50 protein-coding genes and 1 pseudogene are annotated in these 56,788 nt (G+C 68.4%); 24 read left to right on the forward strand and 27 right to left on the reverse strand.

Going from position 1 to position 56,788, the window contains the following annotated elements; all coding sequences use genetic code 11:
* From BEMPMBAN_RS32630 to BEMPMBAN_RS14310, 4 genes and pseudogenes are all read right to left on the reverse strand, one after another.
* Positions 1-232, reverse strand: a pseudogene (locus BEMPMBAN_RS32630) (IS5 family transposase); the annotation flags it as partial.
* 23 nt (positions 233-255) lie between these two features.
* Positions 256-1,305 carry an LLM class flavin-dependent oxidoreductase gene (locus BEMPMBAN_RS14300; RefSeq protein ID WP_159231048.1) on the reverse strand — a complete coding sequence of 350 codons (1,050 nt, stop codon included), beginning with the start codon at positions 1,303-1,305 and terminating at the stop codon, positions 256-258.
* A 59-nt stretch (positions 1,306-1,364) separates the two neighbouring features.
* The gene (locus tag BEMPMBAN_RS14305) at positions 1,365-2,114 is read right to left on the reverse strand and encodes an alpha/beta fold hydrolase (RefSeq protein ID WP_159231049.1); all 750 of its coding nucleotides are present in this window, start codon (positions 2,112-2,114) and stop codon (positions 1,365-1,367) included.
* 41 nt (positions 2,115-2,155) lie between these two features.
* Positions 2,156-2,986 (reverse strand): uracil-DNA glycosylase, encoded by an 831-nt coding sequence (locus tag BEMPMBAN_RS14310; protein WP_159231050.1) that lies wholly within the window; start codon positions 2,984-2,986, stop codon positions 2,156-2,158.
* A gap of 84 nt (positions 2,987-3,070) precedes the next feature.
* On the opposite strand from BEMPMBAN_RS14310, the gene tap reads away from it, so the two are divergent.
* The 4 genes from tap (at position 3,071) to BEMPMBAN_RS14330 (ending at position 7,664) form a co-directional block, all read left to right on the forward strand.
* Positions 3,071-4,318 (forward strand): multidrug efflux MFS transporter Tap, encoded by a 1,248-nt coding sequence (gene tap / locus BEMPMBAN_RS14315; protein WP_159231051.1) that lies wholly within the window; start codon positions 3,071-3,073, stop codon positions 4,316-4,318.
* Positions 4,319-4,327: 9 nt separating this feature from the next.
* Entirely contained in the window at positions 4,328-5,701 is a 1,374-nt protein-coding gene (locus BEMPMBAN_RS14320; protein WP_234897454.1) for an FAD-binding oxidoreductase, read from the forward strand.
* Between the two features lie 140 nt (positions 5,702-5,841).
* Positions 5,842-7,083, forward strand: a complete 1,242-nt coding sequence (locus BEMPMBAN_RS14325; RefSeq protein ID WP_159231052.1) for a cytochrome P450 — start codon at positions 5,842-5,844, stop codon at positions 7,081-7,083.
* On the forward strand, positions 7,083-7,664 hold the full coding sequence (locus BEMPMBAN_RS14330) for a TetR/AcrR family transcriptional regulator (protein ID WP_159231053.1): 582 nt from the start codon (positions 7,083-7,085) through the stop codon (positions 7,662-7,664). The genes BEMPMBAN_RS14325 and BEMPMBAN_RS14330 overlap by 1 nt, the downstream gene beginning before the upstream one ends.
* On the opposite strand, the gene BEMPMBAN_RS14335 is transcribed toward BEMPMBAN_RS14330, so the two are convergent.
* The 3 genes from BEMPMBAN_RS14335 to BEMPMBAN_RS14345 all read right to left on the reverse strand — a co-directional run bounded on the left by BEMPMBAN_RS14335 (position 7,649) and on the right by BEMPMBAN_RS14345 (position 11,295).
* A complete protein-coding gene (locus BEMPMBAN_RS14335) occupies positions 7,649-8,362 on the reverse strand; it encodes a siderophore-interacting protein (protein ID WP_159231054.1) in 714 nt (237 codons plus the stop codon). The two genes, BEMPMBAN_RS14330 and BEMPMBAN_RS14335, sit on opposite strands and share 16 nt — an antisense overlap.
* 64 nt (positions 8,363-8,426) lie before the next feature.
* Entirely contained in the window at positions 8,427-9,590 is a 1,164-nt protein-coding gene (locus BEMPMBAN_RS14340; protein ID WP_159231055.1) for an acyltransferase family protein, read from the reverse strand.
* Positions 9,591-9,603: 13 nt separating this feature from the next.
* Entirely contained in the window at positions 9,604-11,295 is a 1,692-nt protein-coding gene (locus BEMPMBAN_RS14345; RefSeq protein ID WP_159231056.1) for a DEAD/DEAH box helicase, read from the reverse strand.
* Between the two features lie 15 nt (positions 11,296-11,310).
* On the opposite strand from BEMPMBAN_RS14345, the gene BEMPMBAN_RS14350 reads away from it, so the two are divergent.
* From BEMPMBAN_RS14350 to BEMPMBAN_RS14365, 4 genes are all read left to right on the forward strand, one after another.
* Complete coding sequence (locus BEMPMBAN_RS14350) at positions 11,311-11,940, forward strand: LppP/LprE family lipoprotein (RefSeq protein WP_159231057.1); 630 nt, start codon at positions 11,311-11,313, stop codon at positions 11,938-11,940.
* Between the two features lie 109 nt (positions 11,941-12,049).
* Positions 12,050-15,487, forward strand: a complete 3,438-nt coding sequence (locus BEMPMBAN_RS14355; RefSeq protein WP_159231058.1) for a TM0106 family RecB-like putative nuclease — start codon at positions 12,050-12,052, stop codon at positions 15,485-15,487.
* Positions 15,484-16,842, forward strand: a complete 1,359-nt coding sequence (locus BEMPMBAN_RS14360; protein WP_159231059.1) for an FAD-binding oxidoreductase — start codon at positions 15,484-15,486, stop codon at positions 16,840-16,842. Before BEMPMBAN_RS14355 ends, BEMPMBAN_RS14360 begins: the two co-directional genes overlap by 4 nt.
* Positions 16,843-16,943: 101 nt before the next feature.
* Positions 16,944-18,311 (forward strand): lysine N(6)-hydroxylase/L-ornithine N(5)-oxygenase family protein, encoded by a 1,368-nt coding sequence (locus tag BEMPMBAN_RS14365; RefSeq protein ID WP_234897458.1) that lies wholly within the window; start codon positions 16,944-16,946, stop codon positions 18,309-18,311.
* Here the strand turns inward: BEMPMBAN_RS14365 and BEMPMBAN_RS14370 are convergent.
* Both BEMPMBAN_RS14370 and BEMPMBAN_RS14375 read right to left on the reverse strand, forming a co-directional pair.
* Positions 18,308-20,077, reverse strand: a complete 1,770-nt coding sequence (locus tag BEMPMBAN_RS14370; RefSeq protein WP_159231061.1) for an MFS transporter — start codon at positions 20,075-20,077, stop codon at positions 18,308-18,310. The genes BEMPMBAN_RS14365 and BEMPMBAN_RS14370 overlap by 4 nt on opposite strands.
* Before the next feature lie 100 nt (positions 20,078-20,177).
* Positions 20,178-21,413 carry a multidrug effflux MFS transporter gene (locus BEMPMBAN_RS14375; protein ID WP_159231062.1) on the reverse strand — a complete coding sequence of 412 codons (1,236 nt, stop codon included), beginning with the start codon at positions 21,411-21,413 and terminating at the stop codon, positions 20,178-20,180.
* Positions 21,414-21,591: 178 nt separating this feature from the next.
* On the opposite strand from BEMPMBAN_RS14375, the gene BEMPMBAN_RS14380 reads away from it, so the two are divergent.
* Positions 21,592-22,335, forward strand: coding sequence for a hypothetical protein (locus BEMPMBAN_RS14380; protein WP_159231063.1), 744 nt, complete (start codon positions 21,592-21,594; stop codon positions 22,333-22,335).
* Between the two features lie 265 nt (positions 22,336-22,600).
* On the forward strand, positions 22,601-26,371 hold the full coding sequence (locus BEMPMBAN_RS14385; RefSeq protein WP_234897459.1) for a multifunctional oxoglutarate decarboxylase/oxoglutarate dehydrogenase thiamine pyrophosphate-binding subunit/dihydrolipoyllysine-residue succinyltransferase subunit: 3,771 nt from the start codon (positions 22,601-22,603) through the stop codon (positions 26,369-26,371).
* Positions 26,372-26,474: 103 nt separating this feature from the next.
* On the opposite strand, the gene BEMPMBAN_RS14390 is transcribed toward BEMPMBAN_RS14385, so the two are convergent.
* Positions 26,475-26,825: a DUF732 domain-containing protein gene (locus tag BEMPMBAN_RS14390; RefSeq protein ID WP_159231065.1), complete on the reverse strand. Its 351-nt coding sequence runs from the start codon at positions 26,823-26,825 to the stop codon at positions 26,475-26,477.
* A 136-nt stretch (positions 26,826-26,961) separates the two neighbouring features.
* Between BEMPMBAN_RS14390 and BEMPMBAN_RS14395 the strand changes: the two genes are divergently transcribed.
* Positions 26,962-27,792 carry an SDR family NAD(P)-dependent oxidoreductase gene (locus BEMPMBAN_RS14395; RefSeq protein ID WP_159231066.1) on the forward strand — a complete coding sequence of 277 codons (831 nt, stop codon included), beginning with the start codon at positions 26,962-26,964 and terminating at the stop codon, positions 27,790-27,792.
* An 18-nt stretch (positions 27,793-27,810) separates the two neighbouring features.
* Here BEMPMBAN_RS14395 and BEMPMBAN_RS14400 read toward each other — a convergent pair whose 3' ends face one another.
* From BEMPMBAN_RS14400 to BEMPMBAN_RS14415, 4 genes are all read right to left on the reverse strand, one after another.
* Entirely contained in the window at positions 27,811-28,641 is an 831-nt protein-coding gene (locus BEMPMBAN_RS14400) for a glycine betaine ABC transporter substrate-binding protein (protein WP_425294978.1), read from the reverse strand.
* A gap of 23 nt (positions 28,642-28,664) precedes the next feature.
* Positions 28,665-29,870 (reverse strand): NAD(P)-dependent malic enzyme, encoded by a 1,206-nt coding sequence (locus BEMPMBAN_RS14405; protein ID WP_159231068.1) that lies wholly within the window; start codon positions 29,868-29,870, stop codon positions 28,665-28,667.
* 370 nt (positions 29,871-30,240) lie between these two features.
* Entirely contained in the window at positions 30,241-30,843 is a 603-nt protein-coding gene (locus BEMPMBAN_RS14410) for a suppressor of fused domain protein (protein WP_159231069.1), read from the reverse strand.
* Between the two features lie 29 nt (positions 30,844-30,872).
* Positions 30,873-31,400: a YflT domain-containing protein gene (locus tag BEMPMBAN_RS14415; RefSeq protein WP_159231070.1), complete on the reverse strand. Its 528-nt coding sequence runs from the start codon at positions 31,398-31,400 to the stop codon at positions 30,873-30,875.
* 125 nt (positions 31,401-31,525) lie between these two features.
* On the opposite strand from BEMPMBAN_RS14415, the gene BEMPMBAN_RS14420 reads away from it, so the two are divergent.
* A complete protein-coding gene (locus BEMPMBAN_RS14420; protein WP_159231071.1) occupies positions 31,526-32,254 on the forward strand; it encodes a DUF4190 domain-containing protein in 729 nt (242 codons plus the stop codon).
* Positions 32,255-32,268: 14 nt separating this feature from the next.
* Complete coding sequence (locus BEMPMBAN_RS14425; RefSeq protein WP_159231072.1) at positions 32,269-32,670, forward strand: DUF4190 domain-containing protein; 402 nt, start codon at positions 32,269-32,271, stop codon at positions 32,668-32,670.
* A 15-nt stretch (positions 32,671-32,685) separates the two neighbouring features.
* Here BEMPMBAN_RS14425 and BEMPMBAN_RS14430 read toward each other — a convergent pair whose 3' ends face one another.
* Complete coding sequence (locus BEMPMBAN_RS14430) at positions 32,686-33,639, reverse strand: HpcH/HpaI aldolase/citrate lyase family protein (RefSeq protein ID WP_159231073.1); 954 nt, start codon at positions 33,637-33,639, stop codon at positions 32,686-32,688.
* Positions 33,640-33,665: 26 nt separating this feature from the next.
* On the opposite strand from BEMPMBAN_RS14430, the gene BEMPMBAN_RS14435 reads away from it, so the two are divergent.
* The 4 genes from BEMPMBAN_RS14435 to BEMPMBAN_RS14450 all read left to right on the forward strand — a co-directional run bounded on the left by BEMPMBAN_RS14435 (position 33,666) and on the right by BEMPMBAN_RS14450 (position 38,144).
* Positions 33,666-34,961: a magnesium transporter MgtE N-terminal domain-containing protein gene (locus BEMPMBAN_RS14435; RefSeq protein WP_159231074.1), complete on the forward strand. Its 1,296-nt coding sequence runs from the start codon at positions 33,666-33,668 to the stop codon at positions 34,959-34,961.
* Complete coding sequence (locus BEMPMBAN_RS14440; protein ID WP_159231075.1) at positions 34,958-35,500, forward strand: DUF1003 domain-containing protein; 543 nt, start codon at positions 34,958-34,960, stop codon at positions 35,498-35,500. Before BEMPMBAN_RS14435 ends, BEMPMBAN_RS14440 begins: the two co-directional genes overlap by 4 nt.
* 151 nt (positions 35,501-35,651) lie before the next feature.
* Positions 35,652-36,953 carry a lytic transglycosylase domain-containing protein gene (locus BEMPMBAN_RS14445; RefSeq protein ID WP_159231076.1) on the forward strand — a complete coding sequence of 434 codons (1,302 nt, stop codon included), beginning with the start codon at positions 35,652-35,654 and terminating at the stop codon, positions 36,951-36,953.
* 48 nt (positions 36,954-37,001) lie between these two features.
* Complete coding sequence (locus tag BEMPMBAN_RS14450; protein ID WP_159231077.1) at positions 37,002-38,144, forward strand: Mrp/NBP35 family ATP-binding protein; 1,143 nt, start codon at positions 37,002-37,004, stop codon at positions 38,142-38,144.
* A gap of 129 nt (positions 38,145-38,273) precedes the next feature.
* Here BEMPMBAN_RS14450 and tatB read toward each other — a convergent pair whose 3' ends face one another.
* From tatB to sigE, 4 genes are all read right to left on the reverse strand, one after another.
* Positions 38,274-38,687, reverse strand: coding sequence for a Sec-independent protein translocase protein TatB (gene tatB, locus BEMPMBAN_RS14455; RefSeq protein ID WP_159231078.1), 414 nt, complete (start codon positions 38,685-38,687; stop codon positions 38,274-38,276).
* 3 nt (positions 38,688-38,690) lie between these two features.
* The gene (htrA, locus tag BEMPMBAN_RS14460; protein ID WP_159231079.1) at positions 38,691-40,178 is read right to left on the reverse strand and encodes a serine protease HtrA; all 1,488 of its coding nucleotides are present in this window, start codon (positions 40,176-40,178) and stop codon (positions 38,691-38,693) included.
* Between the two features lie 89 nt (positions 40,179-40,267).
* The gene (gene rseA, locus BEMPMBAN_RS14465) at positions 40,268-40,663 is read right to left on the reverse strand and encodes an anti-sigma E factor RseA (RefSeq protein WP_159231080.1); all 396 of its coding nucleotides are present in this window, start codon (positions 40,661-40,663) and stop codon (positions 40,268-40,270) included.
* Between the two features lie 80 nt (positions 40,664-40,743).
* Complete coding sequence (sigE, locus tag BEMPMBAN_RS14470) at positions 40,744-41,577, reverse strand: RNA polymerase sigma factor SigE (protein WP_159231081.1); 834 nt, start codon at positions 41,575-41,577, stop codon at positions 40,744-40,746.
* 178 nt (positions 41,578-41,755) lie between these two features.
* Between sigE and BEMPMBAN_RS14475 the strand changes: the two genes are divergently transcribed.
* The 5 genes from BEMPMBAN_RS14475 to BEMPMBAN_RS14495 all read left to right on the forward strand — a co-directional run bounded on the left by BEMPMBAN_RS14475 (position 41,756) and on the right by BEMPMBAN_RS14495 (position 46,422).
* Positions 41,756-42,436 carry an O-methyltransferase gene (locus BEMPMBAN_RS14475; RefSeq protein WP_159231082.1) on the forward strand — a complete coding sequence of 227 codons (681 nt, stop codon included), beginning with the start codon at positions 41,756-41,758 and terminating at the stop codon, positions 42,434-42,436.
* 122 nt (positions 42,437-42,558) lie between these two features.
* Entirely contained in the window at positions 42,559-43,224 is a 666-nt protein-coding gene (locus BEMPMBAN_RS14480) for a TetR/AcrR family transcriptional regulator (RefSeq protein WP_159231083.1), read from the forward strand.
* Complete coding sequence (locus BEMPMBAN_RS14485) at positions 43,217-44,131, forward strand: ABC transporter ATP-binding protein (protein ID WP_159231084.1); 915 nt, start codon at positions 43,217-43,219, stop codon at positions 44,129-44,131. The genes BEMPMBAN_RS14480 and BEMPMBAN_RS14485 overlap by 8 nt, the downstream gene beginning before the upstream one ends.
* Complete coding sequence (locus BEMPMBAN_RS14490) at positions 44,128-45,762, forward strand: ABC transporter permease (RefSeq protein WP_200845980.1); 1,635 nt, start codon at positions 44,128-44,130, stop codon at positions 45,760-45,762. The genes BEMPMBAN_RS14485 and BEMPMBAN_RS14490 overlap by 4 nt, the downstream gene beginning before the upstream one ends.
* A 42-nt stretch (positions 45,763-45,804) precedes the next feature.
* Positions 45,805-46,422, forward strand: a complete 618-nt coding sequence (locus BEMPMBAN_RS14495) for a methyltransferase domain-containing protein (protein ID WP_234897455.1) — start codon at positions 45,805-45,807, stop codon at positions 46,420-46,422.
* Here the strand turns inward: BEMPMBAN_RS14495 and glgC are convergent.
* Positions 46,376-47,590: a glucose-1-phosphate adenylyltransferase gene (glgC, locus tag BEMPMBAN_RS14500; RefSeq protein WP_159231085.1), complete on the reverse strand. Its 1,215-nt coding sequence runs from the start codon at positions 47,588-47,590 to the stop codon at positions 46,376-46,378. The genes BEMPMBAN_RS14495 and glgC overlap by 47 nt on opposite strands.
* A 129-nt stretch (positions 47,591-47,719) precedes the next feature.
* On the opposite strand from glgC, the gene glgA reads away from it, so the two are divergent.
* The gene (gene glgA, locus BEMPMBAN_RS14505) at positions 47,720-48,880 is read left to right on the forward strand and encodes a glycogen synthase (RefSeq protein WP_159231086.1); all 1,161 of its coding nucleotides are present in this window, start codon (positions 47,720-47,722) and stop codon (positions 48,878-48,880) included.
* Positions 48,881-48,931: 51 nt separating this feature from the next.
* Here glgA and BEMPMBAN_RS14510 read toward each other — a convergent pair whose 3' ends face one another.
* The 7 genes from BEMPMBAN_RS14510 to BEMPMBAN_RS14540 all read right to left on the reverse strand — a co-directional run bounded on the left by BEMPMBAN_RS14510 (position 48,932) and on the right by BEMPMBAN_RS14540 (position 54,717).
* The gene (locus BEMPMBAN_RS14510; protein ID WP_005059648.1) at positions 48,932-49,099 is read right to left on the reverse strand and encodes a DUF3117 domain-containing protein; all 168 of its coding nucleotides are present in this window, start codon (positions 49,097-49,099) and stop codon (positions 48,932-48,934) included.
* Positions 49,100-49,314: 215 nt separating this feature from the next.
* On the reverse strand, positions 49,315-49,923 hold the full coding sequence (locus BEMPMBAN_RS14515; RefSeq protein ID WP_159231087.1) for a DNA-3-methyladenine glycosylase I: 609 nt from the start codon (positions 49,921-49,923) through the stop codon (positions 49,315-49,317).
* Positions 49,920-50,285, reverse strand: a complete 366-nt coding sequence (locus tag BEMPMBAN_RS14520; protein ID WP_159231088.1) for a DivIVA domain-containing protein — start codon at positions 50,283-50,285, stop codon at positions 49,920-49,922. Before BEMPMBAN_RS14520 ends, BEMPMBAN_RS14515 begins: the two co-directional genes overlap by 4 nt.
* 95 nt (positions 50,286-50,380) lie before the next feature.
* Complete coding sequence (locus BEMPMBAN_RS14525; RefSeq protein WP_159231089.1) at positions 50,381-51,340, reverse strand: glucosyl-3-phosphoglycerate synthase; 960 nt, start codon at positions 51,338-51,340, stop codon at positions 50,381-50,383.
* Entirely contained in the window at positions 51,337-52,212 is an 876-nt protein-coding gene (gene folP / locus BEMPMBAN_RS14530) for a dihydropteroate synthase (RefSeq protein ID WP_159231090.1), read from the reverse strand. The genes BEMPMBAN_RS14525 and folP overlap by 4 nt, the downstream gene beginning before the upstream one ends.
* Positions 52,213-52,294: 82 nt before the next feature.
* Complete coding sequence (gene fadD6 / locus BEMPMBAN_RS14535) at positions 52,295-54,097, reverse strand: long-chain-acyl-CoA synthetase FadD6 (protein WP_159231091.1); 1,803 nt, start codon at positions 54,095-54,097, stop codon at positions 52,295-52,297.
* A gap of 59 nt (positions 54,098-54,156) precedes the next feature.
* A complete protein-coding gene (locus BEMPMBAN_RS14540) occupies positions 54,157-54,717 on the reverse strand; it encodes a cytokinin riboside 5'-monophosphate phosphoribohydrolase (protein WP_159231092.1) in 561 nt (186 codons plus the stop codon).
* A gap of 43 nt (positions 54,718-54,760) precedes the next feature.
* On the opposite strand from BEMPMBAN_RS14540, the gene BEMPMBAN_RS14545 reads away from it, so the two are divergent.
* Positions 54,761-56,749 carry an AAA family ATPase gene (locus BEMPMBAN_RS14545; protein WP_234897460.1) on the forward strand — a complete coding sequence of 663 codons (1,989 nt, stop codon included), beginning with the start codon at positions 54,761-54,763 and terminating at the stop codon, positions 56,747-56,749.
* Positions 56,750-56,788: the final 39 nt, after the last annotated feature.

Below are 56,788 nucleotides of genomic sequence, written 5' to 3' on the forward strand. Positions count from 1 at the left end.
CCAGAACGCCGCCGGAATCGACGAGCACATGACGTTTGACGCCATCGCCCTTCTTTGCCCCGTCGAGCCCGCGCGGCCCGGCCACCGGGGACGCCTTGACGCTGGAGGAATCAACCACGGCCGCGGTGGGCCGTCTGCGGCGGCCGGAGCGGGTACGGACCTCGCCGCGGACCGTGGTCAGGATTCGCTCCCATGTACCGTTGCGGCACCCGAGAAGGGCGGTGCCGAACATTCAATAGAGTTGTTCGACACGCTTTAGAAGAGTTCCTTGGCGAGCAACTCCAGCGTGGTCTCGCGGGCGGGTGCGGTCGCCGGGTCCGTGCCGCGGAACGCCGAGGCGACCGGGTGGACCATCACCTCGTCGACGTCGAACCGCTCCGCCAGGGCGCGCAGCTGGTCGGCCGCCTCCGCCGGCGATCCCACCACCGCTTGCCGCAACCCCGCCTCGATGATGGGCTGGGCGCGGGCACTGACCTGTTGCGCTTCGGCGTCCTCGACGAGGTCGAGGGGCACCATCGGTTGGCCCGTTCGCAGCCGGCCCATCATCTGCAAGTTCGGCAGGATCAATCGCATTGCCTCGTCCCGGGTTTCAGCCACGGCGGCGTTGACCGTCAGGAAGGTGACCGGCTCTGACGTCAGATCGCTGGGGCGGAAGTCGGCGCGGTAGGTCTGCAACGCCTCCTCGGTGCCCTGACCGGAGAAGTGGTGGGCGAACACATAGGGCAGTCCCTTCGCGGCGGCCAGACGCGCCGAGTACATCGACGAACCGAGAAGCCACAGCCTGGGTTCGGTGACAGCGGCCGGCGTGGCCTTGAGGATGTAGGTGTCGCGCATCAGGTCGCGGGGCAGCGACACCTGGACCCCGTGCGCGCTCATCAGGGCCATCACGTCGTCGAGATACTCGGGGAACGCCTCGATGTCACGATCGTCGCGCCCCGCCGGACCACGTAGAGCCATCGACGTCACCGGGTCCGAGCCCGGCGCACGGCCGATGCCCAGGTCGATGCGCCCCGGGTGCGCTGCTTCCAGCAGCGCGAACTGTTCGGCGACGGCCAGCGGCGCATGATTGGGCAGCATCACACCGCCCGACCCGAGCCGCAGCGCCTTGGTGTGCGCGGCCAGGTGCGCGATCAGCACCGGAGGGCTGGTCGCAGCGACCGACGGCATGTTGTGGTGCTCGGCGACCCAGTAGCGGGTGTAGCCGAGCCGGTCGGCGGCCTGGGCGAGTCGGGTGGTCGCGGCCAGCGCATCCGACGTGCTCTGGTCCGAACGCACCGGGACGAGGTCGAGTACGGAAAGACGCATTGTCGGTGCAACGCCCGCGAGCCGCGTTCCGTTCCCCGCAGCGGGCTGTGGGGGCGCGGCTAATGGTCGAGACTGGCCCAGAATTCGGTGAGCACCGCCGCGCCGCGGTCCGGATCCTCGACCATCCACCAGTGGCCCAGACCCTCGAGCACCTCGGTGCGGGCGCCCGCGCGGTCCGCCGCCCGGCGACGGGTGTCGTTCGCGCCGACGAAGGGGTCAGCCGTGGCCAGTAGCGACAGCCCGGGCCGCGCTGCAGCCGCCTCCAGATCGCGGCCCGCCTCGGCCATCGCGGGCTGGGCCGCCGAGCGGTAGAGCGCCAGGATCGCTGTGCGCATGTCGGTGTTCTGGAACTCGGCCATGGCCCCGGCGATGTCTGCGGGGATACCGAACGAAACCATCAGCTCGGTCCGCTGCGACAGCCCGCCGCCCATCATCGACTCGAGGTGTTCCTCGCCGGCGCCGGGCGTCTGCCAGACCTGCGCCATGTCGTGCCAGACATAGTCGGGGTCGAACAACCCGAGGACGTCGCTGGCCCAGCTTCGGACCAGCGCGGGCCGGTGCATGACGACGTTGACGACGTGGCCGCCGCCCCAGTCGTGGCCGACCAGGTCGATCGGACCGTCCATCGCTTCCAGCTCGGCCTCGAGCCAGTCGCGGTACTCGAGATGAGTGGCGCCGAACCCGTCAGGCAGCGGCACCCCGAAACCCGGTGGCGACAGCCGTAGCACGTCGCGCCGCCCGAGCGCGGAGACCAGGGGCCCCCAGATCGCATCGGTCTCGGGGTTGCCGTGGACGAGGACCACTGTCATGCCTCACATCGTGGCACGCCATGCGTTTTCGGCGGGCCCGCTCACGACGAAATCGCCAGGGCGGTGGCGAAGACGTCGTCCATCATCGCCGGGGTGAGCCTGCCGGTGAAGGTGTTCTGCTGGCTGGGGTGGTAGCACCCGAGCAACTGCACCGGGCCCTGCGCGGTGCTCAGCGACGCGATCGTGCCGTGCCCGAACTTCGGTGCGGGGGTGCCCACCGACCCGCCGGCGCGGCGCACCAGCGCCAGCGCCGACTGCCAGGCGAATCCACCCAGCGCGACGACGACCCGCACGTCGCCGCCGATCAGCCGCCACTCGGCATCCAGCCACGGCGCACAGTTGCTGCGCTCGGCCGGCGTCGGCGCGTTACCCGGAGGTGCACACCGTACCGCGGCGACCACCCGAACGTCGTTGAGCACCAAGCCGTCCGCGCTGTCGGTACACGACGCCTGATTCGCCAGACCGCTGCGGTACAGCGATCCGAACAGAAAGTCCCCCGACCGGTCGCCGGTGAACACCCGTCCGGTGCGGTTGGCGCCGTGGGCGGCCGGCGCGAGCCCCAGAACCAGCACCCGGGGGTGCAGCGACCCGAACCCGGGCGCAGGCCTGCCCCAATACGGCTGATCGGCGTAGGACCGGCGCTTGGCCACCGCCACCTCCTCGCGCCACTGCACCAGCCGTGGGCAGGCACGGCACACCGACACCCCGGCATCGACCTGCTGGACAGCGCCGGCTGCCACTGCCAACGCCGCCACCTCAGCGGGTGTCTGCGCGGCGGCGGTGCGCTTTGTCGCCGGATCACCGGGCCATCCCGAGCCCGGCCGCACCGGGGAATCGAACCGGCCGCCGATACGCGGGTGGGGCAGTTTCACCACTCCACTGTGAGCCACCGGCGGCCACGGGGAAAACCGGTCGCCGCACCGCCCGACGCCTTGCTACATTCCCGGCGATAACCCATGACGCAGAAGAGTGCGCTGAGCAGGCGTGGCCCGCTGTCGCTGATCCTGTTCGCCGCGCTGATGGCCGGGGCCGGCAACGGGATCTCGATCGTCGCGTTTCCATGGCTGGTGCTGCAGCGCACCGGGTCCGCGCTCGACGCCTCGATCGTGGCGATGGCCGGAACCCTCCCGCTGCTGGCCGCGACGTTGCTCGCCGGGGCAGCGGTCGACTTCATCGGCCGACGGCCGGTGTCGATGATCTCCGACGCGCTGTCGGGGCTGTCGGTGGCGGCGGTGCCGGTATTGGCGCTGATCTTCGGTGCCGACGTCATCAACGTCGCGGTGCTGGCCGGGCTGGCGGCACTCGGCGCGTTGTTCGATCCGGCCGGCATGACCGCCCGCGAGACGATGCTGCCCGAGGCGGCCACTCGTGCGGGATGGAGCCTGGACCAGGCCAACAGCGCCTACGAGGCGATCTTCAACCTCGCCTACATCGTCGGGCCGGGAATCGGCGGTCTGCTGATCGCGACGCTCGGCGGCATCAACACCATGTGGGTGACGGCCGGGACTTTCGTGTTGTCGATCCTGGCGATCTCAGCGCTCCGACTGGAAGGCGCGGGCAAGCCGGACCCCTCGGTGCTGACCGGTGGAGTGTGGGCCGGGATCGCCGAGGGCCTGCGATTCGTGTGGAACAACCGGGTGCTGCGCACCTTGGCGATCGTGGACTTGACGGCCACCGGCCTCTACATGCCGATGGAGAGCGTGCTGTTCCCCAAGTACTTCACCGACCGCAACGAGCCGGCGCAGCTGGGCTGGGTGCTGATGGCATTGAGCGTCGGCGGGCTGATCGGTGCCGTGGGCTACGCCGTGCTCTCGAAGTTCATGCGCAAGCGGACGGTCATGCTGATCGCGGTGCTGACCCTCGGCGTGGCCATGACCGCCATCGCGTTCCTGCCGCCGCTGCCGGTGATCCTGGTGCTGTGCGTCGTCGTCGGCTTCGTCTACGGGCCGATCGCGCCGATCTACAACTACGTGATGCAGACTCGCGCTCCCCAGCACCTTCGCGGGCGGGTGGTGGGAGTGATGGGATCACTGGCCTACGCCGCCGGCCCGCTGGGGCTGATCGTGGCGGGCCCGCTGGCCGACCAGACCGGTCTGCACACCACGTTCCTGGCGCTGTCGATCCCCATGCTGCTGCTCGGTGTCGTCGCGGTGTTCCTGCCCGCGCTACGTGATCTGGACGAACCCGCCGCGCCACCGGCCTAGGATTGCGGCGTGGACTCTCCCACGGACACGCTGCACAGCCTGATCTCCGCGCTGCCCGACGGCACGGTCGTCACCGATCCCGACATCCTCGAGTCCTACCGCCAGGATCGGGCCGCCGACCCGGCCGCCGGTACGCCGATGGCGGTGGTCCGGCCGCGACGCACCGAAGAGGTGCAGACCGTGCTCAGATGGGCCGCCTCCCACCGGATCGCGGTGGTCCCTCGTGGCATGGGCACCGGCTTGTCCGGCGGCGCGACGGCGCTGGACGGCGGCATCGTGCTGAGCACCGAGAAGATGCGCGACATCTCCGTCGACCCCGTCACCCGCACCGCCATCGCACAGCCTGGCCTGCTCAACGCCGAGGTGAAGAAGGCCGTCGCCGAGTACGGGATGTGGTACCCGCCGGACCCGTCGTCGTTCGAGATCTGCAGCATCGGCGGCAACATCGCCACCAACGCCGGCGGCCTGTGTTGCGTGAAATACGGTGTCACGTCCGACTACGTGCTCGGGCTGCAGGTGGTGCTGGCCGACGGCACCGCGGTCCGTCTCGGCGGCCCGCGCCTCAAGGATGTCGCCGGGCTGTCGCTGACCAAGTTGTTCGTCGGCAGCGAGGGCACGCTCGGCGTGGTGACGGAGGTGACGCTCAAGCTGCTGCCCGCGCAGCACCGCGGGTGCACCGTGGTGGCGACGTTCGATTCGGTGTCGGCCGCCTGTGATGCCGTGGCCGTCATCACCGGCAGGATCCGCCCGTCGATGCTGGAGTTCATGGACGCGGTGGCGATCAACGCCGTCGAGGACAAGCTCAAGATGGGGCTGGACCGCAACGCCGCCGCCATGATGGTCGCCGCCACCGACGACCGTGGGCCGGCCGGCGCCGAGGATGCCGAATACATGGCCGGAGTGTTCACCGAACACGGTGCGACAGAGGTGTTCTCGACCGACGACCCGGACGAGGGTGAGGCGTTCGTCGCCGCCCGCCGCTTCGCGATCCCCGCCGTGGAGGCGAAGGGTTCGCTGCTGCTCGAGGACGTCGGTGTCCCGCTGCCCGCGCTGGCCGAACTGGTGTCCGGGGTGGCGAAGATCGCCGAGCAGCACGACCTGATGATCTCGGTGATCGCGCACGCCGGCGACGGCAACACCCACCCGCTGATCGTCTACGACCCCGCCGACGCGGCGATGACCGAACGGGCCCACACCGCGTTCGGCGAGATCATGGATCTTGCAGTGCGACTCGGTGGCACGATCACCGGCGAACACGGCGTCGGCCGGCTCAAACGGCCGTGGTTGGCGGGCTACCTGGGCCCGGAGGCGATGGAACTCAACCGGCGCATCAAGGCGGCCCTGGACCCGGACAACATCCTCAACCCGGGCGCGGCAATCTGACTCGGCTGCGTCGACCACTTCTGCAGGAGGGTCGTGGCGGCCAGGTCTTCGCGACCCTGGTGCAGAAATCGACGAGCCCCGTCCGAGGCAATCACCGCGAACTATTGACACAGATAGGCAAGCTGTCGTACTCATAAGACATGACTGCGATTCTGTCTCAGGGGTCTCCCGTTCGATTCGAGCTCGCCGACGCCACGACCTGGCGGGACCCCTGGCCGATGTACCGAGCGCTGCGCGACCACGATCCGGTGCATCATGTCATCCCCGACGACCGGCCGGACCATGACTACTACGTGCTGTCCCGGCACGCCGACATCTGGGCCGCCGCCCGCGACCATCAGACCTTCTCCTCGGCACAGGGCCTGACCGTCAACTACGGCGAGCTGGACCTCATCGGCTTGGCGGACAATCCGCCGATGGTGATGCAGGATCCGCCCGTGCACACCGAGTTCCGGAAACTGGTGTCTCGCGGCTTCACGCCCCGCCAGGTGGAAACGGTGGAACCCAAGGTCCGCGAGTACGTCATCGAGCGTATCGAGAGGTTGCGCGCCGATGGTGGCGGCGACATCGTCGCCGAACTGTTCAAGCCCCTACCGTCAATGGTGGTCGCGCACTACCTCGGTGTGCCCGAGGAGGACCGCGGACAGTTCGACGGCTGGACCGACGCGATCGTGGCCGCCAGCACCGCCGAGGGCGGGATCGGCGGAGCACTGGAGTCAGTGGGCGACGCGCTCGGCGGGATGATGGCCTACTTCACGTCACTGATCGAGCGTCGGCGCTCCGAACCCGAAGACGATACGGTCTCGCATCTGGTAGCCGCCGGCGTCGGCGCTGATGGTGACATCGCCGGGGTGCTGTCGATCCTGGCGTTCACCTTCACGATGGTCACCGGCGGCAACGACACCACCACCGGCATGCTGGGCGGCTCGGTGCAACTGCTGCACCAACGTCCCGACCAGCGACGCCTGCTGGCCCAGGATCCCGAGTTGATTCCCGACGCGGTCGAGGAGCTACTGCGGCTGACCTCCCCGGTCCAGATGCTGGGACGCACTGTGACCCGCGACGTCACGATCGGGGATGTCACCGTCCCCGAGGGACGACGGATGATGTTGCTCTACGGGTCGGGCAACCGCGACGAACGCCAGTACGGCCCCGATGCCGCAGAACTCGACGTCACCCGCAAGCCGCGAAACATCCTGACGTTCAGCCACGGCGCGCACCACTGCCTGGGCGCCGCGGCCGCCCGGATGCAGTCCCGGGTGACGCTGACCGAGTTGCTGGCACGGATACCGGACTTCGAGGTCGACGAATCCGGAATCGAGTGGGCCGGTGGCAGTTACGTGCGTCGACCGGTGTCGGTGCCTTTCACGGTGACGAGCTGATGGCCGGCGACTGGCTGGCGGCGCGCCGCACCGAGGTGGCCGCGGACCGCATCCTGGACGCTGCGGGCGAGCTGTTCGCCACAAAGGAGGCAGCGGCGGTCGGTATGCACGAGATCGCCTCGGCAGCCGGGTGTTCACGCGCCACGCTGTATCGCTACTTCGAGAACCGCGACGCCCTCTACACCGCCTATGTGCACCGCGAGAGTTACCGCCTCTACCGCGAGATGACCGATCAGATCATGTCGGTGCTGGATCCGCGGGAGCGGTTGATCGAAGGCATGCTCTCGTCGCTGCGCAACGTGCGCGAGAGCCCGGCCCTGGCGTCGTGGTTCGCGACCACCCAGCGACCGATCGGGGCGGCGATGGCCGAACAATCGCAGGTGATCAAGGCGCTCACCGAAGCGTTCGTGATCTCCCTCGGGTCCGATGCGCCCGATGTGGTGGAACATCGGGCGCGCTGGTTGGTCCGGGTGATGATGTCCCTGCTGGTGTTCCCCGGTCACGACGACGCCGACGAACGCAGAATGCTCGAGGAATTCGTCGTCCCGATTGTGCTGCCAAGCCGTCAGGCCACCCAGTAGGCCTGTGCTTTGATCGCCTTGCGGGAAATCTTGTAGTCCTCGCGGAGCAGTTTGGCCACTGCGCGCGTGGTGCGGTTGTCGCACGCGACCCAGCCGAAATGGTCGGAGGCGTCGAACGCGGCCGATTCCACCGCCTGCACCAGGGCCTCGCCGGCATTCTTGCGGTCCACCCAGGTCACGTCGGTGCGTGCCACGGGCAGTTGCTTGTCGTCGTCGTGCGCCGCTTCCAGGAAGATCTGTGCAGGGGCGTCGCCGATCGCGTCGAGCAGGGAGTTGATCGCCGGCAGTGATGCCGTGTCGCCGACGATGACGTATCCGGCCGGGCGCGGTTCGGGCAGCGCGAAGTTGCTGCCCAGCACCGTGACCTCGATGGTGTCGCCCGGCACGGCGTGCTCCGCCCAGCGCGACGCGACTCCGTCGTGCAGCGCGAACTCGATGTCCACGGTGTCGTTCGCCGGATCCGGGTTGACCAGCGTGTAGCCGCGCTGATGCAGTTTGTCGCCGTCGGAGAACCACATCCGGATCCACATGGTCGGATGCAGCGCCCGGTCGGCCAGCAACCCGCCGGCCTGGAAACTCAGCCGCAGATAGTGCGGGGTGACCTCGGTTCTCGCGGTGACGGTCAACTCGTAGTCGCCTGCGCGCAGCAGCTTGAGTACCGCGCCGGCGAACCCGCGCGACTGCTTCGTGTCCGACATGGCTCCTCTATCCCTGATCGATTACTTAGGCGAGCTTAACCTAAGTCAGGGTGGGCGTTGGGGCTCAGCTCCGGACCCGGGTGAAACGGTGCAGCAGCCAGGCCAGCGGGATCGTCACCACCAACGTGCCGACGAAGAGCACCCACACCGAGCCGGTGTAAATGGGATAGCGGACGATCTCCACCATCACCAGTTCCATCGTGATCAGGTGGATCAGGAAGATCTCGTAGGAGATCTCGCCAAGGAAGACCATGGGACGGCTGGCCAGGACCCGCTCGTAGAGCCCGAGGGGCGTCGCGCCGGCCGCGCTGCCGCGCAAGGCCAGCGGTGCGACCACCAGGGTGGCGATCGCGGCGTAGAACGCGGTCTTGACCAGCGCTTCGCGCAATTCGGCCGGCGAGGTCGTCGGCTCCCCCGCGAGCGGCGTGGACACGATGAGATAACTCACCACCGCCAGCGGGACGCACGCCAGCGCGTAGGCCCGCACCCCCAACGGCTGCAGCGCCGCCAGCACCATCCCGCCGATGAACCACACCAGATACCCCGGCAGCCACAGCGGCGCGCCGTCGGGCAGCCAGTCGGTGGTGTGCACCAGGGTCAGCCACCCGGGCGACACCAGTGCCAGCACGGCCAGCCCGGCCAGAAGCAGCCCGGGCCGCCAGCGCCGTCGGCACAGCACCACGAGCAGCAGATACGCCAGCAGCGGCAGCACCACGTAGAAGGCGACCTCAACCGCCAGACTCCACATCTGCGTGAGGCCCTGGTGCAGAAACGAATAGAGGTAGTCGTCGGTGTAGATCTGGGTGAGGGTGAGGTTCCGGAACAAGCCCTCCCAGGTGTGCCCGGGATTGGGCCCGGCCGTGCGGAAGTGGTACACGAGGTATGCCGCGACGACGGTGACCACGTAGGCCGGCATGATGCGCCGCACCCGGTGCCAGGCGTAGCGGCGCACCGACGGCGCCCGATCATCGTTTCCGGCGGCAGCCTTCACCCACGGCGAGAACAGCAGAAAACCCGACAGCACAAAAAAGATCGGCACGCCGATCTCCATCCGCGAGTACACCAGGCCGAGGTAGCCCTGCGGGTACTTGCCGGTGGTGTACGCGGCGTGGGTCAGCACCACCAGCAATGCTGCGACAGCGCGGATGCCGGTGAGCGAGTCGACACGGCCGGTCGCCGTGACCGATTCCAAACCGCCCTGCGCATCGAGTTCCCTGGGCACGGTCATGTCGCCGGTTGTCTCAGTACGACTTACGGCGCGCCTTCGGCCCGCGATCGGGTTCGAGGTGGATCAGCTGACCCTGGATCCTGGTGTGCTCGAGCTTCTTCAGCGTCTCCTTGGACAGCTTCGCCGGCAACTCGACCAGTGAATGGTCTGGCTTGATCGAGATGTGCCCGAAGTCGCTGCGGTGCAGCCCACCTTCGTTGGCGATGGCGCCCACGATGGCGCCGGGCATCACCTTGTGCCGCTTGCCGACGGCGATGCGGTAGGTCGCGAGGTCACTGCGCACCTCGCGGCGCTTGCGTGGCGCTCCGTCGTCACGCCCCTGACGCTCGGGCCGCTCACGACGCTTCTCCGGCGGCGGTTCGGTCATCAGGAATTCGCCGCCATCGCGGCTCTGCAGCGCCAGCGCCGCGGCGATGTCGGCCATCGGCACGTCGTGGTCCCGCTCGTAGCCCTCGATCAGCTTGCGGAACAGGTCGAATCCCGGCGCGGCCAGCGCGGCGGTGATCGAATCGCGGAACTTCTCCACGCGCTGGGCGTTCACGTCGTCGACCGTCGGCAACTGAGATTCGACGAGCTTCTGCCGGGTGACCCGCTCGATCGAATTGAGCAGATGCCGCTCCCGCGGCGTGATGAAGAGCAGCGCCGTTCCCGAGCGCCCCGCGCGGCCGGTGCGTCCGATGCGGTGCACGTAGGACTCGGGGTCGTGCGGAATGTCGTAGTTCAGCACATGGGAAATGCGTTCGACATCGAGCCCGCGCGCAGCGACGTCCGTGGCGATCAGAATGTCGAGCTTGCCGTCCTTGAGCGAGGAGATGGTGCGCTCACGTTGGGCCTGGGCGATGTCGCCGTTGATCGCCGCCGCGGAGAACCCGCGGGCGCGCAGCTTCTCGGCGACCTCTTCGGTGGCCTGCTTGGTGCGGACGAACACGATCATCGCCTCGAACGGCTCGACCTCGAGAAGCCGGGTGAGCGCGTCCATCTTCCGATGTCCCGAGACCTGGATGTAGCGCTGCAGGATGTTGTCGGCGGTGGCGGTCTTGGATTCGACCTTCACCTGAACCGGGTCGTGCAGGTACTTGTTGGTGATCTTGCGGATGGCCGGCGGCATCGTCGCCGAGAACAACGCGACCTGCTTGTATTCGGGGGTGCCCTCGAGGATGCGTTCGACATCCTCGGCGAAGCCCATCTGCAACATCTCGTCGGCCTCGTCGAGCACCAGGTAATCGAGATGCGAAAGGTCCAGGCTGCCCTTCTCGAGGTGGTCGATGACCCGGCCGGGGGTACCGACGACCACCTGGGCGCCCCGCTTGAGACCGGCCATCTGGGGTCCGTACGGGGAGCCGCCGTAGATCGGCAACACGTTCACCGGCAGGTGCGCGCCGTAGCGGCTGAACGCCTCCGCGACCTGAAGGGCCAACTCCCGGGTCGGGGCCAGCACCAGCGCCTGAGTGATCCGGCTGGACGTGTCGATCTTCGACAGGATCGGGATCGCGAAGGCCGCGGTCTTGCCGGTTCCGGTCTGGGCGAGCCCGACGACGTCGGAGCCGGCCATCATCGCCGGGATCGTCGCCGCCTGGATGGGCGAAGGTGTCTCGTACCCGACGTCGACGACAGCCTGCAGCACCGAAGGGTGAATCTGCAGGTCAGCAAAGCTCGGGTCGCCGGCCGGGACAGCGCTGCCCGGCTCCGCGTTCGAAGACGTCATCGAGGGGGCAGTCTAATGCCAGTCGCCGCCTTTTCCCGCCGCGCGCCTCTCATCACGTCAATCGCGCTGACGGTACGGTGCGCAGTTGTGAAATGGGCGGCGGTGATCGGGTCTCTGGCAGGTGTCGTGACGCTGACCGTCGCCGGCTGCGGTTCGGGCGACTCGACCGCGTCCAAGACCCCGGGACCGACGGCGGTGTCGCCGCCGCCGCAGCCACCTGCCGCGGCGGCCCCGCCACCCCCTGCGCCCGGGCCGCCAGCGGCCAACGATCCGTGCGCCACCAACCTGGCCGCACCCGAGATCGTCCGGGCGGTGTCGGAACTGCCTCCCGATCCGCGCAGCGAGCAGGCGTGGAACCCCGAGCCGCTGGCCGGTAACTACAACGAATGCGCGCTGCTGTCGGCGGTGGTCATCAAAGCCAACACCAATTCGGCGAACCCGAACACCCGCGCGCTGCTGTTCCACCGGGGCAAGTTCATCCCGACCGGGGTGCCCGACACGTTCGGTTTCAACGGCCTGGACAGCTCGGAGACCACCGGCGACACCGTCGCGCTGGAGTACTCCAGCGGGGTGCCCGGCCTCGACAGCGTGGTGAAGTTCCGCTGGAACGGCAGCGGCGTGGAGTTGATCGGCAACACGGGCTGAGCCGTTTCCGCGAAATATCATTCCCGGCTGTGATTTCGGCCCCACTCGCGACCCGGAATGATATTTCGCGCCGGCCCTGGGTGTCGGCGGGCTGGCCTACAGTGGCTGCGTGTTCGTCGGCGACAACCGGGTCATCTACAGCGCCTCCGACCTCGCCGCCGCCGCGCGCTGCGAGTATGCACTGCTGCGCTCGTTCGACGCCCGGCTCGGCTGGGGCCCGGCGGTCTCGACCGACGACGAACTGCTCGCCCGCACCGCCGAACTCGGCGACGAACACGAACGGCGCCACCTCGACGAGCTGCGGCAGCGGCCGGAGTCCGGCGACATCACCGTCATCGGCCGCCCCGAATACACCGTGGCGGGCCTGGCGGCAGCGGCTGCGCAGACCCTGGCCGCGATCGAGCGCCGCGCTCCCGTCATCTACCAAGCCGCCATGTTCGACGGCCGGTTCGTCGGCTTCGCGGATTTCCTGGTTCTCGAGGACTCACCCGGGGGCCCCCGCTACCGGCTGCGTGACACGAAGCTGGCCCGCTCGGTCAAGGTGGAGGCTCTGCTGCAGCTGGCGGCCTACGCGCAGACGCTGACCGACGCGGGGGTGCCGGTGGCCCCGGAGGTGGACCTGGTCCTTGGTGACGGATCAGCTGTCAGCTATCCCGTCGACGAACTGCTTCCGGTCTACGCGCCGCGCCGGGCCGCGCTGCAACGGCTGCTGGACACCCATCTGGCCGGTGGCAAGCCGGTGAGTTGGCAGGACGACGTCCGCGCCTGCTTCCGGTGCGCGGAATGCGAGCAGCAGGTCCGCGCGTCCGATGACCTGCTGCTGGTCGCCGGCATGCGGGTCAGCCAGCGTGCCCGGTTGCTCGACGCGGGCATCACCACCGTGCATGCGCTGGTCGAGCACCACGGGCCGGTTCCGGAGTTGTCGACCCGCGTGGTGACGACGCTGGCCGCCCAGGCCCGGCTGCAGGTCGCCGACCGGGTGCAGGGCCAGCCGCCCTACGAGGTCGTGGACGCGCAGCCGTTGATGGTGTTGCCCGACGCCGACAAGGGAGATCTGTTCTTCGACTTCGAGGGTGATCCGCTGTGGACCGTCGACGGCCGCGAGTGGGGGCTGGAATACCTGTGGGGGGTGCTGACCGCCGCTGACGACTTCACCCCGTTGTGGGCCCACGACCGGACCAGCGAACGCCGGGCACTGGTCGACTTCCTGACGCTGGTGCGCAAGCGGCGGCGGCGCTATCCCGGCATGCACATCTACCACTACGCGGCCTACGAGAAGAGCACGCTGTTGCGACTGGCCGGGCGCTACGGCGTCGGCGAGGACGAGGTCGACGCGCTGTTGCGCGAGGGGGTGCTCGTCGACCTGTACCCGTTGGTGCGCAAGAGCATTCGGGTAGGCACCGAGAACTACAGCATCAAGTCCCTCGAGCCGCTCTACATGGGTGCCGAGTTGCGCAGCGGCGAGGTCACCACGGCTACCGCGTCGATCACCGAGTACGCCCGCTACTGCGCGCTGGCTGCGGGCGGCCGCACCGACGAGGCCGCGACGGTGCTCAAGGAGATCGAGGAGTACAACCGCTACGACTGCCGGTCCACCCACCGGCTGCGCGACTGGCTGATGGCCCGCGCCATCGAATCAGAGGTGCCGCCGCGCGGCCCCGTGCAGATCACCGGCGCGACCGCGCCGGGGACCGCCCGGGACGCCGACACACCCGATGAGGTCGAGCGCACGTTGTTGAAGTTCGCCGGCGACGGTGTCGAAACCCGCAGTCCGGCCCAGACCGCTGTCGCGATGTTCGCCGCCGCCAAGGGGTTTCACAAACGCGAAGACAAGCCGTTCTGGTGGGGACACTTCGACCGGGTGAACAATCCCGTCGACGAATGGGCGGACAGCTCAGGCGTTTTCATCGCCGAAGAGCATGAGATCGTCGCGGACTGGCATCAACCGCCACGAGCCCGCAAGCCGCAGCGCCATGTCAGGCTGTTCGGCGCGATCGCCGCAGGCGAGCTGACCCGGGACATGTACGCGCTGTACGACCCGCCCTCGCCCAGGGGCCTTTCCGACGACCCGGACCGCCGGGGGTTCGGCCGGGTCGCGGTGCTCGACTGTGACAACACCGAGGCACCCACCGAGGTCGTCATCTGCGAGCGCCAACCCAAGAACGGCGAGGTGTTCGACCAGGTGCCGTTCGCGCTGACGCCGGACGCCCCGTTCAACACCAAGCCGCTCCAGGACGCCGTCGCCGACAGCGCCGCGTCGGTGGCCGCCGGTCTGCCGGCACTGCCGGCAGACGCCGTGACGGACATCCTGCTGCGCCAGGTCCCGCGCACCCGCAGCGGACATCCGTTGCCTCGCACCGGAAACGACGTCGCCGACATCACCGCCGCGCTACTGGACCTGGACTCGTCCTACCTGGCGGTACACGGACCGCCGGGCACAGGCAAGACCTACACCTCCGCCAAGGTGATCGCCGATCTGGTCGGCGAGCACCGATGGCGCATCGGCGTGGTGGCCCAGTCGCACGCCGTGGTGGAGAACCTGTTCGGTGACGTGCTCGAGACCGGGGTGGACGGTGCCCGGGTCGGCAAGAAACCGAACACGGCCAGCGGCGGATGGACCGAGTTGGGCCCCGACGACTTCGCCGGTTTCCTCGGTCAGGACGGCTGCGTGGTGGGCGGGACAGCCTGGGACTTCGCCAACGACAACAGGATTCCCGCGGCGAGCCTCGATCTGCTGGTCATCGAGGAGGCCGGGCAGTTCAGCCTGGCCAACACGATCGCGGTGTCGCGTGCCGCACGCAACCTACTGCTGCTCGGTGATCCGCAGCAGCTTCCACAGGTCAGTCAGGGCACCCACCCGGAGCCGGTCGACGGCTCCGCCCTGGCCTGGCTCGTCGACGGACACCACACCCTGCCGCCCGAACGCGGCTACTTCCTCGACCGCTCCTACCGGATGCACCCCGATGTCTGCCGCGCGGTGTCGCGATTGTCCTACGACGGCCGGCTGCACTCCCACGCCGCGGTGACCGGTGCGCGTCGGCTGGACGGTGTCGCCCCCGGCGTACGGTCGCTGCTGGTCGACCATGACGGCAACGCCACCGAGAGCCCCGAGGAGGCGGCCGCCATCGTCGCGGCGATCGAGTCCCTGCTGGGCACGACATGGACCGACGAACACGGCAGCCGGGAGCTGACCCAGAACGACATCCTGGTCGTCACCCCGTACAACGCCCAGGTGGTGCTGACCCGGCACCACCTCGATGCGGCCGGGCTCAGCGACGTGCGTGCCGGAACCGTCGACAAATTCCAGGGACAGCAGGCACCGGTGGTGTTCGTCTCGATGACGGCGTCGTCGGCCGACGACGTGCCCCGCGGAATCGCGTTCCTGCTCGACAGGAACCGGCTCAACGTCGCCGTGAGCCGGGCGAAGTACCTCGCCGTGATCGTACGGTCGGCCCAGCTGAGCGAGTATCTGCCGGGCACCCCGGATCGCCTGGTGGAGTTGGGGGCGTTCCTGGCGCTGAGCGCATGTGATACACCCACGGAGTGACCGAAGTGCTCACCGGACAGCTCGCGGCGATCGTCGGGTCCGGCCATGTCAGCACCGACGCCGACGTGCTGGCCGGCCGCAGCGTCGATCACACCGGGCGCTACCGGGGCCATGCCAGCATGCTGGTGCGGCCGGGCTGTACCGAGGAGGTCGCCGCGACACTGCGGGTGTGCCGTGACGCCGGTGTCCGCGTCACCGTGCAGGGCGGGCGAACCTCCCTGGTGGCCGGAACGGTGCCCGAACACGACGACGTGTTGCTCTCGACCGAGCGACTGCGGGAGCTGGGTGCGGTCGACGTGCCGGAGCGCCGCGTCCACGTCGGCGCCGGGGTGCCGCTGGCCGAGGTGCAGCGCGCAGCCGGCGCGGCCGGGCTGGTATTCGGTGTCGACCTGGCCGCTCGGGATTCGGCGACCGTGGGAGGCATGGCGTCGACGAACGCCGGTGGGCTGCGCACGGTGTGCTACGGCAACATGGGCGAACAGGTGATCGGTCTGGACGTGGTGCTGCCCGACGGCTCGGTGGTGCGCCGGCACAGCCGGGTCCGCAGTGACAACACCGGCTATGACCTGGCCTCGCTGTTCGTCGGCGCCGAGGGCACACTCGGCGTGATCACCGGCCTGGATCTGCGACTGCACCCCGCACCCCGCCAGCGGGTCACCGCCATCTGTGGATTCGACGACCTGGACGCGCTCGTCGACACCGGCAGGGTGTTCCGCGACCTGGAGGGCATTGCCGCACTGGAACTCATCGACGCCCGCGCGAGCGCGCTCACCGCCGAACACGTCGGCGTCCGCGCTCCGGTCGACGGGGCCTGGCAATTGCTGATCGAGCTGTGCGGGGATACGGATCTGACCGAACGACTGGCCGGGGCGCTGGAGTCCGCAGCGCTGTCCGGCGAGCCGGCCGTCGGGGTGGACACGAGCGCGCAGCAGCGGCTCTGGCAGGTCCGCGAGGCGGTCGCCGAGGTCCTCGGCGTCTACGGCCCACCGCTGAAGTTCGATGTTTCACTGCCCCTTTCGGCAATCCGACGGTTCGCCGACGAATCCGGCGCCCTCGTCGCCACCCATGCGCCCGAGGCCATCCCGGTGCTGTTCGGGCACATTGGCGAAGGCAACCTGCACCTCAACATCGTGCGCTGCGCACTGTCCGGGGACCGCGAACGCGACCTGTACTCGGCGATGATGTCGTTGATCGCCCGCTGCGGCGGCAACGTCAGCTCCGAACACGGTGTCGGGTCACGCAAGCGGGACTACGTGCCGATGTCGCGCTCCGACGCCGACATCACCGCGATGCGGACGGTGAAGGCCGCGTTCGATCCGGACGGCTATCTGAACCCCGCGGTGCTGTTCGGCTGACTTGACGTCACCGCACCGTCACGCCGACCGCGACGCCGACCACGTAGCGTGTCGGTGTGGTGGGCATCGAAGCTGACTACCTCGTCGTCGGGGCGGGCGCCATGGGCATGGCGTTCGTCGACACGCTGCTGACCGAGACCACCGGCGCCACGGTCGTGCTGGTCGACGAGAATCACCAGCCCGGAGGCCACTGGAACGCGGTGTATCCGTTCGTGCGGCTGCATCAGCCCTCGGCCTACTACGGAGTGAACTCGCGGCCACTGGGCAACGAGGACTCCATCGACACCGGCGGCTGGAACGAGGGCTTCTTCGAGCTGGCGACCGGTCACGAGGTCTGCGCCTACTACGACCAGGTGATGCGCCACCACCTGCTGCCCACCGGGCGGCTGTCCTACTTCCCGGCCGCGCGATATCTCGGCGACAACAGGTTCCGCACCCTCGACGGCACCGAGCACACCGTGTCGGTGCGGCGCCGGGTGGTCGATGCGACATACCTGCTGACCGTGGTCCAGTCGATGAGACCGGCACCGCCGTTCGCGGTCGCCGACGGAGTGGACGTCGTCACCCCGAACGAGCTGCCCCGGCGCGCCGCGGACCACCGGCACTACACGATCGTGGGCGGCGGCAAGACCGGGATGGACTGCTGCCTGTGGCTGTTGCGCAACGGCGTTCCGGCCGAGCGGCTGCGCTGGATCATGCCGCGCGACTCATGGCTGCTCAACCGCGCCAACATCCAGCCCGGGCCGGGTTTCGTCAAGCAGTTGCGGGACTCGATCAGCACCCGGATGACGGCGATCACCGAGGCGACCTCGCTGGAGGACCTCTTCGATCGGCTGGAGGCCGACGAGAACCTGCTCCGCCTGGACCCGACGGTGCGCCCGACGATGTATCACTGCGCCATCGTGTCGCTCGGTGAACTCGAACATCTTCGCCTGATCGAAGACGTGGTGCGGCTCGGGCACATCGACCGGGTGGAGCAGGATCGGCTGGTGCTGGCACAGGGCACCATCCCGGTGCCGACGCCCTCGCTCTATGTCGACTGCACCACGCCGGGGCTGCCGCGGCCGCCCTCGGTGCCGGTGTTCGACGGCGACCGGATCACCCTGCAGAGTGTGCGGGGATGCCAACAGGTGTTCAGCGCGGCGTTCATCGCCCATGTGGAAGCGGCATACGGCGACTCCGCTGACGACGATGCTGCGCGCAACGACCTCTGCGAACCCATTCCGCATCCGGACGCTCCTGTCGACTGGCTGCGGATCCTGTTGTCGGACAACCGTTCTCAGATCCGGTGGCTCCAGGACCCCGAGTTGCTCGATTGGCTTCAGTCGGCACGCCTGAACGTGCTGCGCGACCTGTTCCCGACGTTCCCAGCGGACCGGCCGCGGGTGCGGGAGAAAGCGATCGGAGCGCTCACGGTGGCACTCGACAAGACCAACCAGCGGCTCGCCGCGCTGATGGACTCCCGCTAATCCGGTTCCCGCGCGTGCCTGCCGGCGCGGGCGCTGGGTTGGTCGTCTTCATGAAACCCGTTGTCCGCGTAGGTAGTCGGCTCAGATCCGGGCGGGGGCTCCTCCAGGAGCAGGTCGAGGATGTTGCGCCATTCCGGGTGCGCGGACGCCGAATCCGGCTCGCCGGTCGGCGCGCTCTCCTCGTTCGCCGGCTCGGCGACCTGGTCGTCCCAGCTGACGACGTACTCGACGTACTCGTCGTCGTCGACGAACGTTCCGTCGTCCCAGTCGCCGTCGTCACGAGCCACGTCGACCGGGTCCACGGGCGCCACCGGGGTCGGGGCGAACCCCAGTAACAGCAGTGCGGCGATCACCCCGATCAGGGCGACGAACGCCGGCAACAGCATGGCCTGCGACATGGCGGCGGCGAACGGGGCGTGCAGGAACTCCGGCAGCTGGATGGCCGCCCCTTCGGTTCGCGGCGCCGCGTTCGCCGCGGCCGGCATCTCGGCGGACAGCCGTGAGGCCAAGAACGCCGCCATCCCGGCGCTACCGAGCACCGACCCCACCTGGCGGTTGGTGTTGTAGACGCCGGAGCCTGCGCCCGCCAGCTGCGGGGGCAGGTTCCTGGTCGCGGTGGCCGCCAGCGGCGACCAGATGAACGCCATGCCCACACCCATCGCCGTCAGCGGCAGCACCAGGCGCCAGATCGGCGTCGTCGGCGTCATCTCGATCGACAGCCAGGTCAGCCCGATGGCGATCACCGAGAAGCCGAATCCGACCACCGGCCGGGGGTGTGACCGGTCGACGATCCTGCCGACCAGTGGGGCGAGCACCCCGGTCGCGACCGCCATCGGTGCGGTCAACAGAGCTGCCCGGGTCGGCGAGAGTCCACAGACCGACTGGGCGTAGAACATCAACGGCAGGAACATCGCGGTGGCGACGAACCCGATGGTCGCCACCCCCAGGTTGGACATCGAGAAGTCCCGATCGCGGAAGATGACCAGCGGGATCAGCGGCTCGCCGGTGGTGACCGACTGCCAGTACAGGAACGCCGACATGACCGCGACGCCGATCACGATCGTCGCCCAGATCCACGGCGCCCAGTCGAAAGCCTGCCCTTCCTGCAGGGCGAACACGATCAGGAACATGCCGACGGCCGACAGCACCACGCCGGGCAGGTCGAACCCGTGCTTCTGGATGGGCAGCGTGGGCACCAGTCGGGCCGCCAGCACCAGGCCGACGACACCGATGGGCACGTTGACGATGAAGATCCACTGCCAGCCCAGGTAGTCCACCAGAACGCCACCGGTCAGCGGGCCGATCAGCGTGGCCACCCCGGCGGTGGCTCCCCAGACACTCATCGCGACGCCGCGGCGGTGCGGCGGGAAGGTTTGGGTGATCACCGACAGCGTCTGCGGAGTCAGCAGTGCGGCACCGATGCCCTGGACCACCCTGGCGGCGACGAGCGTGCCGATGCTGTCGGACAGCCCGCACCACAGCGAGGCCACCGTGAACACCGTCAGGCCCAGCAGATAGATGTTCTTGGGCCCGTACCGATCCCCCAGACCGCCGGCCACCAACAGCGGCACCGCGTAGGCCAGCAGGTAGGCGCTGGTCACCCAGATCACCGCGTCGTAGTCGGCGCCCAGGCTCGCCATGATCGCCGGGTTGGCGACGGCGACGATCGTGGCGTCGACCAGGATCATGAAAAACCCGATGAGCAACGCCCACAAGGCGTGCCACGGGTTGGCGCTCGGGGCGCGCGCTGTCACGGTCTCGGGCATGGTGATGGGGTCGGCAGTCTCGTGTCGAAGCAGTGCGGGGACGGCCCGACGCTACGGATCGGCGAGAAGCCCGACAAGTCCGGCGCCGGGCATCGGGTCCTCACACAGAATCGGCGACGGCATCCGCGGTCGCCGACCTGTGCACCCCGGTGACCAACAGTGCCGCCAACGCGATCATGACGCCGGCCGACATCACCACCGCCATCGCCAACTCGTCGTTGCCGAGCACCCCGACCAGCGGGGCGACCGCGGCGCCGAGCCCGAACTGGGCGGCGCCGAGCAGCGCGGCCGCGGTGCCCGCCGCGTCGGGGTGGCGGGTCAGCGCGACCGCCGGAGCGTTCGGGATCACCAACCCCATCGCGGCGAGGATGCCCCACACCGGCACCACGAAGCCGGCCAGACCACCGACCCGGGCTGCGGCCAGCGCCACGAAGACAGCCCCGGACACCGACGCTGCGACCAGCGCCCACACCATGATCTGCTGGGGTGAGAAGCGCCGCAGCAACACCACGTTGCACTGGGTGGAGGCGATCAACGCGATCGCGCCGGCGCCGAACACCAGCGCGAACGCTGTCTGGTCGAGCCCGAAGCGACCCTGCAGCACGAACGACGCCCCCGCGATGTAGGCGAACAAACCGGACATCCCCAGCGCCGCGATCAGCACCAGGATGACGAACCGCACGTCGCGCAGCAGTTCCAGATAGGTCGCGCCGATACCGCGAATCTTCAGCGGGCGCCGGTGATACTCGGGAAGCGTCTCGGGCAGTGCCAACGCCGCCATCACCAACAGCGCCCCGGCCAGCACCACCAGCGCGGCGAACACCCAGTGCCAGGACGCGTGCAGCAGCACCGCGGCACCGAGCGACGGTGCGAGCACCGGCGCCACACCGAGTACCAGCATCAGCCGCGACATCACCGTGGCTGCGACGTTGTCCTTGTAGAGGTCACCGACGACCGCGATGGCGACCACCATCGCCGCCGCCGCGCCGAAGCCCTGCAACCCGCGGGCGACGCCCAGCACCGCGATCGACGGCGCGAACATGCACAGCAGCGAAGCCACCATGTGCAGCACGATTCCCGCGATCATCGGCCTGCGGCGTCCCAACGAATCCGACAGCGGCCCGACGACCAGCTGGCCCAACGCCAGCCCGGCGAGCGTGCCGGTCAGCGTCAGCTGAACCACCGACGACGACACCGAAAGGTCGTCGGCGATCTTCGGCAGGGCGGGCAGGTACATGTCGATGGTCAGCGGACCCAGCGCCACCAACAGGCCCAGGACCACGATCATCCGGGTGCGATTCGGCGCGCTGACATCCACGTCCACGGATACTGCCATGAAAATGGTTAGCGTCGCTTCCCAATATTTTCTTCCCGAGATCCCAGACAGTGACCGCAATCACCTTCGGGCACCGGATGCAGGCCGTCGTTCGTTTGACAAGCATTAGCCTGAAGGGATCCGTCGCAAGACGGTCCGACGGTCGGTTCGACAGAATCGCACAGGGAGGGGCCACCGCATGCGTGCCCGGTCACACACCAGGAGCCAGTCGCCCGCCGTCAGGGACGAGGATCCGAGCACCGCGGCCAAGGTGCTGTCCCAGATCATCGAACGCGGCGCCCGCGTCCAGGCTCCGGCCGTGAAGGCCTACGTCGATCGGCTGCGCGACCACCATCCGGATGCGAGCCCCGCCGACATCGTCGAGAAGCTGGACAAGCGCTACATGGCCGCAGTGATGGCCAGCGGCGCGGCCGTCGGATCGGCCGCGGCGTTCCCCGGTATCGGCACACTGGTCGCGATGTCGGCGGTCGCGGGCGAGACCGTGGTGTTCCTCGAGGCGACAGCGGTCTACGTCCTCGCGGTGGCCGAGGTGCACGGCATCCCCGCCGAACACCGCGAACGCCGCCGCGCGCTGGTGCTGGCGGTGCTGGTCGGCGACGACGGCAAGCGCGCGGTCGCCGACCTCCTCGGTCCGGGCCGCACCAGCGGGGCGTGGCTGTCGGACGGGGCCGCGACACTCCCACTGCCCGCGGTGTCGCAGCTGAACTCTCGGCTGCTGCGCTACTTCGTCAAGCGGTACACACTCAAGCGCGGCGCGATCGCGTTCGGCAAACTGCTTCCGGTCGGGCTCGGTGCTGCGGTGGGCGGCGTCGGCAACCGGATGATGGCCAAGAAGATCGTCGCCCATGCGCACAAGGCCTTCGGGCCTCCGCCGGCACGCTGGCCCTCGCCGTTGCGTCTGCTGCCGGCGCCGCGCCCCTAACCGCGCGCACCCATCCGCTCGACGGCGATTGTCGGCCGTTCGGCTACCCGATGTTCATGACCGCAATGACCATAACCACGTTGCCTGGTCCGGCTCACGGCAGAAGCGCTAGCCTTTATAGGGCGGAAATGCGGGAGACCGCACACCGGGGTTGGATTGGGTGGCCGGCTGCCGTTCGGCGCCGGCTCGAAGCGAAGAATTGAGGCGAACAGCAGCCGTGAATTCACCTTCACCATTCGGTCAGAACGAGTGGTTGGTCGAAGAGATGTACCGCAAGTTCCGGGAGGATCCTTCGTCGGTCGACCCCAGTTGGCACGAGTTCCTCGTCGACTACTCCCCCGAACCCACCAACGACACCGCCCCGAGAGCCAACGGGAAGTCCGCCTCCGATCCGATCAGCCCCCCCGAACCGGCACCGGCACCCGCCCCGAAGTCGGCGAGCAGCAACGGCGCGACCAAGGCGAAAGACACCGATTCCGGCGCAGCCCCGGCGAAGGCGGACAAGCCCGCCCCGAAACCGACCGCCACCGAGAAGACCGCCGACAAGCCCGCCCAGGACAAGCCGCCAGCCAAGGACAGCGACGACAAGAAGCCGGAGGCCAAGGCGCCCGAGGCGCCGGCGAAGAGCAAGCCGGCCGCCGAGGACGACGAGACCCAGGTGCTGCGTGGCGCCGCGGCCGCCGTGGTGAAGAACATGTCCGCATCGCTGGACGTGCCGACCGCCACCAGCGTGCGCGCCATCCCGGCCAAAGCGATGATCGACAACCGGATCGTCATCAACAACCACCTCAAACGCACCAGGGGCGGCAAGATCTCGTTCACCCACCTGCTGGGCTACGCGATCGTGCAGGCGGTGAAGAAGTTCCCGAACATGAACCGGCATTTCGCCGAGGTGGACGGCAAGCCGAACACGGTCACACCCGCCCACACCAACCTCGGCCTGGCGATCGACCTGCAGGGCAAGAACGGCAGCCGCCAGCTCGTCGTCGCGGCGATCAAGAACTGCGAGACGATGCGGTTCGGCCAGTTCATCGCGGCCTACGAGGACATCGTGCGCCGCGCCCGCGACGGCAAGCTGACCGCCGAGGACTTTGGCGGCGTGACGATTTCGTTGACCAATCCCGGCACCATCGGCACGGTGCACTCGGTGCCGAGACTGATGCGGGGCCAGGGCGCGATCGTCGGTGCCGGCGCCATGGAGTACCCGGCGGAGTTCCAGGGCGCCAGCGACGAGCGCATCGGTGAACTCGGTGTCGGCAAGCTCATCACGCTGACGTCGACCTACGACCACCGCATCATCCAGGGCGCCGAGTCCGGCGACTTCCTGCGCACGATCCACCAGTTGTTGCTCGACGACGAGTTCTACGACGAGATCTTCCGCGAACTCGGCATCCCGTACGAGCCGGTGCGCTGGCGGATCGACAACCCCGATTCCATCGATGACAAGAACGCCCGGGTCATCGAGCTGATCGCGGCCTACCGCAACCGCGGCCACCTGATGGCCGACATCGACCCGCTGCGGCTGGACAACACCCGCTTCCGCAGCCACCCCGATCTCGACGTCAACACCCACGGTCTGACGCTGTGGGATCTGGACCGGGAGTTCAAGGTCAACGGGTTCGCCGGAAAGACCAACAAGAAGCTGCGCGACGTGCTGGGCCTGCTGCGTGACGCGTACTGCCGCCACGTCGGGGTGGAGTACACCCACATCCTCGAGCCCGAGCAGCAGGAGTGGCTGCAGCAACGCATCGAGATCAAACACGAGAAGCCCACCGTCGCCGAGCAGAAGTACATCCTGAGCAAGCTCAACGCGGCCGAGGCCTTCGAGACCTTCTTGGCGACCAAATACGTTGGCCAGAAGAGGTTTTCGCTCGAAGGAGCCGAGACGGTCATCCCGATGATGGACGCCGCGATCGACCAGGCCGCCGAACACGGTCTCGACGAGGTCGTGGTCGGCATGCCGCACCGGGGCCGCCTGAACGTGCTGGCCAACATCGTCGGCAAGCCGTATTCGCAGATCTTCACCGAGTTCGAGGGCAACCTCAACCCGTCACAGGCGCATGGTTCCGGCGACGTCAAGTACCACCTCGGCGCGACGGGCACCTACATCCAGATGTTCGGTGAGAACGACATCGCCGTGTCGCTGGTCGCCAACCCCAGCCACCTCGAGGCGGTCGACCCGGTGCTGGAAGGCATCGTGCGCGCCAAGCAGGACCTCCTCGACACCGGCGAGGAGACCAACGGGTCCAACCAATTCACCGTCGTGCCGATGATGTTGCACGGCGACGCCGCGTTCGCCGGTCAGGGGGTGGTCGCCGAGACGTTGAACCTCGCGCTGCTGCGCGGGTACCGCACCGGCGGGACCATCCACATCATCGTCAACAATCAGATCGGGTTCACCACCTCCCCGGGCGACTCGCGCTCCTCGGAGTACTGCACCGACGTCGCGAAGATGATCGGCGCGCCGATCTTCCACGTCAACGGCGACGATCCCGAGGCCGCGGTGTGGGTGGCCAAGCTGGCGATGGACTTCCGGCAGCAGTTCAAGAAGGACGTCGTCATCGACATGCTCTGCTACCGGCGGCGGGGCCACAACGAGGGCGACGACCCGTCGATGACGCAGCCCAACATGTACGACGTCATCGACACCAAGCGCGGCGTGCGCAAGACCTACACCGAGGCGTTGATCGGTCGCGGCGACATCTCGATGAAGGAAGCCGAGGACGCGCTCCGCGACTACCAGGGCCAGCTCGAACGGGTCTTCAACGAGGTGCGCGATCTCGAGAAGCACGCCATCGAGCCCAGCGCCTCGGTGGAGTCCGATCAGATGGTTCCGGCGGGGATGAACACCGCGGTGGACAAGGCGCTGTTGGCCCGCATCGGCGACGCCCATCTGGCGGTCGCCGAGGAGTTCAACGTCCATCCGCGCGTCAAACCCGTGCTCGAGAAGCGCCGCGAGATGGCCTACGAGGGCAAGGTCGACTGGGCGTTCGCCGAGCTGCTGGCCTTGGGCTCGTTCCTGGCCGAAGGCAAGACGATCCGGTTGACCGGCCAGGACACCCGGCGGGGCACGTTCACCCAGCGGCACTCGGTGATCATCGACCGCAAGACGGGCAAGGAGTTCACGCCGCTGGACCTGCTGACCGTCGACACCGACGGCAACCCGACCGGCGGCAGGTTCATGGTCTACGACTCGGCGCTGTCCGAGTTCGCGGCGGTGGGCTTCGAGTACGGCTACTCGGTGGGCAACCCGAACGCGCTGGTGCTGTGGGAGGCCCAGTTCGGCGACTTCGTCAACGGGGCGCAGTCGATCATCGACGAGTTCATCAGCTCCGGCGAAGCCAAGTGGGGACAGCTCTCCGATGTGGTGCTGCTGCTGCCGCACGGCCACGAGGGCCAGGGCCCCGACCACACCTCGGGCCGCATCGAGCGGTTCCTGCTGCTGTGGGCGGAGGGGTCGATGACGATCGCGATGCCGTCGACGCCGGCGAACTACTTCCACCTGCTGCGCCGGCACGGACTCGACGGGATCCACCGACCGCTGATCGTCTTCACGCCGAAGTCGATGCTGCGCAACAAGGCGGCCGTCAGCGACATCCGCGACTTCACCGAGATGAAGTTCCGCTCGGTGCTCGAGGAGCCCACCTACACCGACGGCGAGGGTGACCGCACCAAGGTCAAGCGGGTGCTGTTGACCAGCGGCAAGCTGTACTACGAATTGGCGGCCCGCAAGAACAAGGAACAGCGGGACGACGTGGCGATCGTTCGCATCGAGCAGCTGGCGCCGCTGCCGAGGCGCCGACTCGCCGAGACGCTCGACCAGTACCCCAATGCCGCCGAGTACTTCTGGGTGCAGGAGGAACCGGCGAACCAGGGTGCGTGGCCGACGATGGGGCTGACGCTGCCCGAGGTGCTGCCGGACAAGCTCACCGGTATCAAGCGCATCTCCCGTAGGGCGATGTCCGCGCCATCGTCGGGTTCGTCGAAGGTGCACGCTGTCGAGCAGCAGGAGATCATCGACGAGGCGTTCGCCTAGCCCATCTCCCCGGCTCTTCACCGCGAGCGCGCGGGTTTGTCCGCCGACACGCCGCGGCACGCGTACTTTTTGCGCGCGCTCGCGGCCGTCGGGCGGTGGCCTGTCAGAAGAACGAGAACGGGATCCCGTCGGTCATCGCGTTGACTGCCCGCGGGCAGAAGATCGAGATGGCCAGACCGGTGAACATCGTCGCCGGCCCGAGCGGCCGGCCGAGATCGCCGGCGACGTCGGCGGCGACGTTGGCCAGGTTCTGTCCCGGTTCGGACAACATCGGACACACCTGGTGCCCCACCCGCATCGCGGTCGCCGGATCAATGTCGCCGAGGCGGTAGTGCTGCAGCGTCGACAGGAACGCATCCGCGGTGGGGTCAGCGTGTGCAGGTGCCGCGGACATGGTCGCTGCGACGGCGGCGGACGCGACGAAGGCCGCGACGGCGGAGGACTTCAACTTCATGTCCTTACTGTCGCTCTCCGGTCGCTCGCCATTACTGGCCCCCGCGATGCGACCGCCCTCACATATGGGGGACCTCGGGTATCGGGTAGCCTTGCCCTCACTCAACACGCGTAGAACAACCCGAAAAGGAGCGGATATGCAGGGCTTCGCCGGAAAGGTGGCCGTCGTGACCGGCGCCGGCTCGGGCATCGGTCAGGCGCTGGCGATCGAGCTGGGCCGCTCCGGCGCCCACGTGGCGATCAGCGACATCGACACCGAGGGCCTGGCCGTCACCGAGGAGCGCCTGAAGGCCATCGGCACCCAGGTGAAGTCCGACCGCCTCAACGTCACCGAGCGGGAACACTTCCAGCTCTACGCCGACGGTGTCGCCGAGCACTTCGGCAAGGTCAACCAGATCTACAACAACGCCGGCATCGCCTTCACCGGCGACATCGAGATCAGCCAGTACAAGGACATCGAGCGGGTGATGGACGTCGACTTCTGGGGCGTCGTCAACGGCACCAAGTCCTTCCTGCCGCACCTCATCGCCTCCGGCGACGGACACGTCGTCAACGTCTCCAGCGTCTTCGGCCTGTTCGCGGTGCCCGGCCAGGGTGCCTACAACGCGGCGAAGTTCGCGGTGCGGGGCTTCACCGAAGCGCTGCGCCAGGAGATGGCGCTCGCCAACCACCCGGTCAAGGTCACCTGTGTGCACCCCGGCGGCATCAAGACCGCCATCGCACGCAACGCGACCGCCGCCGAGGGCCTGGATCCCGAGGAGCTCGCCCAGACCTTCGACAAGAAGCTCGCCAGCACGACACCGGAGAAAGCCGCCCAGATCATCCTGGACGGGGTGCGCAAGAACAAGGCCCGGGTGCTGGTGGGCAACGACGCGAAGATGTTCGACATCGTCATCCGGGCGGTCGGCGCGCGCTACCAGTCGCTGTTTCCCAAGGTGGTCTCGAGGCTCACCCCGCCGGCACACTGAGCGCGCTCGCCGCAGAAGTCAGTGGCCGACGCCGAGCGGGTGGGCATCGAGCCATTGCCCGGCCACCAGGCCCGCGTCGGCGCCCTCGGCCACCCGGCGGCGCATCTCGGCCAGCGAACCGGTCTCCAGCACCCCGGCGATCTCGTTGAGCGCGAGCACCTGGGACTCGGTCAGCTCGTTGCGCCGGTACAGCGGCACCACGTTCTCGGCACGGATGAGCGAGGTCTCGTCGGACAGCACCACCACTTCAGGCGGTACATCCCCGGCGGCGGTCGTCGTCCACGCCGCATCGATCTGACCGGCCCGCAGCGACGCGAACATCGCTGCGTCGTCGGGGAATTCGCGCGCCTTCGGCAGGTCGCAGGTGCCCAGCGACGACGGTCGCGGAGCACCCGTCACCGCGCCCACCGACACGTCCCCACACCGGCGGGCCAGCGCCGACACGTCGCTGACGTCCCAGTCCCCGGAGGTCTTCTCGGTCACCGCGACGGCGGGTTTGTCCTGCGCCGAGGTGGTGTAGTCACCGGCGGCGACGCCCTCGGGCAACCCCGCGACCAGCATCCGGTACACCTGCACGTCCGAGCGGGCGGCGGCATCCGGGTCGAACCGTTGCAGCAGGCTCCCGGTGAAGCCCGGCGCGACGCGGATCTGCCCCGAGTCCAGCCGGCCGAGCGGATCCTGCTCGACCTCGACGTGCGCAGGGTTGCCGTAGTAGCGCAGCGCGGCGGCGTAGAGGTGGGCCACCAGTTCGGATTCCGGATCCGGGGTCGCGCCCACCGGGATCGACGGCGGCGGCTGCCCGCCACCGCACCCCGCAGCCACCAGCGCGACGACCAGCACGGACGCCAGTCGACTCGCGATGCTCCCGCGGCTCAGTCGACCGCGTCCTCGGACGCGGCGGCGACAGCGGCGGCCACCGCGGGACCGACCCGCGGGTCCAGAGCGCTGGGCACGATGTGGTCGACCGCCAGGTCGTCACCCACCACGGAGAAGATCGCCTCGGCTGCGGCGACCTTCATCTTCTCGGTGATGCGGCGCGCGCCCGCGTCGAGGGCACCGCGGAACACCCCCGGGAACGCCAGCACGTTGTTGATCTGGTTCGGGAAGTCGCTACGGCCGGTGGCCACCACGGCCGCGTACTTGCGGGCCACGTCGGGATGGATCTCGGGATCGGGGTTGGACATCGCGAACACGATGCCGCCCGGCGTCATCGTGGCGATCAGCTCCTCGGGCACCAGCCCGGCCGACACTCCCATGAACACGTCGGCGCCCTCGAGCGCCTCGGCGACGCCGCCGCGAAGACCGCGCGGGTTGGAACGGGACGCCAGCTCCGCTTTGAACGGATTGAGATCGTCGCGTCCGGTGTGCACGACGCCCTTGCTGTCGAGCACCGTGACGTCACCGATGCCCTTGGCCAACAGGATGTTCGCGCAGGCGATGCCGGCGGCGCCGGCGCCGGAGATGACGACCTTGAGCGTGTGCATGTCACGGTCGAGCACCTTGGCGGCGCCCAGCAACGCGGCGAGTACGACGATGGCGGTGCCGTGCTGATCGTCGTGCATCACCGGGCAGTCCAGCGCCTCGATGACGCGGCGCTCGATCTCGAAGCAGCGTGGCGCCGAGATGTCTTCGAGGTTGACCGCCCCGAACGTCGGCCGCAGCCGGATGATCGTCTCGACGATCTCGTCGGGGTCCTTGGTGTCCAGCACGATCGGGATGGAGTCCAGCCCGCCGAACGTCTTGAACAGCGCGCTCTTGCCCTCCATCACCGGCAGTGACGCCGCGGGCCCGATGTCGCCGAGCCCGAGCACGGCGCTGCCGTCGCTGATGACCGCCACCAGCCGGTTCGCCCAGGTGTAGCGCTTGGCCAGCGTGGCATCGGCCGCAATCGCGCGGCTGACCTGCGCCACCCCGGGGGTGTAGGCGATCGACAGTGCCCGCTGGGTATCCAGTGGCGATTTCAGTTCGACGGTGAGCTTGCCCCCCTCGTGGGCCTCGAAGATCTCGTTGTCCTCGATGACAACCTGGGGCGTGCGCGTCTCAGACGCGCGGGAGGAACCGACAGCACTTTCCGACACGGCCGTCAGGGTAGCCGACGGGCCGAGCTCACAGAGACGGGTTCCCCGTTCGTGAGGAGATCGGCACCTGCGGGACGCGTCGCATCCCTGCCGCCGGTCACGGCACACGATCGGGACACCTCAGTCGGAGGGAGGCCCGCAATGCCGTCGTTTCGCACGTTGCCACCGTCGCGGCTGCGGACTCACACCCCGACCGAGTGCCCGGACGCCAAGAGCATCCACGTACCCGTGGCCGAGGTGTTCCGCCTGCACGAACTCGCCGTGCACGCCCGTCAACGACCCAACTGCTCTAACCCCGCCGGAACGGTATTCCAGCAGGCCCACACTCGCATTTCGGCTGCTGGAATACCGTTCCGGCGTGAGGAGCCGCTCACTTCGGACTGGCGGCCCGCCGCCGTGGGTCCGTCGGATCGACCCCGTCCTGCTCCCACGCCTCCCGCATGGCCTCGGCGCCTTTCAGCCGCACCCACGCCGCTTCGGTGGCCGTGATCGGGACCGCCGACAACACTGAGACCGGCGACAGTGGTTCGGGCAGCACGACCTCGTCGATCGCACCGGGCCCCAACAGGTATGCCGTGAAGGGGGCACCCTGCCACAGCGGGGTCTCGAGATCGACGAGCGCGTCGGGTTCCAGGATCAGCCCTTCGACGGCAGGAGCGGCCGCGACCACCGCGACCGACCGCGCCAGCCCGACGGGTGACGGTCCGCGCAGCGCGACGGCGACCTCGGCGCGGGGCCCTCGAACGGGATCGGCGACGAGGTCGGCGGGGTCCACCATCGGGTGGCGCGAACAGCCCACCGAAACGTAGTGCACTGCAGCGGCATCGGCCCCCTCCGGCGCCCCGAACCGGACGACGTCGATGGGGTCGGCGCCGAGGAACGTGACACTCGCTTCGACGGGCTCGGCGGTGATTCCCATCCGGGTGAAATGGTCGCGCAAGTGAGCGCGAACCCGGGCGAGGACGTCGCTCATCGGGTCTCGGCGATCGCAGCCATCCGCAATCAGATCGTCAGACGTGCCAGCAGGTCGCGGCCCCGCTCGGCGCTCTGCGGATCACACAACACGTCGTATCGGCCGGCGACGAGTTGCAACGTCGAACTGAAATCTCTTGTGCCCCGGGCCATCGCATACGGGATCGCCGACGTGATCAGACCGAAGAACACGCCCGCGACCAGACCGGTGACCAACGCGCTCCACGGGTTGGGGCTGAAGAAGCCCAGGATCAGGCCGATGAACAACCCCAGCCAGGCGCCCGTGAGGACACCGCCGCCGAGCACCTTGGGCCAGGTCAGTTTCCCGGTGACCCGCTCGACCTGCATCAGGTCGACCCCGACGATGGTCACGTGTTCGACAGGAAACTGCTGGTCGGTGAGGTAGTCCACGGCACGCTGAGCTTCCGCGTACGTCGGATAGGACCCGATCGGCCACCCCTTGGGAGGGGTGGGCAGGCCGGCCGGACGGCCTCTTCCCGAGGCGGGGCCGCCGGATGCCCCACCGGGATTCTGTCCAGGCTGGAACGGGCTGGTCATCGTCGGTGAACTCCTTCGATTGCGCGACGTGCAAGGCTAGTGTGCCGTCAACGATCCCGGCCGGCCAAAGGTGCCCCGACTTGGGCCCACCTCGGGTTACCTTCGGTTGCGCTAGGTTGATCAGCATGACAAATTCGGACGACGAGTCAGGCCGAATCGAATCTTCCGATTCCTCCGGCGGCGGGTCCGAGCCGTCCCCGGCAGGCCACGAAGCGCCCCCGATCGCGCAGAACGAGGCGTCGACGCCGCCGCAGGGCACCCCGCCCGCGCCGTCGGACTACCCGCCCCCGGCATACGGCCAGCAGCCCACCCCGTCGGATTCCGGGTTCGACACCCCGGCCACCGGTTTCCCGCCGCCCGGCGGTTACCAGCCGCCCGGCGGTTACCAGCCGCCCGGCAGTTACCAGCCGCCCGGCGGTTACCAGCCCCCCGGTGGCTATCCGCCACCGCCTTCGGGTTACCCGCCGCCGTATCCCGACCAGGGCACGGCGCCGTACCCGAATCCGGGCTACGGCGCGCCGGCGTATCCACCGCCGCCGCAGTACGGCGGCTATCCGCCGCCACCTGCCGGCTACCCCGGCGCCGACTACAGCTATGCCGGATCGGACTACGGATACGGGGCCCCGGTTCAGCAGGGCACCAACAACCTTGCGATCTGGTCGCTGGTGGCGTCGATTCTCGGGGTGTGCTGCGGCCTGGGCTCGATCATCGGCATCGTGCTCGGGGTCATGGCACTCAACCAGATGAAGCAGACGCGGCAGGCAGGCAACGGCCTGGCAATCGCCGGCATCGTGGTGGGTGTGGTGACGCTGTTGATCAGCTTCGGTTGGACCATTTCGATGCTGGCAGCCTGACCCGGTAGACCCGGATGACCGCGAGCGGACCCGAGCAGCCGAGTCGCGGTGTCGGGCCGCCGCCGTTGGATTATCCGGCCGATGTCGGGCTGCCGCCGCCGCTGTACCCGCCGCCGTACCCCGGCTACTACCAGCCGTATCCGACCTCGCCGGGCCATCCCCCGATTTGGCCGCTGAAGCCACCGGGCACCAACGGCAAGGCGGTCGCCGCGCTGGTGACATCGCTGGGCGGGTTGATCTGCTGCGGCCTGCCTGCGCTCGTCGGGCTGGTGTTGGGGATCGTCGCCATGCGCGAGACCAAGCGCACCGGGCAGGACGGCCATGCGCTGGGCGTGGCCGCCGTCGTCGTCAGCGTTGTCGTCCTCGCCGGCTACTTCCTCTACCTGTCGGTGGCGATCCTGCTCAGCCTCCGGTGACCGGCTCGAGCGTCACTACGAGGGCCGGAACGGTTCCCCGGTGCGCTTCATCCCCGCAGCACGACCCTTGCCGGCGATCACCAGCGCCATCTTGCGGCTTGCCTCATCGATCATCTCGTCGCCGAGCATCACCGCGCCCCTCGCGCCGCCGGCGCGGGAGGTGTGCCATTCATAGGCCTCCAGGATCAGCTCGGCGTGGTCATAGGCCTCCTGGCGTGGGCTGAAGATCTGATTGCCCGCAGCGATCTGGTCGGGATGCAGCACCCATTTCCCGTCGTAACCCAACGCCGCAGACCGGCCTGCCACCACCCGAAACGCCTCGGTGTCGCGGACCTTCAGGTAGGGGCCGTCGATGGCGGCGATGCCGTTGGCGCGTGCGGCGACCAGGATCCGCATCAGAATGTGGTGGTAGGCGTCGCCGACGTCGTAACCCTCGGGCTGCTCGCCCACCACCAGCGTGCGCATGTTCAGGCTGGCCATCAGATCGGCGGGGCCCAGCACCAGCGCCTGTACGCGGGGTCCGGCCGCGATCGCGTCGATGTCGGTCAGTCCCCGGGCGTCCTCGATCTGCGCTTCGATACCGATGCGCCCGGCCGGTAGGCCGTGCGTGGCCTCCAGTTGCCCGAGCAGCAGGTCCAGTGCGTGGATGTGCGACACGTCGGTCACCTTGGGCAACACCACGACGTCGAGTGCCGCGCCCGCGGCGGCGACGACTTCGATGACGTCGGCATGGGTCCACGGTGTCGTCCAGTCGTTGACCCGGACGCCGCGCAACTGACCGGCCCAACCGGGTTCACCGAGGGCGGCGGCGACCCGGGACCGCGCTTGGCTTTTCGCGTCGGGGGCGACGGCATCCTCGAGGTCGAGGAACACCTCGTCGGCCGGCAGTGTCTTGGCCTTCTCGATCATCTTGGCGCTGCTGCCCGGCACGGACAGGCACGTCCGGCGGGGTCGATACCGGTTTTCCACAACAACACTCTCTACCCTTGACCTCCATGGCGTCGGTCAACAGGGTCTATGCGGCCCGACTCGCGGGAATGGTGGTGCTCGGCCCCGACGGCGAGTCCATCGGCCGGGTACGTGATGTGGTCATCGGTATCAGCCTGGTGCGACAACAACCGCGCGTCCTCGGACTCGTCTGCGAGTTGCTCAGCCGCAGAAGAATTTTCGTGCCGATCCTGCGCGTCACAGCGATCGAGCCCGGCGCGGTGACCCTCTCCACCGGCAACGTGTCCCTGCGGCGCTTCTCCCAACGTCCCGGCGAGGTTCTGGTTCTGGGGCAGGTCATCGAGACCCGGGTTCGCGTCGACGACCCGGATCTGGAGCAACTCGCCGGACTCGACGTGGTGGTCGTCGATCTCGGTATCGAGCAGACCCGGACCCGCGATTGGGTGGTCACCAAGGTGGCGGTGCGTCCGCAACGCCGCCTCGGCCGGCGCAGCAATGTGCACGCCGTCGACTGGCAGCACGTCCACGGCCTCACACCGTCCGGCCTCGCAATGCCGGACCAGGGCGTGGCCCAGTTGCTCGAGCAGTTCCAGGGGCAGCGGGCTGTGGAGGTGGCCGACGCCATCCGAGAGCTGCCCAACAAGCGGCGCTACGAGGTGGTCAACGCGCTCGACGACGAACGGCTCGCCGATGTCCTGCAGGAGCTGCCGGAGGACCAGCAGCTCGCGGTGCTGCGGCAGCTCAAGACCGACCGGGCCGCCGACGTGCTCGAGGCGATGGACCCCGACGACGCGGCGGATCTTCTCGGGACGATGGCACCGGCGGATGCCGAACAGTTCCTGCGTCGCATGGACCCGGAGGACTCCGAGGACGTGCGCCGCCTGCTCAGCCATTCGCCGAACACCGCCGGCGGTCTGATGACCTCGGAACCGGTGGTGCTCGCCCCCGACACCACCGTCGCCGAAGCCCTTGCCCGGGTGCGGGATCCGGACCTGACACCGGCGCTGGCATCGGTGGTCTTCGTGGTGCGTCCGCCCACCTCCACACCTACCGGCCGCTACCTCGGGTGTGTGCATCTGCAACGTCTGCTGCGCGAACCACCCGCCGAGCTGGTCAGCGGAATCGTCGACACCGACCTGCCCTACCTGCGGCCGCAGGACTCGCTGGGCGCGCTCACACGCTATTTCGCCGCCTACAACCTGGTGTGCGGACCGGTGGTGGACGACGAGAGTCACCTCGTCGGTGCGGTCTCCGTCGACGACGTTCTCGACCACCTGTTGCCCGACGACTGGCGCGAACGTGAGGCCGAACCCGAGATCGTCACCGTCGAGGGCACGAAATGAGCGACAGCTCGGCCCGGCAGCGGCTCGACACCCCGCGGGTCTCCCGGTCGCTGACCCCGCGAGTGGACGCGGAGGCGGTCGGGCGGGTCAGCGAACGATTCGCCCGGTTCCTCGGCACCGGTCGGTACCTGGCGATCCAGACCGTCGCGGTGATCGTGTGGATCCTGCTCAACATCGGCGCCTTCGCCTGGCAGTGGGATCCCTACCCGTTCATCCTTCTCAACCTCGCGTTCTCCACGCAGGCGGCCTATGCGGCGCCGCTGATCCTGCTCGCCCAGAACAGGCAGGAGAACCGCGACCGGGTCTCCCTGGAGGAAGACCGCAGGCGCGCCGAGCAGACCAAAGCCGACACCGAGTACCTGGCGCGCGAGCTGGCAGCGCTACGTCTGGCGGTCGGCGAGGTCGCCACCCGCGATTACCTGCGCCGAGAATTGGAGGAGGTCCGCGACCTGATCGCCACGCTGCGCCCACCCGTCGGGGACGGCGCCGAGGAACCGAGCAAACACGACACCGACCGGCCCTCGAAGAAGAACGGGTGAAACAGCTGCGGCGATTGCTGTTACGCCAGCGTTGCCGAGTCGGTATGGTGACTTGATTCACAGGCGACCACACGACTAGGACGGTTGAGTGCACATCGGGCGAAAAGCCTCCTCGGGGACGGCGAAGCGGCAGGCTGGTCGAGTGGTCCACATGCCGGCTTTTGGTGTCGCCGCAGTGCTCGCCCCCCTCGTGCTCGCTGGTGCCGTCGGAGCGTCCGCGCCGTCGACCAACCTGCCTAGCCGCGATTCCGCGGTGATGCCGCTGGCCGCGGTGGAACTCTCGCCCGATGACCGGTCCGGCGCGTCGGTCGTCGCCGTGACCAAGACGCCGGCCCCGCTGCGCATCGCCGCCAGCAACTCGTCTGCGCCGCCACCCGCGGCAGTGGTGAACTCACCTGGCGCACTACGCATTCCGTCGATGGCGCTGGCGGCGTACCGCAACGCCGAGAGCATGATGACAGCGGCCTACCCGGGCTGCGGGGTGAGCTGGAACCTTCTGGCCGGGATCGGCCGGATCGAGTCGATGCATGCCTACGGTGGCGCGACCGATTCGCGTGGCACCGCGGTGCGCCCGATCTACGGCCCCACGTTGGACGGCACGCTGCCGGGCAACGAGGTCATCGTGCAGAGCCGCACCGCCGACCGGGTCACCTACGCCAGGGCGATGGGGCCGATGCAGTTCCTGCCGGGAACCTGGTCGCGCTACGCCTCCGACGGGGACGGTGACGGCAAGGCCGATGTGCAGAACATCTACGACGCGTCGCTGGCTGCGGCCCGTTATCTGTGCAGCGGCGGGATGAATCTGCGCAACCAGTCCGACGTGATGGCCGCGATCCTGCGCTACAACAACTCGATGGCCTATGCCCGCAACGTGCTGAGCTGGGCGGCGTCGTACGCGACCGGGGTCGTGCCCGTCGACCTGCCACCGATCAACGGGTCGGTCCCGTCACTCGACGACTACACCGGGACCACCGCCGTCACCCACCTCGAGCGCACCCAGGGCATCGGGCCGGGGCTGCCGATGAATGCCACCGGCCTGCCCGCCAACGACCCGCTTTCGCTGCTGCCGCTGATGGAGCGGACCGACGCGGCCCGCCAGATCTCCACGAACCTGCCGGGGTTCGCGCCCGGACAGTCCCTGGGCCCGCTGCCGGGTCCCGCGCCGGCCCCGGCAGCCGCACCCCAGCCGGTGGCCCCGCCGCCGCCGGATTGGCTGCCTGCGTGGATGCGACCACCAGCGCAGCAGCAGCCGGAGTGCGCGGTCTTCTGCATCCAGAGCACCCCACCGCCGGCGGCACCACCCGGGATCGCACCGCCCGCGGGTCCGGTCGCCCAGCCACTTCTTCCGCCGGGTCCACCGGCCGCGCCACCGCCGCCGCCCCCGCCGGGCCCGGCTCCGGGGCCCGGTCCCCTGCCACCGGCGCTCGGGCCCGCCCCCGGGCCGGTGGGCTGAGCCACCGCCTTCGGGCCGTCACCGGTCTGCGGCCTAGACTCGCGGGTGATGTCCCCAACTCCGATTGACCTCGAATCCTCGGTGCGCGCCGCGCTCGCCAAGGTGATCGACCCCGAACTGCGTCGTCCGATCACCGAGATCGGCATGGTCAAGAACGTCACCGTCGGGCATGACGGCTCCGTGCATGTCGAGGTGTACCTGACCACGTCGGCATGCCCGAAGAAGACCGAGATCACCGACAGCGTCAGCCGCGCCGTCAGCGACGTTCCCGGCACCGGCGCGGTCAACGTGACCCTCGACGTCATGAACGACGAACAACGCGCCGAACTGCGCAAGCAACTGCGCGGCGATTCCCGTGAACCGGTGATCCCGTTCGCCCAGCCCGGTTCGTTGACCCGCGTGTATGCCGTCGCATCCGGGAAAGGTGGTGTCGGCAAGTCCAGCGTCACGGTGAACCTGGCCGCCGCGATGGCCGCACGCGGGCTGTCGGTCGGGCTGCTCGACGCCGACATCTACGGGCATTCGGTGCCCAGGATGATGGGCACCACCGACCGCCCCACCCAGGTCGACTCGATGATCCTGCCACCGGTCGCACACGACGTCCGGGTGATCTCGATCGCGATGTTCACGCAGGGCAACACACCAGTGGTGTGGCGCGGGCCGATGCTGCACCGGGCGCTTCAACAGTTCCTTGCCGATGTGTACTGGGGTGATCTGGATGTCCTGCTGCTGGACCTGCCGCCCGGCACCGGCGATATCGCGATCTCGGTATCGCAGTTGATCCCCGGCGCGGAGATCCTGGTGGTCACGACACCCCAGATGGCCGCCGCAGAGGTCGCCGAGCGGGCCGGAGCCATCGCATTGCAGACCAGGCAGCGCATCGTCGGCGTGGTGGAGAACATGGCCGGGCTGGTGCTGCCCGACGGGTCGACCATGCAGATCTTCGGCGAGGGCGGTGGCCTCAAGGTCGCCGAGAACCTGTCGCGAGCGGTCGGCGCCGACGTGCCGCTGCTCGGCCAGGTGCCGCTGGATCCCGCGCTGGTCTCGGCCGGCGATTCGGGAACGCCGCTGGTGCTGTCCGACCCGGACTCCGCGGCTGCCAAACAGCTGCGCAGCATTGCCGACGCGCTGTCGAGCCGTAAGCGTGGACTGGCCGGCATGTCTTTGGGGCTGGACCCCGCCGGTCGCTGACGCTCTCGCCGAAGCCACGCTCTCCCCGGAGCCACGCTCTCGCCGGAACTGCGTTCCAGCAGGGCCGCTCTCACAATTCGGCTGCCGGAATACAGTTCCGGCGAAGGGGTTGTCGGATCGCCGGGGTTGTCAGGTGGCGTCGGTGTCGAACGGCGTCGACGTCGAGGGCTCAGGCGTGGTCGGCGCGACCTCGGCCGGGCCGGGACCGGACTGCGGCTTCACCGTGGGAGTCTGCTTCCCGTTTCCGGCGTCGAACCTGCCGGTGAAGATCGAGTCGTCGCCGTCGAGCAGGTGCTTGGTCAATGCCGCGCGCGGCGTCATGCCCCGGAGCCGCTGCAACTCCGAGAGCGGTTCACGCAGGTCCTCGAACTCCGGGCCGAGATCCTCGCGGAGTTGGCTGGTGGCACCACTGACGTAGTCCCGCGCCTGCCGCAACGCCCCCGACGTCCACCGGATCGCCCCAGGCAACCGCTCAGGTCCGAGAATCACCAGACCGGCGATCACCAGGAGCAGCATCTCGCCCCAACCGACGTTGGCGAACATCGGCTACGTGCTGTTGTCCGGACCGGGGGTGACGGTGAGCGTCACGCGACGGCCGTCACGGACGACCTCGATGGGTGCCGCCTCACCGATCCTGAGTTGCCGCACGGCGACGACGAACTCGTCGGCGTCGGCAACTTCGCGGTCACCAACCTTGACGACGACATCGTTCTCGAGGATGCCGGCGCGCTCCGCGGGTCCGCCCGCCGTCACGTTGGCGATCTGCGCACCATTGCTGACGTCGTTGCTCACCGAGCGCGCAGTCAGACCGAGTGTCGGGTGCGCGATCTTGCCGCTCTGGATCAAGGTCTCCACGACCTGCTTGACTTCGTTGACCGGGATCGCGAACCCGAGGCCGCTGGCGCTGTCCGACAGCGATTTGCCCGCGGTGTTGATACCGATGACCTCGGCGTTCATGTTGATCAGAGGTCCACCCGAGTTGCCGTGGTTGATCGATGCGTCGGTCTGCACGCCGTCGATCACGGTGTCGGTGTCGGAGCCGTCGCCGGACAGCGGTACCGGTCGGTTCAGCGCGCTGATGATGCCGGTGGTGACCGTGCTGCGTAACCCGAGGGGGGCACCCGCGGCGATCACCTCTTCACCGACCTGGAGTTTGTCGGAGTCGCCCATCCGTGCGACGACGAGGTTGTCCACGTTGTCGACCTTGAGCACCGCGAGGTCGGTCTTGGGGTCGCGGCCGACGAGATTGGCGGGCACCTCTTTGCCGTCGTTGAACACCACCGCAAGCTCGTACTTGGCCGGGTTGGAGGCGGCTTCGGAGATCACGTGGTTGTTGGTGACGATGTAGCCACGGCCGTCGACGACGACGCCGGATCCCTGGGAACCCTCGCTGTCGCTGGTCGCCTCGATGGTGACCACTGAATCAGCAACGGCGGCAGCGACTTCGGTGAACCGGCCGGGCGGCAGGTCGGGCCTATCGCCGGTCTCCAGGGTCACCTTCGACGTCGTGAACGCGCCGACCACTTCCGCGGTGGTGCGGCCCACCCAGCCACCGGCGACGCCGATGACCAGCGCCACGATGCCGAGCACGCCGAGGGCGGCATAGGAGACCCTGCCGCCGAAGAGCACGTCCCGCACCCCCAGCTTTCCGGTCTCGACGCTGGCCTGTGCCGGTGGGCTCGGCGCGAACGCCGGGGTTCCCAACGCCGCGGCTGAACCGGGGTTGCGCCACGGATCGTCGGGTTCGTCGGCGCTATCGTCCCTTTCGGCCTCGAGTGCGCCCGCGTCGGTCGGGTGCCGCTGCAGTGACTCGCTGCCCGGATGGGTGCGGCCGAAGGCCTCGGCCAGCACCGGGTCCGGGGCCTGGTCTTTGGGGGTGTACTCCCCCTGGTCGCGATGTTGGCCGGCGGCCACAAAGGAGCCGGCCACCCCCTCGGGCCGACCGAACACCCGCTTGGCCGCCGGATCGACCGGTGGGCGCGACACGGGGCGCGGTTCCAGACGCTCCCGACCGGACTGGTCCAGATTGGTCACCCGTTCATCGCCCTTCCCAATACCCTCTGACTAGGCCTTCAGGCGCCAGCGATCGCCGACGCACGTCGATGGTCGACTCTGCTTCCACCTTACCGGCGCTTGCGACGAGCGCGCGGCCTGCCGTCAGCTAACTGGGACCCGTCAGGCGGGTCCAGAGCTTCCTCCGGTGGGTGGTGCGGGATCTGGGACAACAGCCCCAGCAAAGAACTCGGCATCGCCACAGGGCAGGAATCCCGCAACGCCGACCGCGCCTGGCGCTGGGCGTCGACCTCAAGCGCGCAGTCGGGGCACAGCGACAGGTGATGGGCCGCGCGCAGATGAGCGGACATCCGGAGCTCGCCATCGACGAACGCGGCGACGGCCTCGGTCGACAGGTGTTCGGTGGAACCGAATTGGCGGGGACCGACCGGTGAGTCGCTCTGCGAGGCGAACTGCGTCGGAAGCCAGGAGAAGGCGCGCCGGAACGCATGTCCGGGATCAACCATCACCCAGCTCCTCTCCGCTCCGGTCACGTCGGGCCTACTTCGAATGTAGCGCGGCATGCTGTGAGACAACGGGTAGAACGTCAGGCAGACCTGGCCGAGTCGCGAAAACCCTCCGCCAGATCGCCATCGGAGTGGCGGGCCAGGTGATCACGCAACGCCTGGCGACCACGGTGGATGCGGCTGCGCACGGTTCCCAGCTTCACCCCGAGGGTCGCCCCGATCTCCTCGTAGGACAGACCTTCGATGTCACACAGCACCACCGCGGCGCGGAACTCCGGGGGAAGCGAATCCAACGCGGCCTGCAGGTCGGGGCCCAGCCGCGAGTCGTGGTAGATCTGCTCGGGGTTGGGTTCGTCGGCGGGCACGCGGTCGTAGTCCTCGGGCAGGGCTTCCATGCGGATGCGGCCGCGGCGGCGCACCATGTCGAGGAACAGGTTCGTCGTGATGCGGTGCAGCCAGCCCTCGAAGGTGCCGGGCTGATAGTTCTGCACCGATCGGAACACCCGGATGAACGTCTCCTGGGTCAGATCCTCGGCATCGTGCTGGTTGCCGGACAGCCGGTAGGCGAGCCGATACACCCGGTCGGCATGCTGGCGGACCAGCTCGTCCCAGCTGGGCATCGCGGTCTTGTCGCCGGTGGCGTCGAACACCGCCGTGCCGATCAGCTCGTCGGTGGACTCCACCCATTCGCCGTCGGTGTACTGCTCACGGTGAGCCATCGTCACAGGTGCAGCGACCGAAGCGGCAGGCGGGACAGCATGGGTGGTGATCGTCGGATCCTCCAGTTCGGGACGTTGGCGGCTCTCAGTCGAAAACCGCTCGACATCGACAACACGGCGCGGGGCGGCGTTCTTCCCCGAGTAACTCTCGGGCCGCAGAAACTCACTGCGTGCGCTGAATGCGCCGTCTGTCATGCACTCACCGTCTCCTGCGCTCGTGTGCCTGGCATATGAGCTAACTGAACATTTCCTGAGAAAGATCGCTACCCATTTTTCGACCAGCGAAAACGGTGGTCGCCGCCCTGATCGTCGGAAACTGCGGCCGGGCGTGTCGCAGCGCCGGCAACCCGCGCTTCGCTCTACGCTGCGGGGCATGGCCAGCACCGACGAGCCCGAAGCTCGCTCCGGCGATTCCGGCGCGCGGGCGAGTCAGGCCGAGGCGATCGTCGCGCATGCCGAGCACTCGATCTCCGAGGACGCGATCGTGGCTGCGGCCAGAGAGCGTGCGGTGGACATCGGCGCAGGTGCGGTGACCCCCGCCGTCGGCGCGTTGCTGTGCGTCCTGGCGAAGCTGACCGGCGCGAAAGCGGTCGTGGAGGTCGGTACCGGCGCGGGCGTGAGTGGGCTGTGGCTGCTGTCGGGGATGCGGGAGGACGGGGTGTTGACGACGATCGATGTCGAACCCGAGCACCAGCGCGTCGCCAAGCAGGCCTACACCGAGGCGGGCGTCGGCCCCGGCCGCACCAGGCTGATCAGCGGCCGCGCCCAGGAAGTGCTCACCCGGTTGGCCGACGACTCCTACGACCTGGTGTTCATCGACGCCGATCCCGCGGACCAACCCCAGTTCGTGGTCGAGGGCGTGCGACTGCTGCGCCCCGGTGGTGCGATCGTCGTGCATCGAGCCGCCCTAGGGGGACGGGCCGGCGACGCCGCTGCCCACGACAGCGAGGTCAGTGCGGTCCGCGAGGCGGCGCGGTTGATCGCCGAGGACGAGCGACTGACGCCGGTGCTGATCCCGCTGGGTGACGGACTGCTCGCCGCCGCACGCGACTGACCCCTTCCTCTCTGGCGCGCGTCGGTGCGCCGACCCGCCGCTATCCCTGGTGTTTCGCGCGCTCGTCGCCGCCGGCGCGACACCCTTGACCCGACACTGAACGCACGTTTAGCATACTGAACATGCGTTCAGCGCCCGCGGATCGAACGGCCCTGGCCCGGATTCGGGACGCGGCGATCGACGAGTGGGGCCGCAACGGCTTCACCGTCGGCCTTCGCCGCATCGCCGAGGCCGCCGGGGTCAGCGCCGCTCTGGTGATTCACCACTTCGGGTCCAGAGACGGCCTACGCAGGGTGTGTGACGACCACATCGCCGAGACCGTGCTCGCCAGCAAGACCGAGTCGATCAGGACGACCGACCCCGCGACATGGTTCGCCCAGTTGGCTGAGATCGAGGACTACGCCCCGATGATGGGGTACCTGGCGCGCAGCCTGCAAGAGGGCGGCGAACTGGCGAAAAAACTGTGGCGCAACATGATCGACAACACCGAGCTCTACATCGAAGAGGGCGTGCGGGCCGGAACCGTCAAGCCCAGCCAGGACCCCAAGGCCAGGGCACGCTTCCTGGCCATGGCCGGCGGTGGCGGCTTCCTGCTGTACATGCAGATGCACGAGAACCCCACCGACCTGCGTGCAGTGTTGCGCGACTACAGCGAGGAGATGGTGCTGCCCGCACTCGAGCTGTACACCAACGGCCTGATGGCCGACTCGACGATGTATGACGCGTTCGTCGCCATGCGCGAGCAGGGAATTCCGTTCACGTCGGCAGAAGGAGTCCAGCATGACTGACCACGGCGACCACCGGTTCGCGGTCCAGATCAGCGGGCTGTCGAAATCTTTCGGGCGCACCTTGGCTCTCGACGGCCTCGATCTCACCGTTGCCCCCGGTGACGTGGCGGGCTTTCTCGGCCCCAACGGCGCCGGGAAGTCCACCGCCATCAGGGTTCTCCTCGGGTTGCTGCGGGCCGACAGCGGCTCCGTTCGGCTGCTGGGCGGCGACCCATGGCGCGACGCGGTCACACTGCACCGCCGGATCGCCTACGTTCCAGGTGATGTCACGCTGTGGCCGAACCTCACCGGGATGCAAGCCATCGAGTTCCTGGCCGGCCTCCGCGGCAGGGACTCCGTGGACACCAAACGCCGAGATGAGCTGATCGAACGGTTCGAACTCGACCCGCACAAGAAGGCGCGCACCTATTCGAAGGGCAACAGGCAGAAGGTGGCGATTGTCGCCGCGTTCAGCACTCGCAGCGAGCTCTTCGTCCTCGACGAGCCGACATCCGGACTGGATCCGTTGATGGAGAAGGCATTTCAGCGCTGCGTGCGCGAGGTCGCCGAGCAGGGAGCAGCGGTGCTGCTGTCCAGTCACATCCTGGCAGAGGTCGAGCAACTCTGCGACACGGTGATGATCGTCCGCGGGGGCCGCACTGTCAGGTCGGGCACCCTGCAGGAGCTGCGGCACCTGATGCGTACCACCGTCACCGCACGTACCCGTACGGACGGCAGCGAATTGCGCAGCGCCCCATACGTGCACGATGTTCGGGCGCGGGACGGACAGCTGCACTTCTCGGTGGACCGGGACAGCCTCGACCAGGCGATGTCAGACCTCAGCGCCTTGGGTATCGAGGAACTGACCGTCGCGCCGGCTTCGCTCGAGGACATGTTCCTGAGGGAGTACCAGGGGACATCCCGATGAGCGTCGCAACGAGCGCCACGGGTTCACCGGCGCGCGCCGGGCGGCACGCGGCGTCGTCGCCGGAGTCGCCGTGGACCGGGACCGCCCACCTGATTCGGCTGGCGCTGCGTCGGGATCGGGTGCGCCTGACGGTGTGGATCGCAGTGCTGACGCTGCTGATGGCGTACGCACCCAACGCGATCACACTCGCCTACCCCGAAGAGTCACAACGGCGGGCGCGCGTCGAACTGCTCAAGACACCGGCCGGGATGATCCTGGGCGGGCCGATGTTCGGCAAGAACGAGACGGACCTCGGGGTGATGATGGCCAACGAGATGATGCTGACGCTCATCGTCGCCATCTCGATCCTGGCGATTCTCACCGTGATCCGACATACCCGCGCCGAGGAGGAGGGCGGAACCGCCGAACTGGTTCTGGCCTCGGCCGTCGGCCGGTATGCGCGGACCGCGGCTGCGCTGGTTCTCGTCGCCGCCGTCAACGTCGTTCTCGCGACGACGATGACGGCGGCGATGGCGGCCACCGGATTCGACGTCGTGGACACCGCCGCGATGTGTATCGGCGTCACGGCGGTGGCGATGGTTTTCGGCGGGGTCGCGGCAGTGACGGCGCAGATGTGGCGAACCGGCCGCGCGGCCACCGGCGCGGCGATGGCGATGCTGGCGCTGGCGGCGTTGATCCGCGGAGTTGGCGATGTCATAGACAACTCGGGCAGTGCGCTCAGTTGGTGCTCTCCCATTGCGTGGGCCCAGCAGATGCGCGCGTTCGTCGACCTACGGTGGTGGCCGCTGGCGCTGCTGATCGTGCTCACGCTGGCCCTGATCGCCTTCGCGGGATTCCTGGAGGCGCGCCGCCAATACGACACCGGCACCATCACCTCCACCGGCGACCGGCCCGACGCCGGTCCCATCCGCGGAGTTCTCGGCCTGCATCTGGTGCTGCAACGGGGCCAGACGATCGGGTGGTCGGTCGGACTCTTCCTGTCCGGCCTGGCATTCGGTTCGATGACCAAGTCGTTGATCGACGCCGCAGAGGGCAACGAACTGCTGGCCCGGATGTTGTCGGCACAGGGCACTGACGGTGTCTACACGACGATGTCGCAGTTCCTGGCAGCCGCCGCGGGTGCCTACGTGGTGTCGGCTGTGCTGCGGGTGTACGCCGACGAGCAGTCCGGCCTCGCCGAGGCGGTGCTCGCCGGGTCGGTGTCGCGCCGGCGGTGGCTGTTCTCGGCGGTGGCCTCGGCGGTGGCCGGCTCGGGGGTGCTGATGTTCTTCGCGGGCCTCGGCAATGGCCTGGGTGCCGGACTGACCCTGGGTGAACCGCACACGGTGCTGCGTCTGACGCTCGCCGGGATGGCGTTCGTCCCGGCGCTTGCGGTGCTGGCCGGCGTGGCCGCCCTGGCGGTCGCGCTGCGTCAGAGCTGGGTCGGCTGGCTGGCGGTGACGTTCGTGGTCGCCTCTCTCTACCTGGGTGCGCTGTTGCGGCTGCCGAGCTGGGTGATCGATCTGTCCCCGGTCGGGCGGACCACCGTACCGATCGACGTCCCGGTCGTCGCTCTTGTGGTGATGGCTTTGATCGCAACAGCTTTGACGTTGTCGGCCGGGTGGCTGTACCGACGCCGCGACGCGGTGTGAGCGCGCGGCGCAGACGTCATCGGCTTCGACCAGAGTCCACGGATGGCCGAGCTGTCTGCGCAACGCGTGCCCTTGGGGCGGTTCCGGCCGCACGATCTCGCCGATTCCCTCGACTGGCTGCCCGACCACTCGGTGGACCGCGTGCTGTTCGCGTTGGCAGTGGAGTACGTCGACGACAGGGTTCGCGCGTTACAGGAGCTTCGGCGGGTTCTCCGCCCCACCGGCGCGCTTGTCCTCTCGCGGCTCCACCCCACCGGTGACCGGCTCCGTCACGGCGGCAGTTATTTCGACGTGCGAATCATCGAAGAGGTCTGGAGTCGGGGCTGGCGCGTTCGGTACTGGCTGGCTCCACTGCAGCAGACCTGCGAGGAATTGCACCCAGGCCGGATTCCTGATCGAACGGCTTCTGGAGCCGCGTCCCGTCGCCGCGGCCGCCGAGATCAACCGCGAGGACTACGACCGCCTGACCCACGAACCGACGGGATTCCTCGCCATCAGAGCGGTGCCCGATCCGCGCCGCGACTGAACCGGTGCGCCGAGAGTGAACTCAGGGCTGTGAGTCATGGCCCGATCACGACCCGGAATGATATTTCGCGGCGGAAGGTGAGTGGCGTCAGACCCAGACGCCCTTGCCGACGGCGACCACGCCCCCGGCGCTGATCGAGAACCGCTCGCGGTCCTTGTCCAGGTCCACCCCGACCATCTCCCCGGGACCCACGACCACGTTCTTGTCGAGGATCGCGTGGCGCACCACTGCGCCCCGGCCGATGCGGGCGCCGGGCATGATCACACTGCCCTCCACGATCGCCCCGTCCTCGACGACGACGTTGGACGACAGCACCGAGTTGCGCACCGAGGCGGCCGAGATGATGCTGCCCGCCCCGACGACGGACTCCTGGGCGGATCCACCGTTGACGAACTTGGCCGGTGCGAGGTTTTCCGAGCTGCCCCGGATCGGCCAGCGCTTGTTGTACAGGTTGAAGACCGGGTGCACCGACACCAGATCCATGTGCGCGTCGTAGAACGCGTCCAGCGTTCCGACGTCACGCCAGTAGCCGTGGTCGCGCTCGGTGGCGCCGGGCACCTCGTTGGCGTTGAAGTCGTAAACCGAGGCCATCCCGTCGGAGACCAGGCGGGGAATGATGTCGCCGCCCATGTCGTGATCGGAGTCGTTGTCCTCGGCATCAGCGCGGATGGCGTCGATCAGCACCTTGGTGGTGAAGATGTAGTTGCCCATCGACACGAACGTCTGTTCGGGGTCGTCGGGCGTGCCGGGCGGATCCGCGGGTTTCTCGATGAACGACCGGATCCGGCCGGACTCGTCGGCGTCGATGCAGCCGAAGGCGCTGGCTTCGGCGCGCGGCGCCCGGATTCCCGCCACGGTGGCGCCGGCACCGCTCTCGATGTGCTGCTGGACCATCTGCTCGGGGTCCATCCGGTACACGTGGTCGGCACCGAAGATCACGATGAAGTCGGGGTCCTCGTCGTAGATCAGGTTCATCGACTGATAGATGGCATCGGCCGATCCGGTGTACCACCGCGGGCCCAGCCGCTGTTGGGCCGGCACGGGGGTGATGTACTCCCCGGCAAGCCCGGACAACCGCCAGTTCTGCGAGATGTGGCGATCCAGCGAATGCGATTTGTATTGCGTGAGCACACAGATTCGCAGGAATCTGGCGTTGACGAGATTGGACAGCACGAAGTCGATGAGCCGGTAGGCACCCCCGAAGGGAACCGCGGGCTTGGCCCGGTCAGCAGTGAGCGGGTACAGCCGCTTGCCCTCTCCGCCTGCCAGGACGATGCCCAACACATGTGGCGCTTCCCTCATACTGCAAACCTATCGGGACGTCGGGACCGCGGCTAGCCATTCGCGCTATTGACGGCCGGTTCTCGGGCTGTCCATCAAGACAATTGGTGATGCGGCGCGACAAGGAACGAATTTGGTTACGGTCACATCATGCGGGTTGCGATGATGACTCGGGAGTACCCCCCTGAGGTTTACGGCGGGGCCGGTGTGCACGTCACTGAGCTCGTCGCCGAGCTGCGGCACCTGTGCGACGTCGACGTGCACTGCATGGGTGCGACCCGGCCGGGGGTCACGGTCGCCCAACCCGACCCGGCGCTGCAAGGGGCCAACGCGGCCCTGTCGACGCTGTCGGCCGACCTGACCATGGTCAACTCGGCCACCGAAGCCACGATTGTGCATTCGCACACCTGGTACACCGGGATGGCCGGGCACCTGGCGGCGCTGCTCTACGGGGTGCCGCACGTGCTCACTGCACATTCCCTGGAACCGATGCGGCCGTGGAAGGCCGAGCAGCTGGGCGGTGGTTACCGCATCTCGTCGTGGGTGGAGAAGACGGCCGTCGAGGCGGCCGACGCGGTGATCGCTGTCAGCTCCGGGATGCGTGAGGACGTCCTGCGCACCTATCCGGCCCTGGATCCGCACCGGGTGCACGTCGTCCGCAACGGCATCGACACCGGCGTGTGGCATCCCGACCCGTCTCCGGCTGAGGACTCGGTACTCGAGAACCTCGGCGTCGACCGCTCGCGTCCGATCGTCGCGTTCGTCGGCAGAATCACCCGGCAGAAGGGCGTGGCCCACCTGGTCGCCGCAGCCCACCACTTTGCTCCCGACGTCCAGCTGGTGCTGTGCGCGGGCGCACCGGACACCCCGGAGATCGCCGAGGAAGTAGCCGCCGCGGTGCAGGAACTCTCCGCAGCGCGCACCGGCGTGCACTGGGTCCGAGAGATGCTCCCCACCAACAAGATTCGCGAAATACTCTCGGCTGCAACCACATTCGTATGCCCGTCGGTGTACGAGCCCCTCGGCATCGTCAATCTCGAAGCGATGGCGTGCGGGACGGCGGTGGTGGCCTCCGATGTCGGCGGGATTCCCGAAGTGGNCGCCGATCAGCAGACAGGGCTGCTGGTGCACTACGACCCGAACGACACGGCGGGCTTCGAGCGCGAGCTCGCCTATGCCGTCAACTCGTTGGTCGCCGAGCCGGAGAAGGCCGACCAGTTCGGGATCGCGGGCCGGCAGCGGTGCATCGACGAATTCTCCTGGGCGCAGATCGCCGAACAGACCGTGGAGATCTACCGGACATTGTCGTAGCGAAAGCGAAAAGAACGGTCGCGGTGACCGCGACCGTTCTTTTCGATGGTGCTAGCTGGTGACGTTCTTGAGTTCGTCGCCCAGCGCGGCTGCTTCGTCAGGGGTGAGCTCGACGACCAACCGGCCACCACCTTCCAGTGGTACCCGCATCACGATGCCGCGCCCCTCCTTGGTCGCTTCCAGTGGACCGTCTCCGGTCCGGGGCTTCATCGCCGCCATCGAGTGCTCCCTCCGCATGGGCGTGCCCATATGGGCCCGTTCTGTCAGTACGAGCCGGATCTGCCCACTCTTCGAGGAACACAGACAGAATCCGGCCTTGAACTGCTACAGCACTCCATTGTTCCCTATCCGGGCCGTCTCGTGTGCAAAGACCCGGCCAAGGCGACGCAGACAGCATCCCGGATAGCCGGTTCGGTGACCGGCCGGGGAGGGCTCTACTGCGTCAGGCGCGGAACCCAGCAGTTGGCCACATGGTCGTCGACCATCCCGGTGGCCTGCATCAACGCGTACGCCGTTGTCGGGCCGACGAATCTGAACCCGCGTCGCTTCAGCTCCTTGGACATCGCCTTGGATTCGGGCGTCACCGCCGCAACCTGCGACAGATCGGCAGGTCGCGGCCGGCTTCTCCGGTCCGGCGGCGCGAACGACCACAGCAACTCCGAGAGATCGACGCCGTCGTCTTCGAGGTCTGCGACGATCCGGGCATTGGAGATGGTGGCCTCGATCTTGGCCCGGTTGCGCACGATCCCCTGGTCGGCCAGCAACCGGTCGATGTCGCGTTCGGTGTAGCGGGCGATGCGTTCCACGTCGAACCCGTCGAACGCGGCGCGGAAGTTGTCCCGCTTGCGCAGGATCACCAGCCAGGACAACCCGCTCTGAAAAGCCTCGAGACTCACCCGCTCGAACAACGCCGTCGAACCGTGCAGCGGGCGGCCCCACTCGGAGTCGTGGTAGTCGCGGTACAATTCGAAATCGGTTGGTGACAACCGTGATTGGTCGATCCAGCCACACCGGATCCGGCGATCAACCGATGCTGTCGTCATGGCTGGTCCGGCGCGGCGTCGGTGGGCAGTGCGTGTGCCCCCTCCCCGGCGTCGTGGATCGGTTCGCCGAGCCCGTGGGCGGCGCGCACCGCCGCCAGCTCACCGCGAAGCGAGTCCAGTTCCTGTCCCAGCCGGTCGAGCACCCAGTCGACCTCGCTGGTCTTGTAGCCCCGCAGCGCCTGGGTGAATTTCACCGCGCCGACGTCGGCACCGGTGACGCCCGAGGCGGGCAGCACGGCGGCGGTGGTGGCGTGCGGGAGCGGCGGCAGCACCTCGCCACGGCCGAAGAGCACGCTGCCGATGGCGAACAGCACGATGCCGACCAGCACCAGCACCACGAGATAGAGCAGAACGAGGGTCACCCCTCGATATTGCCTCATCCCGCCGGAATTGCATTCCCGCAGGTCCGCAGCCGGGACTTCGACTGCCGGAGTGCAATTCCGGCGGGCAGAAACGTCTAGCGGGGCCGCAGCGTGACCATCGGTGGCCGGTCCTGCAGGGACACCGTCGACATCCGCGGGGTGTAGTCCTCGCCGTCGGCGAAGAACTGGGTCAGACCCACGCCCGAATCCGGCACCCCGCACCGGGACAGCAGCGTGGCGATGACCTGCCTGCTCATCGACGCCAGCTCGGTCAGCGGTCGGTTGCGGTGGGTGCGTACCCCGAGGTTCACCTGGGCGATGCCGTCCAGACCCAGCCGGTCGTAGGCGTCGATCAGCAGCCCGATCTCCACGCCGTACCCCGGGGCGAACGGCACCGCGGTCAGCAGCTCACGGGTTCCGGCGTATTCGCCGCCGAGCGGCTGGTAGAGGCACATCAGTTCCGGGCGCAGGGACGCCAGCAGGGGGCGTGCGACCAGCTCGGTCACGCGGCCGCCTCCGTTGGAGTCCTCGCTACCACTGACCTTCAGTGGCCGCCGGTAGAAGCCTTTGACCAGGTGGACGCCGTCGGTGGTGAGCAGCGGGCCCAGCAGCTTGGGTACGAACATCGGATCGGGATCGAGCAGGTCGGAGTCCACGAACGCGATGATGTCGCCCGTGGTGGCGGCGAGCGACCTCCACAGCACCTCGCCCTTGCCCGGCTGCGGCGCGACTTCGGGCAGTGCGACTTCGCGGCTGATCACCCGGGCGCCGGCGGCGAGCGCACGGATCTCGGTGTCGTCGGTGGAACCGGAATCGAGCACGATCAGTTCGTCGACGAGTCCGCCGACCAGCGGGGTGATGGTCTCGACGACGCTGGCGACGGTCTCTTCCTCGTTCAACGCCGGTAGCACCACCGAGACGGTGCGTCCCGCCTTGGCCGCTTCGAGCTCGGCGACCGTCCATGCCGGCCGGCTCCAGCTGCGGTCGGTCAGCCAGCGATGTTCGGCCACACCTTCTGTGGCCAGGTCTGAGACTCGATCGGATAACACAGTCATGCCAGTCCCCTCACCGTGCGAGTCGGCGGCCGCGCGCCTTGGATGGACGCGACCATTTCCAGCACGCGTCGTGTGGGCCCCACTTCGTGCACCCGGAACATGGCTGCTCCGTCTGCGGCGGCCAGCGCGGTGGCCGCCAAGGTGCCTTCCAAGCGTTCTGTCAGGTCCACACCCAGAGTCTCCCCGACGAAATCCTTGTTGCTGAGCGCCATCAGGACCGGCCATCCAGTTTTTACAAGCTCTTTCACCTGGCGCAACAAACTAAGGCCGTGGTAAGTGTTCTTGCCGAAATCGTGTGTCGGATCGATCAGGATGCCGTCGCGGCGCACCCCCTGGGCCACCGCGCGCTCCGCGGCCGCAGTCACCTCGGCGATGACGTCGTCGACCACACCCCGTTCCGACACCCCGTAGTTCACCCGGAACGGGCGCGTGCGCGGCACGGCACCGCCGGTGTGTGAACACACCAGTCCGGCGCCGAACTCGGCCGCAACCGCCGCGAGGTCGGGGTCCACTCCGCCCCACGTGTCGTTGATCAGATCCGCGCCCGCCGCGCAGGCCTGTTTGGCCACCTCCGCGCGCCAGGTGTCGACGCTGATCAGCTGGTCGGGGAATTCGGCGCGCAACCACTCGATGAACGGCACGACGCGGTTGATCTCCTCGTCGACGTCGACCGTGTTGCCGGGCCCGGCCTTCACCCCGCCGACGTCGACGACGTCGGCACCCTCGCTGACCACCCGGTGCGCGGCCTGCTTGGCAGCGTCGTCGGTGAACGTCGCGCCGCGGTCGTAGAACGAGTCCGGCGTGCGGTTCACGATCGCCATGATCAGCGCGCGGTCCCCGGCCACCGGGCGCCCCAGAAACGTCCTCTGCACGTCACCAGGCTACGGGCCTGCGATTTAGGCGTGATTTTCGCCGCTGAGCGACGATTTCCACGCCCAAATCGCGCGCTAAGGGCTACTTGGGCTTCTTGCCGTCCTTGACCTCGCCGAGGTACTCCTCGTAGAAGGGCACGTAGCCCTCCTCCTTGCCGGAGAGCACGTAGATCGGGTCGTCGATCTTGACGTCGTCGTCGTCGCCCTCGCCGCTGGAGCCGCCGTAGCCCTCCTTGCGCAGGTCGACCTTCTGGCTCTTGAACGTCGAGGTGTGCGCCAGCTCCTTGACCACCCGCACGAACAGCGGGATCGCGTATCCCGGCAGCTTGTCGTAGACCGCCTTGGCCAGGGCCTTGCCGTCGAAGTCGGCTCCGTCCCTGAGCTGGACGGCGACCATGCCGGCCTTCCCGCCGGTGTCGGGCACCTCGACACCGAAGACGGTGGCCTCCTCGACCTGCGGATCGGTCGAAACCGCGGCCTCCACCTCGGTGGTGGCCACGTTCTCGCCCTTCCACCGGAAGGTGTCGCCGAGCCGGTCGGTGAACGCCGCGTGCCCGAAACCCTGCGAGCGCATCAGGTCACCGGTGTTGAACCACACGTCGCCTTCCTTGAAGGCGTCGCGCACCAACTTCTTCTCGGTGGCTTCCTTGTCGGTGTAACCGTCGAACGGCTGGAAGTTGCTCACCTTCGACAGCAGCAAGCCGGGCTCGCCGTTGGCGACCTTGCGTACCCGGCCGTCCTTGTCCCGCACCGGGTCGCCGGACTCGTCGTATTCGACGAACGCCACCGGCGACGGGCAGATACCGGTGGTCTTGTCGACGTTGAGGACGTTGACGAACGCGGTGTTGCCCTCGGATGCGGCGTAGAACTCGCAGACCCGCTGGATTCCGAACCGCTCGGTGAACTCGTCCCAGATGGCCGGGCGCAGGCCGTTGCCGGCGATCACCCGCACCCGGTGTTTGCGGTCGGTGTCCTTCGGCGGCTGGTTGAGCAGGTACGTGCAGACCTCACCGATGTAGACGAATGCCGAGGCGTCGTGCCGGATGACGTCGTCCCAGAACTTCGACGCCGAGAACGACTTGCCCAGCGCCAGTGTGGCGCCGGAGTTCAGCACCGACGACAGTGCCACCGTCAACGCGTTGTTGTGGTAGAGCGGCAGGCAGCAATAGAGGGTGTCATTGCTGTTCAGACGCATACCGAGGCCACCGAAGCCGGCCAGTGCCCGCAACCACCGGTAGTGGGTCATCACGCTGGCCTTGGGCATCCCGGTGGTGCCCGAGGTGAAGATGTAGAACGCCTTGTCCTTGGCGAGCACCGCAGAGGTGGTGGCCGGGTTGGTCGTCGGCGCGGTCTCGGCGAGTCGCTTGAGTTCGTCTACGGTCAACAGCCCGTCGGTGTTCGCGCCGCTCTCGCTGATGGGCTCGACGAACTCGGTCTCGGCGACCACCACCGACGCCGACAGCAGCCCGAGGCTGTGCTCGAGCACGTTGTCGCGCTGGTTGTAGTTCAGCATTCCCGAGATCGCGCCGCACTTCACCGCCGCCAGCATGAGCAGCACCGGTTCCACGGAGTTGCGCAGCATGATGCCGACGACGTCACCGTGACCGACGCCCCGGGCGGCCAGCACCGCGGCGTAACGATTCACGGTCTCGTTGGCTTCGCCGTAGGTGAGCTCACGATCCTCGAATTTGAGGAACACCTTGTCGGCGTAGCGGCCGGCCCGCTCCTGGAAGACCTTGCCGATCGAGGTCTTCGCCGAGGGCCGCGCGAGAAAGCCGGTGACCACGCCGCGCACGATGACCGGCGCATCCATCACCAGACCGGGTACTTGGCCGGCAATATCGAGCAACCCGACACTGCGCCGGACTCCGGACTTCTCGCTCATAGGACGTTGTTCCTCCGCTGTGTCGGTTTGTCGGCCACCCTAACTGCGAGTGACATTGGTCATACAACCGGTGCGCATGCGGCCAGAGCGGCATCGACGTCATCGACGACGACGAGTCGCCGCAATGCACCCTCGGCGACGTACCCGCTGTCGACCAGCCCGCGCAGCCAGTCCAGCAACCCCCCGTAGTGCCCGAAGGGGTCGAGCATCACGATCGGTTTGGAGTGCATACCCAAATACCCCGCTGTCCAGGCTTCGAAGAATTCCTCCAGCGTGCCGATACCACCCGGCAGTGCGATGAACGCATCGGCGCGGTCTTCCATCACCTGCTTGCGTTCCCGCATGGTGTCGGTCACGACCAGCTCGTCGGCCTCGGTGTCGGCGACCTCGCGGTGCACCAGCGCCTTGGGGATGACGCCGACGGTGTAGCCGCCACCCGCCCTGGCCGCTAGGGCCAGGGCGCCCATCGCCGAGACGTTGCCGCCACCGGAGACCAGGGTCCACCCTCTGTCGGCGATACCCCGACCGATTCGGCCGGCGAGGTCGAGCAGCTCGGGGTGCGTCGGGCCTGAAGCGCAGTAGACGCAGACAGCCCATTCACGATCGGGTTCTCGGGACACGGCTCAAAGGTAGCCATAGGCCCCCTAGGCTTGGCCGGTGCCTGTGCCTGTCAACTGGGTGACCGCGCCGCCCGGGCCCGCACTCGATCAGCTCGAATCGGGGGTGCGCACCGGCGGCGGCGCGGTGCTGATCGGATCTGCCGGTGTCGGCAAGACGTCCATGGCACGCGACGCGGCCGCGCGTCTGGCCCCTGGCTTCCCGCGGGTCGACTGGGTGCGCGCGACGGCCTCGGCGGCGGTGATCCCGTTCGCCGCCTTCGAGCCGTTGTTCGATGTGCCCGAGTACGGAAAGACCGCCGAGGTACTGCGGTCAGCGCGGGAAACCCTCGGTGATGGCCGACTACTGATCGTCGACGACGCGCACCTGCTGGATCCGCTGTCTGCCGCGCTCGTGTACCAACTCGCGGTCGGCCGCAGGGTCCGGCTGCTGGTCACCGCCACGATGGCCCGCAATCCGGTGCCCCCGGAGATCACCGCGTTGTGGCAGGACGGATTGGTGACGCGGATCGACCTCGACCCGCCGGGCCACGAAGACGGTCGGCTGATGGCGCAGGTGGACGAGTTCGTCGAGGCACTGCCCGCGGCAGCGCACCGGGTGCTGGAATACCTCGCCGTCGCCGACCCGTTGCCGCTGTCCGATGCGACGGCACTGGCCGGTGCCGACGCCGTCGACGAGGCCATGCGTTGCGCGGCGGTCGTCGCGGAGAATGACACCCTGCGCCCAGCCCATCCGCTGTACGTCGACGCGGTCCGCGGCGCACTCGGCGGACCGGACCTGCGCCGGTTGCGCAATGCGCTGGTCGCTCAGCTCTCGGCTGCAGGCCGTGGCGGTGTCGTGGGGCGGCTGCGGCTGGCGGTGCTGGCGATCGGCAGCGATTGCCCGGAGTCGGTGCCTGCTGTCCGCGCCGCGGCTCAGGAGGCGTTGCGGCTGGGCGATCTGGAGCTCAGCGAGCGACTCGGGCAGGCCGCGCTGGCACGCGAACCCGATCTGGCCACCCGGCTCACTGTCGGGTACGCACTGGCCTGGCAGGGCCGCGGCCGGGAAGCTGACGCGGTGCTCGCCGAGATCGATCCGACGGCCCTGACCGAGGACGAGCTGATGGCGTGGGCGCTGCCGACGGCGGCCAATCAGTTCTGGATGCTGTCCGAACCCGAACGTGCGACGGCGTTCCTGCGCGCCACCCGGAGCAAGGTGTCCTCCCCCGCGGCGGTGACGACGCTGGATGCGCTGTCGGCGACGTTCACGATGAATGCGGGCAACCTCAGCCGGGCGATGGAGATCGCCGAGGAGGTGCTGGCCTCCCCGACAGCCGACGACACCGCGATCGGGTGGGCGGCATCGGCGGCGGCGCTGAGTTCGGCGCGAATGGGCCGCTTCGGTGAGGTTGACGCTTTCGCCGAGCAGGCCCTCGCCGCCGGGCACCCCGGGTTACTGCGCTTCACCAGCGGAATCGGTCAGACCACCGCACTGCTGATGACGGGCCAACCGGAGCGGGCACTGGAGTTGGCGCAGCGGCTCACCGATTTTGCGCAGCGGCAGCAGCCGGGACGCTCCATCGGCGAAGTGCTCGTGGCGGACGTATTGATCGCTAGCGGCGATCTTCACGGCGCCGTGACGCTGTTGCGGGGTGCCGCGCACACACTCGCTCCGACGGGCTACTCCTGGGGACCACTGGCGTGGATGCTGCTGGCGCAGGCGCTGGGCCGGCTCGGTGAGCCGATCGAGGCGGCAAAAGCGTTGGGCCGGGCGGAATCCCGACACGGACTGAAATCGATGCTGTTCGCCCCCGAGCTGGCGTTGGCCAGAGCGTGGACCAAGTCGTCGCGTGGCGACACCCACGGCGCCGTCGCGGCAGCCCGGGACGCGGTCAAGGCGGCCGAGCGGGGAGCACAGAGCGCGGTGGCGCTGCGGGCCGCGGCGGATGCGGTGCGCCTCGGGGACCCACGAGGACTGGACACGCTGACCCGGCTGAGCACCGTCGTCGATTGCGCCTTCGGTCGGGCCGCGCTGGCGGGTGCACGGAATAACTGATGCGCAGCCGCACCGATCTGCGGACCTAGAATCGTCAGG

The sequence above is a fragment of the Mycolicibacterium austroafricanum genome (assembly GCF_902705885.1).
GTDB lineage: Bacteria > Actinomycetota > Actinomycetes > Mycobacteriales > Mycobacteriaceae > Mycobacterium > Mycobacterium vanbaalenii_A.

Coding starts and splice junctions, on each gene's coding strand:
- BEMPMBAN_RS14395 (WP_159231066.1), top strand. CDS start 26,962: ATGCAGGGCTTCGCCGGAAAGGTGGCCGTCGTGACCGGCGCCGGCTCG.
- BEMPMBAN_RS14435 (WP_159231074.1), top strand. CDS start 33,666: ATGGCGTCGGTCAACAGGGTCTATGCGGCCCGACTCGCGGGAATGGTG.
- sigE (WP_159231081.1), bottom strand. CDS start 41,577: ATGACAGACGGCGCATTCAGCGCACGCAGTGAGTTTCTGCGGCCCGAG.
- glgC (WP_159231085.1), bottom strand. CDS start 47,590: ATGAGGGAAGCGCCACATGTGTTGGGCATCGTCCTGGCAGGCGGAGAG.
- BEMPMBAN_RS14495 (WP_234897455.1), top strand. CDS start 45,805: ATGGCCGAGCTGTCTGCGCAACGCGTGCCCTTGGGGCGGTTCCGGCCG.
- BEMPMBAN_RS14385 (WP_234897459.1), top strand. CDS start 22,601: ATGTACCGCAAGTTCCGGGAGGATCCTTCGTCGGTCGACCCCAGTTGG.
- BEMPMBAN_RS14525 (WP_159231089.1), bottom strand. CDS start 51,340: ATGACTGTGTTATCCGATCGAGTCTCAGACCTGGCCACAGAAGGTGTG.
- BEMPMBAN_RS14380 (WP_159231063.1), top strand. CDS start 21,592: ATGCGTGCCCGGTCACACACCAGGAGCCAGTCGCCCGCCGTCAGGGAC.
- BEMPMBAN_RS14325 (WP_159231052.1), top strand. CDS start 5,842: ATGACTGCGATTCTGTCTCAGGGGTCTCCCGTTCGATTCGAGCTCGCC.
- BEMPMBAN_RS14485 (WP_159231084.1), top strand. CDS start 43,217: ATGACTGACCACGGCGACCACCGGTTCGCGGTCCAGATCAGCGGGCTG.
- rseA (WP_159231080.1), bottom strand. CDS start 40,663: ATGGTTGATCCCGGACATGCGTTCCGGCGCGCCTTCTCCTGGCTTCCG.
- BEMPMBAN_RS14440 (WP_159231075.1), top strand. CDS start 34,958: ATGAGCGACAGCTCGGCCCGGCAGCGGCTCGACACCCCGCGGGTCTCC.
- BEMPMBAN_RS14300 (WP_159231048.1), bottom strand. CDS start 1,305: ATGCGTCTTTCCGTACTCGACCTCGTCCCGGTGCGTTCGGACCAGAGC.
- BEMPMBAN_RS14335 (WP_159231054.1), bottom strand. CDS start 8,362: ATGTCGGACACGAAGCAGTCGCGCGGGTTCGCCGGCGCGGTACTCAAG.
- BEMPMBAN_RS14350 (WP_159231057.1), top strand. CDS start 11,311: ATGCCAGTCGCCGCCTTTTCCCGCCGCGCGCCTCTCATCACGTCAATC.
- BEMPMBAN_RS14475 (WP_159231082.1), top strand. CDS start 41,756: ATGGCCAGCACCGACGAGCCCGAAGCTCGCTCCGGCGATTCCGGCGCG.
- BEMPMBAN_RS14415 (WP_159231070.1), bottom strand. CDS start 31,400: ATGACCAGCCCGTTCCAGCCTGGACAGAATCCCGGTGGGGCATCCGGC.
- BEMPMBAN_RS14375 (WP_159231062.1), bottom strand. CDS start 21,413: ATGGCAGTATCCGTGGACGTGGATGTCAGCGCGCCGAATCGCACCCGG.
- BEMPMBAN_RS14420 (WP_159231071.1), top strand. CDS start 31,526: ATGACAAATTCGGACGACGAGTCAGGCCGAATCGAATCTTCCGATTCC.
- BEMPMBAN_RS14490 (WP_200845980.1), top strand. CDS start 44,128: ATGAGCGTCGCAACGAGCGCCACGGGTTCACCGGCGCGCGCCGGGCGG.
- tap (WP_159231051.1), top strand. CDS start 3,071: ATGACGCAGAAGAGTGCGCTGAGCAGGCGTGGCCCGCTGTCGCTGATC.
- BEMPMBAN_RS14425 (WP_159231072.1), top strand. CDS start 32,269: ATGACCGCGAGCGGACCCGAGCAGCCGAGTCGCGGTGTCGGGCCGCCG.
- BEMPMBAN_RS14330 (WP_159231053.1), top strand. CDS start 7,083: ATGGCCGGCGACTGGCTGGCGGCGCGCCGCACCGAGGTGGCCGCGGAC.
- BEMPMBAN_RS14340 (WP_159231055.1), bottom strand. CDS start 9,590: ATGACCGTGCCCAGGGAACTCGATGCGCAGGGCGGTTTGGAATCGGTC.
- BEMPMBAN_RS14305 (WP_159231049.1), bottom strand. CDS start 2,114: ATGACAGTGGTCCTCGTCCACGGCAACCCCGAGACCGATGCGATCTGG.
- BEMPMBAN_RS14450 (WP_159231077.1), top strand. CDS start 37,002: ATGTCCCCAACTCCGATTGACCTCGAATCCTCGGTGCGCGCCGCGCTC.
- BEMPMBAN_RS14370 (WP_159231061.1), bottom strand. CDS start 20,077: ATGCCCGAGACCGTGACAGCGCGCGCCCCGAGCGCCAACCCGTGGCAC.
- BEMPMBAN_RS14390 (WP_159231065.1), bottom strand. CDS start 26,825: ATGAAGTTGAAGTCCTCCGCCGTCGCGGCCTTCGTCGCGTCCGCCGCC.
- fadD6 (WP_159231091.1), bottom strand. CDS start 54,097: ATGAGCGAGAAGTCCGGAGTCCGGCGCAGTGTCGGGTTGCTCGATATT.
- tatB (WP_159231078.1), bottom strand. CDS start 38,687: ATGTTCGCCAACGTCGGTTGGGGCGAGATGCTGCTCCTGGTGATCGCC.
- BEMPMBAN_RS14345 (WP_159231056.1), bottom strand. CDS start 11,295: ATGACGTCTTCGAACGCGGAGCCGGGCAGCGCTGTCCCGGCCGGCGAC.
- BEMPMBAN_RS14480 (WP_159231083.1), top strand. CDS start 42,559: ATGCGTTCAGCGCCCGCGGATCGAACGGCCCTGGCCCGGATTCGGGAC.
- BEMPMBAN_RS14410 (WP_159231069.1), bottom strand. CDS start 30,843: ATGAGCGACGTCCTCGCCCGGGTTCGCGCTCACTTGCGCGACCATTTC.
- BEMPMBAN_RS14365 (WP_234897458.1), top strand. CDS start 16,944: ATGGGCATGGCGTTCGTCGACACGCTGCTGACCGAGACCACCGGCGCC.
- BEMPMBAN_RS14445 (WP_159231076.1), top strand. CDS start 35,652: ATGCCGGCTTTTGGTGTCGCCGCAGTGCTCGCCCCCCTCGTGCTCGCT.
- BEMPMBAN_RS14510 (WP_005059648.1), bottom strand. CDS start 49,099: ATGGCGGCGATGAAGCCCCGGACCGGAGACGGTCCACTGGAAGCGACC.
- BEMPMBAN_RS14515 (WP_159231087.1), bottom strand. CDS start 49,923: ATGACGACAGCATCGGTTGATCGCCGGATCCGGTGTGGCTGGATCGAC.